Here is a 55,913-nt window from a genome sequence, read left to right on the forward strand (position 1 = left end):
TGCACCGGCTTGATGTGGCGCGGGTCACGGGTGAACAGCGGTTCGATGTAGAACGGCTTGTCGGCCACCACCACGAAGTCGACCCAACTGGCCGGGATGTCGACGCGGGGCAAGTCGGTGACGTCATCCACCAACTGATTGACCTGCACGATGACAATGCCATCGCTGAACGCTGCCGGCTCGATCAGCGCCGGGGTGTCTTCGGTACTCGCGCCGGTGTAGATATTACCGGCGCGGTCGGCCATGAAACCGGCCGAGAGCACCACATTGGGGATCAGGTCCACCACCAGCCGGGCGTAGAGTTCGATGTAGGTGTGGATCGCGCCGATTTCCAGCAGGCCGTCTTCCAGCAACTGGCTGATGCGCAGGGATTGGGTGCCGGCGAAAGAGAAGTCGAGCTTGCGCGCGATGCCCTTTTCAAACAGGTCCAAGTGCTCGGACCGGCCGACACTGGGCATGATCATGTGCAAATCGTGGAGCTTGGCCGGGTCAGCCTTGGCCAGGGAGCGCGAGAGGAAATCCGCCTGCTTCTGGTTATTGCCCTCCAGCACCACGCGGTCGCCGGGGAGGATCAGGGCTTCGAGGGCCTCGACGATTTTGTCGCTGGGCAGCACGGCCCCATCCGCATACTGCTTGACCAGCCCGAGCCGCCGCTGCTTCTCGTCGCGCCGCCGCGTCCAGCGCGAGTCGGGGGTAATTATTGTTGTCATGGTCGCTCCACGGGTTTGCTGTCGTGGGCTGTACCTTAGGAGTGATTCAGAGGGGCATCAATCAAGCTGGGCGGCGAATCGTTACGGCTGGAGTAATGAATCAGTGACAGACACGGGGTCAAGCCTAATGGGGAGCAACATGCCCCCCAACGCAGCCCACGGCGCTACTCGAAGCGAGGTAAATGCGGAACCACAGTCGGCTTTTGCGCACGAAGCCTCCAGTTGGGAGAGTTAACCGACGTTCAAAGCGGCGCCGCAACACCTGCGCGGCTGCCATCGGTATTAATCATGTGGTCGGCCATTTCGGAAAACATACGTTGCAGCTTCGCATTCAGGACTGCGTCATCCACCTGCTCGTTGATTGCCTGACGCATGCACAGCATCCATTCGTCGCGCTCGACAATACTGACTGCAAAGGGCGCATGTCGCATGCGCAAACGCGGGTGGCCACGTTCCTGTTGAAACAGTGGCGGGCCGCCAAGCCAGCCACTCAGGAACTTGAATAGACTGTCGGCGCTGCCGGCAAGACTCGGCGGGTGCATCTGGCGCACTCTTCGCGCCTCGCACAGCACCTCCATCAATTCGTAAAAGCGGTCGACCAGTTTATGGATACCCGCCTCTCCCCCTAACTGGAGATAAGTACTGGTGTTGTTCTTATGCACGGTACTCAATAGTTCAGTCATATCGTCAGCACTCAATGTTGGAACTTTATCCCGCCCGCAAGCACATGCGTCACACAGCACTGCCATTGGCAGATAACGCCGCCGTCGTTTATCGCAACGGGCCATGACCAGGCAGTTAGCACGCGCCATGCCAAGAGCGGAAATGTGTTTTTTATTGATTGATAACAAATACTTAACTATTCGAGCACGAAGATGGCAGATGCGTTGGCAGTCACATCTTCTGCCAATCGGCTATGACGGCAGTGGTTGGCAGTCAGGGTGCGGGCGAGCGCCTACGACTTGTGGCAGGCCGAGCATTGGGAGCAGCGGATTGATTGAGCTCTGAAGACGAGCGCTAACCTGTGTGGGAGGGGGCTCGCCCCCGATGGCAGTGGCTCAGTTACAGATACTGAGACTGACACACCGCCATCGGGGGCAAGCCCCCTCCCACATTTGTTCGGTGATGTCTTTTAAATAGCGGTCCCCAAAAGGGAGTGATCAGTCGCTGTTTGGGAACGTTTCAAGATGCTGGAGAAGGGCTGACTTGATCCCGCGCTCTGTCGACCAGCAACTGCCCCAAAGCCGCCATTTGCTGGATTCCGAGCATGATTGCGCGCTGCGAGCGACACGTTCATGCAGGGCGCAAAATATTGCAGGAAGAATCCGAACGCTGACTCATCACAACTCCATCACCACCTTGACCGCTCCAAGACCTTCGAGGGCGTAGCTGTTGTACTCATACACGCCCCCCTGAATATCCAACCGAAGCACGCCCTCATGCTCACTTACTTGCACATCGGGTTCTTTGGTTTTCAGAAATGGATGAGCCGACACCAACCCTGTGAGTATTTCCTGATCACTCCCCAGGTCCTTATGAACGTAGTACCTGTAGGAAAAGCCCACCGTCGCACCACCCTGCCCATCCCGCGCGCCGTAGATTGAGGTGCCGTTGCCCAAGGAATGTTTCAACACCACCTCATCCAGATCCGGTGTCCCGGGCGACATGACCCAACTGCCCGCGATATAAATCAGGCAGACCACTAACAGGCAGTTACGCAGGATCGGTATGAAGCCTTCAGTGGCCTTGAGAAATCGCATACTCAATACCTCTCCTTATCCAATATTGATCTCGCGGGTCATCACCAAAAGGATCACCTCCCCACCATGATCCAAAATCCGGATGGGTGGTTTTTGCGATGGTCTGAGCAACACCAGCGGCGCGCAGCAACACGTGCTCAGGACTGCCCAACACCGTACCAGTTGCACCGTAATTGAAGTTACCAAAAGCCTCGTATTGGCGCCCTCGCTTCTTGTAGTTCCATGGCCCGGCAGCTCTGACCTGAGAATAAAACCAGGAGTAGGCGAACGCCGAGCCTGACTGGAGATGAACACGCTTGCATTTGGCTATTGCCATATTTTCTAGAAGTGAAACACCAGGCGGCATTAACGGTACGGCCATGTGCCGGTCCTTGTTGGCAGTGAGGGGTGCTGAAATTGGCATCCCACTCAGGCCAGAAAACCTGCCCAATCAAAGCAAAGAAATTGCCTACATAAACAACATCCCATTCCGACAGAGGCTCGCCCCCGATGGCAGTGGCTCAGTTACAGATACTGAGACACCGCCATCGGGGGCAAGCCCCCTCCCACATTTGTTCGGCGGTGTCTTTTAAATAGCGGTCCCCAAAAGGGAGTCCCATTCAGGCCGGAAAACCTGTCCAATCCAGGCAAAGAACTTGCCTACATAAACAACATTCAATTCTGACATCAGTGCGCTCAACGCTAACCTGTGTGGGAGCAAGCCCCCTCCCACATCGGGATCATCGCAAGGCTTATGTTCAGGCCAGGCCGGATTCAACCAGCAGGGCTTCTAACCCCATCAAATCCGGCACTTTCGCCACATGCTCCCCCACCTGCACCGCCGCCAGTTCCAGCGGGCACAGCGGCACATCCACGTAGCTCAACTGGCTATCGAGTTTGTAGGAGCGGGGAATCCCCTGGATCACCATCGCAATGAACTTCAATGACGGCCGCCCGCCCAGGGCGTTCAGCACGACGATGCGCGAGCGCTCGCCGGTCACGCTGGCTTCACCGCAGGCCGCTTCGAAGCTGATCAGCGGCAATTGCCGGTCGCGCCAGGTCACTTGCCGCAGGTACCAGGGCGGTGCGTCGCTGGCCGGTTCGCCGCGCTGGAAGTCGATCAGTTCAGCGATGGCGACATTGGGCAGCACCAGGTGGCGGTCGGCCAGGGGCAGGAGCAGGCCGGTGAGTTGGCTGGTGCGGTGGTCAAGCATGGGACTTGCTCCAATAGGCGATGCTTTCCAGCAGCACCGACTCCTGATACGGCTTGCCGAGGTAGTCGTTGACGCCGATGGCCATGGCGCGGTCGCGGTGCTTCTGGCCGGTGCGGGAGGTGATCATGATGATCGGCAAGCGCATCAGCCGTGGGTCGTTGCGCACCTGGATGGCCACTTCGAAACCGTCCATGCGCGGCATTTCGATGTCCAGCAGCATCAGGTCCGGGGTGTGTTCTTCCAGCACGGCCATGGCGTCGATGCCGTCCTTGGCGGTGAGGACGTTCATGCCGTTGCGCTCGAGCAGGCGGCTGGTGACTTTGCGCACGGTGACCGAGTCGTCCACCACCAGCACCAGCAGCGGGCGCTTTTTCAGCGGCGCGTTGAGCAGCAGCGGGACATCCACCACCTGCGCCGGCAAGGCCGGTTGCCGGGCGCGGATGTGGGCGAGCAGGTCGATGATCAAGACCACGCGGCCATCGCCGAGAATGGTCGCCCCGGAGAGCCCCTTCACCCCGGCAAACTGCGGCCCCAGGCCCTTGACCACGATTTCCCGGCTCCCCGCCATGCTGTCCACCTGCACCGCCACGTGCCGTTCGTTGTACTGCACCAACAGCACGGGAAGCGGTTGGTACTGGCCCAGCAGTTTCGGGCGGGCGACCGTGTGCAGCAGGTCGCCGAGGTAAAACAGCTCATAGCGCTGGCCGGCGTATTCATAACGCGGCGGGTCCAGTTGATAGTGCCCTTCCAGCTCATGGGGCAGCACACGCACCAGGCCTTCGATGGTGTTGAGCGGCATCGCGTATTGATCGTCCGCGCACTGCACCATCAGCGCACGGTTGACCGACACGGTGAACGGCAGGCGAATACGAAAATGCACGCCCGCCCCCGGTATCGAATCGATAAACATCGAGCCGCCAAGCTGTCGCACTTCTTCATGCACCACGTCCATGCCCACGCCACGCCCGGAAATCTGGGTGATCTTTTCCGCGGTGGAGAACCCCGGCTGCAGGATGAACTGCAACACGTCATGGTCGCTGATCTCTTGATCAGCGGCGAGCAGGCCGCGCTTGATCGCCTTGCGCCGTACCGCATCGAGAGACACGCCGGCACCGTCGTCGCGCAGGTCGAAGACGATATCGCCGCCTTCGTGGGTCAGGTCCAGGGTGACGCGGCCCTTCTCGGGCTTGCCGGCCAGCAGCCGCGCCTCGCGGGACTCCAGGCCGTGATCGACGGCGTTGCGCAGCATATGTTCCAGCGGCGCGACCATGCGTTCCAGCACGTTGCGGTCCATCTCGCCCTCGGCATTGCCGACCACGAATTCCACGTCCTTGCCCAACTCCTGCGCGACCTGGCGCACGATGCGCTTGAGGCGCGGCAGCATGCGTTCAAAGGGCACCATGCGCGTTCGCATCAGGCCTTCTTGCAATTCGGTGTTGATGCGCGCCTGTTGCTGCAACAGGTCGTGGGCATCCTGGTTGCGGCGTTCGAGGGTTTCCTTGAGGTCGAGCAAGTCGGAGGCAGACTCGAACAACGCCCGGGACAGTTGCTGCAACTGTGAATGACGGTCCATTTCCAGCGGGTCGAACTCGTCATAGTCCAAGCGCTCGGCTTCGGCCTGCTGACGGCTGAAGAGGCGGCCCTGGGTTTCGCTGTCGAGCCGACGCAGTTGGTCGCGCATGCGCTCGAGGGTGGTTTCCACCTCGTTGAGGGCAACCTGCGCGTCGTTGACCTGCTGTTCGATTCGGCCACGGAAGATCGAAGTTTCACCGGCCAGGTTGACCAGGTCGTCCAGCAGGTCGGCGGAGATTTTCACCATGTCGGCCGTCGGTTCGACAGCCGCTTCGGCCTTGCCCGTCACCAACGCCACCGCCGCCACCGGCTCATCGCTGGGGTGGACCAGGCTCTTGATGCGCTCGATGAGTTTGTCCACCGAGCCCACCGGCAAGCCCGCCGCCACCGCATCGATCATCTGCGCCAGGCGGTCGTGACAACCTTGCAGCAAGGCGAACAACTCGGAGGACGCCACGAGCAAACCGGAGGACAAGCCTTCGTAGAGAAACTCCAGCTCATGGGCCAAGTCGCCGATCGGGCCGATCTCGACCATGCGCGCACCGCCCTTGAGGGTGTGCAGGTCGCGCAGCAGGGTTTCGACTTCCTGGCGGTTATGGGGCTCAGCCTGCCAGCGCAGCAACGCCGCGCCCGAGCTGTCGAGAATGTCGGCAGCTTCTTCGAGGAAGATATCCAGCAATTCAGGGTCGATGCCCAAGGTATGCGCGGTCGCGACCGGCGCCGTGGGCGAACCGCTGTGGCGCAACGCCCGGACTTTGGCGATCAACTCACTGGAATCGCTCAGCGCCTGATGCTCTTGTAGCTGATCCAACTGCAACGCCAAGTGCTCATGACTGGACATCAGTACCTGGGACAGCTCGCCGGAATAGCTGTAGCGGCGGTCCGCCAGGCCTTCGTAAAGGCCTTCCAGCTCGTAGGCAAGGTCGCCGACCGGCCCGATTTCGGCCATGCGCGCGCCGCCCTTGAGGGTGTGCATATCGCGCTGCAACGAGGTCAACGGCGCTACGCCCTCGGGTTCCAGCAACCAGCGCTTGAGGGATTGCCCGGCGCTGTCGAGGATATCCACGGCTTCTTCGAGGAAGATCTCGACGATCTCATCATCTACCACCGCGTGCCGATCCAGGCGGGCCGTCGCGGCGCCCAGTTCGGAGATGCTCAGCGCACGGCTGCCGTCGCTTTTGATCAGGCCGGTGGCGGACGGATCGAGGGCGCCATCCAGCAGCTCGCGCAAGGCTTGCATGCGCGTCGGGGCCGGGCTGATTTCCTGGCCGGCGGCCAGTTCGTCGAGCATGTTGATCAGCGCTTCGTGGGCCTGTTCGGCCTCCTGGAAAAACCGCTCGCTGACCGCCAGGCTGCTTTCTTCCACGGCGCCGTAAAGGTCGAGCAGGGCTTCGCACAGTTCGTCGATGGCGTGCAGGTCGGCGAGGTGCGCGCCCTGCCCCAGGGTAGTCAATTCATCCAGCAGCGCAGTCAGTTCCTGGCGTTCGCCGGGGTGTTGTTGCCAGCGGCGCAGCAGGCTTTCGGCGTCGAGCAGGATGTCCATGCCCTGGGCCAGGAAGTTGTTGATCAACTGCGGATCACGCTTGATCCGCAGCCCGGTGCTCGGCGCTTCGAGCTGGGCTTGAAGCTGCTGATCGAGCAGGCTTTGGGTGCGACCGATCAGGTCGGCGGCCCCTTGGATCGGCATCAGCGGGTCGCCGTTCAACTGGCGCAAGCCCCGTTGGAACAGGCCCTCGGCCTCCAGCAGCAGTTCCACTTCATCCAGGTCCAACGGCAGGCGGTGGGCCTTGTACTCGCGGGTCAGGTGATCGAGCGGGCGCGCCAGTTCGGCGATCGGCAGCACGCCGGCCATGTAAGCGCTGCCTTTGAGGGTGTGCAAGGCGCGTTGCAGCTCATCGCTGACTTGCAGCGGCACATGCTCGGCGGCCTGGCGCAGGAAATGGTTGAGGCTGTCGAGGTGGCTCTGGACTTCGTTGCGGAAGATCTCCAGCAGCATCGGGTCATGGGGTTCGGCAGCCGCCACGGCAGTGCCGCTGGCCAACGCGTGGGCGCGCGCGGCCAGGGCGTCGACCGCGTCCCGCTGGCGCTGGGCACCGGCGGCGAAGTCGGCAATCAGTTCCGGCAGCAGGGCCACTGCTTCATCCAGCACCTGTTGCACCTCGGGGCCGGCGGCCACGCTGCGCTCCAGCACGCGGTTGAGCAGGTTCTCGACGGCCCAGGCCAGTTCCGCCAGCACCAGGGCCCGCACCATGCGGCCGCTGCCTTTGAGGGTGTGGAAGGCTCGGCGCATTTCGCCGAGGGCGGTTTTATCGACGCCGCTCGGTAGATGGTGGTGCAGCACCTCGAGGACTTCGGCGGTCTCTTCGAGGAACACTTCACGCAGTTCGTCGTCGATCGGCTCTTCACCGGCCGGCGGCGGCAGCAGGCTGCCGGGGCGTTGCAGGGCGGGCGGGTTCAAGCGCGAAGCGGGATTGGCCAGCGCGTCGAACTGGGACTGGCTCGGCGTGCTTTCGCTCGACAGCGCACCATCCGGCGCCACCAGCGCCTGGCGCCAGGGCTTTTCGGCAGGCAGGTAACCCAGCGCGGCCAGGCCCCGGGTGGCCAGCTCCAGCACCCGTTCGCCAGCGGCGTCGGGGTCTTGGAGCATGCGTTCCAGGTAATACTCCAGGCCGCTGATCACGTCGGCGAAATGCTCCAACTGCTCTGCGGACGGCACTGCGTCGTTGATCATCAGTTGTTCATCGACGTAATCGGTGCAACCGCGCATCAGGCTCGCTGCGCGTGGCAGTGGAATCATCGCCAGGGCGCCGCGCACCTGGCTCAACAGCTCCGGCAGGGACTCCAGGCGCTGGCGCTCCCACTGGGCGTCGATGCAGTCGATCACCAGCTCTTTGGCTTGCTTGAGGCACTGGCAGGACTCGCGGATCACCAACTGATGAATCTGCGTCAGGTCGGTGGTGGGCAGGCGGCTTTCTTCGCGGTTTTCCGGCTCGACCGTGCCCGCCATCCCGGCCAGCGTGGCTTCGACGTAGAGCAACGCGCCGGCGACATCCATCAGCACCGCATCGTTGGGTTCGCGCTGGCCCTGGGCCAGGCTCAACACCACCGCAAGCTGGTCGATGATGACTTTGCGCGGCTGGCCAAAGCCCAGCACCGCGAGGGTATCGGCGATTTGCCGCAGCGGCGCCAACAGCGCATCGAGGTCGCTGGTATGTTGACGGTCGCTGCGCACGAACAGGTCGAGGCGTTCCTTGACCCGCACCAGCTCCTCGCACAACGCGCCGAGCACCGAGCCCATCGCATTGCGGTCCGGCCCGGCCAGGCGCGCCCGTTCGGCATCGACCACGGCGCTGTCGGGCAAGGCTTCATCGAGGCCGTAGCGTTCTTTCAGGCTTTGCATGCGCGGCGTTGGCCGGGTGACTTTGGCGACGTAGAACAGCAGGCTCTTGAGCAGTTCATCTGGCGCCGGCTGGTTGATGCCGCCAATGCCCTGGACGAGCAGGCGCTTGAGTTGCTTGTCGCTGGCCTTGAGCAGGCTGCGCAGCGCCGGGCTGTTGGCGATCACGCCGGTCAACATGCCCTCGACCAGCGCCGAGGTGACTTGCCACAGCGGCAACAGCGGCGCGCCCTGGCACAGCGCTTCGAGGCGGGCGAAGACCCGCGCCATGTCTTCCAGGTTGCTCGGGCCGTGATCTTCGCGCAGCAACCCGGCCAGGGCTTGTTGCAGCAGCAAGTGCCACTGGCGCACCTGCTCGTTCAGGTCCGGCGGCGCGCGTTGCGCCAGCGTTTCTTCGGACAACGGCGCAATCGACAGCAGTTGCGGGCTGAACAGGCTGGTTTCGGACAACAGGCTTTCGCCGCGCGCACTGCGCAGGTCGTTGAGCAGCGGCAACACCACCAGCGGCAAGTCGCGGCGCGCGCTGTGGATGCGGTCCAGGTACAGCGGCAATTGGCCGAGGGCTTGTTGTAGCAGGCGGATGCTTTCATCGCGCTGGCTGACGCGCCCGGCCTGCAGGGCCAGAGCCAGGGCTTCGATTTCTTCGGCGAGCAGCGCCGCGCCGTAGAACTCGACCATTTGCAAGGCGCCATGCACTTGATGGATGCACGCCAGGCAGTCGCCGAGGGTGTCGTTGTCGGTGGTTTCGACAAACGCGTCCAGCGCCGAACGGGCCTGTTTCAGGGTTTCGGCAATGTCGCCCTTGACCCATTCGAGGGCCACGTAGTCGTGCCGATCAACCATAACTGCTCCGCTTAGAATTCATGAGTTGCTGGTGTTCTTGAAACAAAGAGCGAGATCACATGTGGAGGGGGCTTGCTCCCGATGACGGTGTATCAGTCACCTGATTCATTGACTGACCCACTGCCATCGGGAGCAAGCTCCCTCCCACATTTGGATTGCATTTCAATCATCAGCCTGCTTAGCAGCCGGGAGGGTGAAGCCCGATACTGAGCGGCGCAGCTGGCTGGCCATTTTCGCCAGGTTGCCGATGCTCTCGGCGGTGGCGGTCGAGCCCGATGAGGTCTGGCTGGTGATCTGCTGGATGACGTTCATGGTCAGCGAGATCTGCCCCGCCGACGACGTCTGTTGCTGCGCCGCGTTGGAAATACTCTGGATCAGCGCCGCCAGGGTTTTCGACACGCCTTCGATCTCTTCCAGCGCCACCCCGGCGTCCTGGGCCAGCCGTGCGCCGCGCACCACTTCAGTGGTGGTCTGTTCCATCGAGATGACGGCTTCGTTGGTGTCGGCCTGGATCGCCCGCACCAGGGTTTCGATCTGCCGCGTGGCCGCCGAGGAGCGCTCGGCCAGGCGTTGCACTTCATCGGCAACCACCGCGAAGCCGCGCCCGGCATCCCCGGCCATGCTTGCCTGGATCGCGGCGTTGAGCGCAAGGATGTTGGTCTGGTCGGCGATGTCATCGATCAGGCTGACAATGTCGCCGATCTCCTGGGACGACTCGCCCAGGCGCTTGATGCGCTTGGCGGTGTCCTGGATCTGCTCGCGAATGTTGTCCATGCCGTGGATGGTGTTGTGTACCACTTCATTGCCCTTGTTGGCGATTTCCACCGAGCGCTCGGCCACCGCCGAGGATTCAGCCGCGTTCGCCGACACCTGATCGATCGACTGGGCCATCTGCTTGATCGCGGTGGAGGCCTCGGCGATCTGCTGGGCCTGATGCTCCGAGGCCTGCGCCAGGTGCATCGCGGTGGCCTGGGTGTCCTGCACCGCGCCGGCGACCTGGCCGGCGGTGAGGTTGATGGTAGCGACAAGGTCGCGCAGTTGGTCCACGGAATAGTTGATGGAGTCGGCGATGGTGCCGGTGAAGTCTTCAGTCACCGAGGCCGTCACGGTGAGGTCGCCGTCGGCCAGGTCTTCGATTTCATCCAGCAGGCGCATGATCGCGTTCTGGTTGCGCTCGTTCTTCTCGGCGGTTTCCCGCAGTTGCTGGTTGGTGGCGCGGACCATCACCAGGCCGATCAGGATGATCGAGGCCAGCGCCAGCAAGCCCAGCACATAGCCGCCGATCGTGTCGAAGCTGCGCCCGCCGGCGAGGTTTTCAAAGCCGGTGGCCAGGTGCGAGGCTTCATCGAGCAGGGTTTGCGAGAGGTTGAAAATATTGCTCGCCGAGGCCCGGACCTGGAACAGTTGCGGCGAGGTTTCGAGGATCTCGTCCACGGAGCCGGAGACAAACTCGAACAGTTCGGCGATTTCCGCCAGGCGCGCCCGTGCGTCGTGGTCCTCGACCTGGGTGATGCGCAGCCCGGGGTTGCCCTGGAGCATGCCGGTGAGCACCTGGCCGAAGCGGTTGGCATCGCGGCCAAAGGCATCGGCGGCCTGCGCGGCGGTTTCGTCACCGGCCAGCACGGTGTTGACCGCCCCCAGGATCCGCTCGGCCAGCAGCGACTGGCGCTGGGCCAAGGCCACCTGGCTGGCCGGGGCGCCGCGTTGCAGCAGGATATCCACGACCTTTTCCGATTCCATCTGCAGTTGCGGCACGGTTTCGGCCAGGGTTGCGGCAACTTGATGCAACGACAGCACGGTCTGTTCGCTGGCGAGGATCGCGTCGGTGTTTTTCAGCAGCGCTTCCCAATCGGTCTGCACCGCCCGCATCTCTGCACGTACCGCACTGGGCGCGGCGGGCAGGCCGGTGTCCGGGTCGCCCTTTTTCAGGTAACCCCAGCGCCGGGCAAAGTCATTGCGCGCTTCCGCCAGCAACTTGAACGCCGCGGCCTTGCCGGCGGCGGCTTCGGTGGCGTTCTTGGCGATACGCTGGGACAGCACCCGCAACTCACCGGCGTGGCCGATGTACTGCTTGTCGTAGGTGGACTGGGTGTTGAGGTACGCGAAGTTGGCGAACAGCAACATGATGAACACGATCAGCGCAATAAACAGCACGATGATCTGCGAGCGGCTGCGTGAGCCTGCCTGGGGTTTGGGCGTGGTAGCGGTGGTCATGCGGCAACATCCATGAAGCCAGGGGCCTGGGCCAGAGCGAAGGGGCTGAAGACCTGCCACTGCTGATCAGCGTCGAACCGGCCACTGATAAAGGGCACGCCGGGGGTGGCGCTGGGCAACAAGGCGTCTTGTGCGAAATGCTGCATACCCACCACCTCGTCCACCAGCAGCCCGATAAATATGTCCTGGTATTCCACGACCAATACCCGCCGCTGCTTGTCTGCCTTGGACAGCGCATGGCCGAGGAACCCGCCGAGATCCATCACCGGCAGCAGGCGCCCACGCAGGTTAGCGACTCCTCTGATCCAGGTCTTGACCCCGGGCATTAAAGTGCAGCGCGGCTCATGCAGCACTTCGGCGACTTCGCGCATGGGCGCGACAAACCACTGTTCGCCCACGCGAAAGCCGATCCCGCTCCAGCCTTGCAGGCGGGTTTCCTGGGACGGCAGGTCAGCGGCCAGCAGGCGACAGCGGCGGTCGATGTCCAGCAGCAGCTCGAAGGCGGTTAGCGACTCGGTCATGATGGCGTGCCGTCAGCGGGCCAAGACCTTGTTCAGGGTGGCGATCAGCGTGGCTTCGTCCACCGGCTTGGTCAGGTAATCCTTGGCGCCCTGGCGCGCGCCCCAGATTTTGTCGGTTTCCTGGTCCTTGGTGGTGATGATGATGATCGGGATGCCATTGGTTTCCCGCTCCTTGGACAGCTGGCGGGTGGCCTGGAAGCCATTGAGGCCCGGCATCACGATGTCCATCAAGACCGCGTCGGGCTTTTCCTGGCGGGCCAGGGCCACGCCGTCGGCACCGTTTTCCGCTTTCAAGACCTGATGACCGTGCTTTTCCAGCATGCCGGTCAGTTTGTACATTTCGGTCGGCGAATCGTCGACGATCAGAACACGTGCCATGGTTTTCCCCACTACATTGGAAGACGCACGCCCTTGTGAGGTTGCGTCAGTGTGCTTGTTCTACTGCGGCGAAACCCGGCACGTAGGCCTTGATCGCGCCCAGCAGTTCTTCCTTGCTGAAAGGCTTGGTCAAAAACTGATCGACACCGACGATACGCCCCTTGGCCTTGTCGAACAGGCCGTCCTTGGAAGACAGCATGATCACCGGGATCGACTTGAACGCCGGGTTGTTCTTCACCAGGGCGCACGTCTGATAGCCATCCAGGCGCGGCATCATGATGTCGACAAAGATAATGTGCGGGTGATGATCCACAATCCGGGCCAGGGCATCGAAACCATCGATGGCCGTGATGACATCGCAGCCCACGTTCTTCAACAGGGTTTCGGCGGTGCGGCGGATCGTTTTCGAATCGTCGATCACCATCACTCTCAAGGCGTTGGAATGCTGTTCCATATCTGCTCTACCATCGCCACAGCGAATCGGTTTTCGGTGTGTACGGCCTGATACTGCCCAGGATGAGCGTCACAAGCCTTGGAATTCAGGGGCTGCTGCGCCGTGGCAGTCTTTTTAGCACAGTCTCGTGGAGCAATCTATCGAGCGACCCGCCAGGTGGTTTTTCCTTGACCCACAACAGTCGCAGCGCCACTCTGACGCCACTTTTATGCGCCCTAATTTGCTAGAGGAAATCCCCCATGAGCGTTCGCGTCGGCATTGTCATGGACCCTATCGCCAGCATTTCCTATAAAAAGGACAGCTCGCTGGCCATGCTCCTGGCCGCCCAGGCCCGCGGCTGGAGCCTGTTCTATATGGAACAGCGCGACCTTTACCAGGGCGGCGGCGAGGCGCGTGCGCGGATGCGTCCGCTCGAGGTGTTCGCCAACCCTGAAAAGTGGTTCGAGCTGCAAGACGAAATCGACAGCCCCCTGAGCGACCTGGACGTGATCCTGATGCGCAAGGACCCGCCGTTCGACATGGAATTCGTCTACTCCACCTACCTGCTGGAGCAAGCCGAGCGCGCCGGCGTGCTGATCGTCAACAAGCCGCAGAGCCTGCGCGACTGCAATGAGAAGCTGTTCGCCACGCTGTTCCCGCACTGCACGCCGCCGACCGTGGTCAGCCGCCGCGCCGATGTGCTGCGCGAATTCGCCGCCAAGCACGGCGATGTGATCCTCAAACCGCTGGACGGCATGGGCGGCACCTCGATCTTCCGCCACCGCGCCGGCGACCCGAACCTGTCGGTGATCCTCGAAACCCTGACCGCCCTGGGCACCCAGCAGATCATGGGGCAGGCTTATCTGGCGGCGATCAAGGACGGCGACAAGCGCATCCTGATGATCGACGGCGAACCGGTGGACTATTGCCTGGCACGCATCCCGGCAGCCGGCGAGACCCGCGGCAACCTGGCGGCCGGCGGTCGTGGCGAAGCCCGGCCTTTGTCGGACAAGGACCGCTGGATTGCTTCCCAGGTCGGCCCGACCCTGCGGGAAAAAGGTTTGCTGTTCGTAGGCCTCGACGTAATTGGTGAACACCTCACCGAAATCAACGTCACCAGCCCGACCTGTATTCGCGAGATCGACAATGCATTTGGCACGAACATCGGCGAAATGCTGATGGCCGCGATTGAGCGCAAGCTACAAGCCAAGTGACATAGAACAGCCGGACACCCGCCAACATTGCGTTATCATGCGCCACCTGTGAAACACGCGATGTTGGTTTTCTTGTCATGACACTCCCGTCCGATCTGCCCTTCGAACCCTCCCCCAGCGGCGTGCGCCCGGCTGATCGGCTCGGATTTACCCTGTTTCTCGCGGCATTGATCCACCTGGCGCTGATCCTCGGCGTGGGTTTCACCATGGTCGAACCCAAGCAAATCACCAAGACCCTGGAAATCACCCTCGCCACGTTCAAGAGCGAAAAGAAGCCCGAGAAGGCCGATTTTCTCGCCCAGGACAATCAGCAGGGCAGCGGCACGCTGGACAAGAAAGCCGTGCCCAAGACCACCGAAGTGGCGCCGTTCCAGGACAACAAGGTAAATAAAGTCTCCCCGCCACCGACGCCCAAGCCCGAAGTCCCCCAGGCCGCGCCCAAGCCTGTGGTGACCACCGTCGCGCCGAAACCGCAAAAAGCCGCGACCCAGCGCGAGAAAACCAAGACCGAACCGCGACCCGAGCCCGTCAAGCCGGCGCCGACCTTCGACAGCTCGCAGCTCTCCGACCAGATCTCCAGCCTCGAAGCCGAACTGGCCAATGAGCAACAGCTGTACGCCAAGCGCCCGCGCATCTACCGCCTGAACGCGGCGTCCACCATGCGCGACAAAGGCGCCTGGTATAAGGACGAGTGGCGCAAGAAGGTCGAGCGCATCGGCAACCTCAACTACCCGGACGAGGCCCGCCGCCAGCAGATCTACGGCAATTTGCGCTTGCTGGTGTCGATCAACCGCGACGGCACGTTATATGAAGTGCAGGTACTCGAATCGTCCGGCCAGCCGCTGCTGGACCAGGCCGCCCAGCGCATCGTGCGCCTGGCCGCGCCCTTTGCGCCGTTCAGCGGCGACCTGAACGACGTGGACCGCCTGGAAATCATCCGCACCTGGCGGTTTGCCAAGGGCGATCGCCTGTCCAGCAACTGATAACCCCAATCAACACCAATCACTGTAGGAGCGAGCTTGCTCGCGAAAAACTTGAGAGCGACGCGGTTCTACCTGGAGCACTTCGTTATCGTTGGCGTTTTTCGCGAGCAAGCTCGCTCCTACAGAAAAGGCGGCGGCGCTGTATTCGGATCACTCCCAGCTTGTCAGTTCGCCCCTCCAACGCCACACTAGCGGACATGAAAAATGTCAGCCCGACCTACCTCAAGCACCAATTCCTGATCGCCATGCCCCATATGGCCGACCCGAACTTTGCGCAGACCTTGACCTACATTGTCGAGCACACGGCCAATGGTGCCATGGGGTTGGTGGTGAACCGCCCGCAAGAGCTGAACCTGGCCGATATCCTCGAGCAACTGCGCCCGGAGATCGACCCGCCAGCCCGCTGCCAGGGCGTGCCGATCTATATCGGCGGGCCGGTGCAGACCGATCGCGGCTTCGTGCTGCACCCGACCGGGCCGAAGTTCCAGGCCACGGTGGACCTCGACGGCGTGTCGCTGTCCACATCCCAGGACGTGTTGTTCGCCATTGCCGACGGCGTCGGCCCCGAACAGAGCGTGATCACCCTCGGCTACGCTGGCTGGGAAGCCGGGCAACTGGAGGCCGAGCTGGCCAGTAACGCCTGGCTGACCTGCCCCTACGATGCCGACATTCTGTTCAACACTGCCGCCGAGCTGCGCCTGGACGCGGCCGCGGCCAAGCTGCGGGTCAACCTCAGCCTGCTGACCAGCCAGGCGGGGCACGCCTGATGGCCTTGCGTCTGATCCTCGGTTTTGACTACGGCACCAAACAGATCGGCGTCGCTGTCGGCCAGGTCATCACTGGCCAGGCCCGCGAGCTGTGTACCTTGAAAGCCCAGAACGGCATACCGGACTGGAACCAGGTCGAAGCCCTGATCAAGGAGTGGAAGCCCGACGCGGTGGTGGTCGGCCTGCCCTTGAACATGGACGGCACCCCCAGCGACATGTGCCTGCGCGCCGAAAAGTTCGCGCGCCGCCTCAACGGCCGCTACAACCTGCCTTTTTATACCCACGATGAGCGCCTGACGACCTTCGAAGCCAAGGGTGAGCGCCGCGACCGTGGCGGGCAGAAAGGCAGCTACCGCGACAACCCGGTGGACGCCATCGCCGCGGCCTTGCTGTTGCAGGGTTGGCTGGATGAAAACACCGCGTTATTTGAATCCTGACTGACGCGGCTTGCCGCGTCTTTTTACGTTTGAGCCCGGTCCTTGCTGGCAACCCCTGCCGTGCAAGGCCTTGAAGGAGCGACCATGAGCCTGCCAAACCCCGCCGAACTGATCAGCCAGATGGCGATTCGCCTCAAGGCCCACCTGAAACACCGTGGCATCAGCGAGCCGCGCTTCATCGGCATTCGCACGGGTGGCGTGTGGGTGGCCCAGGCGCTGCTGCAAGAGCTGGGCAACGATTCGCCGCTGGGTACGCTGGATGTGTCCTTCTACCGCGACGACTTCAGCCAGAACGGCCTGCACCCGCAAGTGCGCCCGTCGGCCCTGCCGTTCGAGATCGAAGGCCAGCACCTGGTGCTGATCGACGACGTGCTGATGAGCGGCCGCACCGTCCGTGCCGCGCTGAACGAGCTGTTCGACTACGGCCGCCCCGCCAGCGTGACCCTGGTCTGCCTGCTGGACCTGGACGCCGGCGAGCTGCCGATCAGCCCGGATGTGGTCGGCGCGACCCTGTCGCTTTCAGCCCAGCAGCGGGTAAAATTGTCCGGTCCCACGCCGCTCGTACTCGAACTGCAAGACCTTGCCCTTTAACCCGCCTTGTAAAGAGTCCCCGCGATGACGCCTCTAGATGCCAAGCGCCCGCTGCAGCTCAATGCTCAGGGCCAGCTGCAACACTTCTTGTCCCTCGACGGTTTGCCCCGCGAACTGCTCACCGAAATCCTCGACACCGCCGACTCGTTCCTCGAAGTCGGTGGCCGCGCGGTGAAGAAGGTCCCGCTGCTGCGCGGCAAGACCATCTGCAATGTGTTCTTCGAGAACTCCACGCGCACCCGCACCACCTTCGAACTGGCGGCCCAGCGCCTGTCGGCCGACGTGATAACACTGAACGTGTCGACCTCGTCGGCGAGCAAGGGCGAGACCCTGCTCGACACCCTGCGCAACCTTGAAGCGATGGCCGCCGACATGTTCGTGGTGCGCCACGGCGACTCCGGCGCCGCGCACTTCATCGCCGAGCACGTCTGCCCGCAGGTGGCGATCATCAACGGCGGCGACGGCCGTCACGCCCACCCGACCCAGGGCATGCTCGACATGCTCACCATCCGTCGGCACAAAGGCAGCTTTGAAAACCTTTCGGTGGCCATCGTCGGCGACATCCTGCACTCGCGGGTAGCGCGCTCGAACATGCTGGCCCTGAAAACCCTGGGCTGCCCGGATATCCGCGTGATCGCGCCGAAAACCCTGCTGCCGATCGGCATCGAGCAATACGGCGTGAAGGTCTACACCGACATGACCGAAGGCCTCAAGGATGTGGACGTGGTGATCATGCTGCGCCTGCAACGCGAACGCATGTCCGGTGGCCTGTTGCCGAGCGAAGGCGAGTTCTACCGCCTGTTCGGCCTGACCACCACGCGCCTGGCCGGAGCCAAGCCGGATGCCATCGTGATGCACCCGGGGCCGATCAACCGAGGGGTGGAGATCGAATCGGCGGTGGCCGACGGCAACCAGTCGGTGATTCTCAACCAGGTGACCTACGGCATTGCCATACGCATGGCGGTGCTGTCCATGGCCATGAGCGGGCAAACCGCGCAACGTCAATTCGAGCAGGAGAAGGCCCAGTGAAGCTCAGCATTCTCGGCGCCCGCGTCATTGATCCGGCCAGTGGCCTGGATCAAGTCACCGATCTTCATCTGGAAGCCGGCAAGATCATCGCCATCGGCGCTGCGCCCGCTGGCTTCAGCGCCAGTGAGACCCTCGACGCCAAGGGCCTGGTGGCCGCGCCTGGCCTGGTCGACCTGAATGTCGCCCTGCGCGAGCCGGGTTACAGCCGCAAAGGCAACATCACCAGCGAAACCCGCGCCGCCGCCGCCGGTGGCGTCACCAGCCTGTGCTGCCCGCCGCACACCAAACCGGTGCTGGACACCTCGGCCGTGGCCGAGCTGATCCTCGACCGCGCCCGCGAAGCCGGCAATTGCAAAGTGTTCCCCATCGGCGCCCTGAGCAAAGGCCTGGAAGGCGAGCAACTGGCCGAACTGATCGCGCTGCGCGATGCCGGTTGCGTGGCCTTCGGCAACGGCCTGGAGAGTTTCCGCAGCACCCGCACGCTGTGCCGTGCCCTGGAATACGCGGCCACCTTCGACCTGACGGTGATCTTCCACTCCCAGGACCGCGACCTGGCCGAAGGCGGCCTGGCCCATGAAGGCGCCGTGGCCAGCTTCCTCGGCCTGCCGGGCATCCCGGAGACCGCGGAAACCGTGGCCCTGGCCCGCGATCTGCTGCTGGTGGAACAAAGCGGCGTGCGCGCGCACTTCAGCCAACTGACCAGCGCCCGCGGCGTCGCCCTGATCGCCCAGGCCCAGGCCCGTGGGTTGCCGGTGACGGCGGACGTGGCGCTGTATCAGTTGATCCTGACGGACGAGGCGCTGATCGACTTCTCCAGCCTGTATCACGTACAACCGCCGCTGCGCACCCGTGCCGACCGCGAGGGTTTGCGCGCGGCGGTGAAGTCCGGTGTGGTGTCGGCGATTTCCAGCCATCACCAGCCCCACGAGCGCGATGCCAAGCTGGCACCGTTCGGCGCGACCGAGCCGGGTATCAGCAGCGTCGAGCTGTTGCTGCCGTTGGCGATGACGCTGGTGGAGGATGGCTTGCTCGACCTGCCGACGCTGCTGGCGCGCCTGAGTGCAGGCCCTGCCGAAGCCTTGCGCCTGCCGGCGGGTAAGTTGGCGGTGGGGGCGGCGGCGGACCTGGTGCTGTTCGATCCGGCCAGCTCGACGATTGCCGGCGAGCACTGGCTGTCCAAGGGCGAAAACTGCCCGTTCATCGGCCATAGCCTGCCGGCGAGCGTGCGCTACACCCTGGTGGACGGACGCATCAGCTACCAGGCCTAAAGCGGGCTCGGTAAAAAATGTGGGAGGGGGCTTGCCCCCGATGGCGGTGGACCAGTCAGCTTATCTGTAGCTGACCCACTGCTATCGGGGGCAAGCCCCCTCCCACATTGGGTTCTCTATAGAGCTTGAGAGATCAGCGCCCGCCTCTTAGCTCGGCGTTACGGATCGATATCTGCGTATTCAACGTCCAGAAGTCATACAGCACCCCCACCAGGAACAGGCCGCCGGTCAGCAGGTACAGCAGGCCGGTGATCCATTTGCCCTGGTACATCCGGTGTACGCCGAACACCCCGAGAAACGCCAACAGAATCCAGGCCACGTTGTATTCGATCGGGCCGGCGGTAAAACGCAGGTCGGCTTCACGGTCCATCGCCGGAATCAGGAACAAGTCGATCAGCCAGCCAATACCCAGCAAGCCCAACGTGAAAAACCAGATCGTCCCGGTGACGGGTTTGCCGTAATAGAAGCGATGCGCCCCGGTAAAACCAAAAATCCAGAGCAGGTAACCGATCACCTTGCTGTGGGTGTCTTGCTGCGAAACATCCTGTCGATAGGTGTTCATGGCGTACCTCTTTTGCTGCGATAGATAAATTTTTTCACTTTCTTTGTGACTTTTTTACATGCACCCGACGTATGGCCGATGGTATCTTCGCTCCCCTGAAAGCCTGATGCCACCTGACTTGTGTAGGACAATTGCGGCGATTCGTCGCGTATTTCCTGAGTTTGACCCCAAGGTTCAGTCGACAAACGGCCTGAGAACGACACAAAAAGCTGTTATAAAGTTGCGCGCAAACCCATAAGAGCCACGCCTAATGCGACCATTTTTCAAGACATGGCTAACCATTTGCCTATTAATGCCACTGGCCGCCCACGCCACCAATCGTGAGCAACGACTTCCTAACGTCAACGGCTTCACCCCGAAAGTCCACAGCACACCCAGCACGGCCAAATCCGTAAAGCCTACCGTCAGCCGCCCGACTCAACTGAGCAAGGCCCACGGTAAGGCAACACCCGGCCTGATGGCGGGTAACACCAAGCAAAGCAGCACCGTCCTCAGCCGCGCCGTGAATGTGCTCGGTACACCTTATCGTTGGGGCGGCAGCAGCCCAAGTAAAGGGTTCGACTGCAGCGGCCTGGTAAAATATGCATTCAACGACGTTGCCGCGGTGGATTTGCCACGCACCTCCAACGCCATGGCCGCCGGCCACGGGCAGAAGGTTGACCGCAAGGACTTGAAGCCGGGCGACCTGCTGTTCTTCAAACTGAAGAGCCGCCGGGTTAACCACGTTGCCATCTACCTGGGCAACGACCGCTTTATCCACGCACCGCGCCGTGGCAAGTCGGTCAGCATCGATACCCTGAAGAAGCCGTTCTGGGACAAGAACTACGTGATCGCCAAGCGGGTTCTGCCGAAAGAACAGAACAACCTGCGGATCGTCCAACGCTGATCTGAAGCTGGAATACAGTACCCATGTGGGAGGGGCTTGCCCCCTCCCTCATTTGATTTCATTGCCCACAAGATCTCATATGTCTGTCGGCACCCTCGCCTTCTCCCGCGCCGCCTCCCGGCTGATCACGCCCTGCGTGACCAAGGCCTTCAAGCGCATATCCAACGTCTGCATCCCCGATGCGCCACCGGTCTGAATCGCCGATACGATCTGCGCCACCTTGTCTTCGCGGATCAAATTGCGAATGGCGGGCGTACACAGCATGATTTCATGGGCCGCCACGCGCCCGCCGCCGATCTTCTTGACCAACACCTGGGACACCACCGCCTGCAGCGACTCCGAGAGCATCGAGCGGACCATGGGCTTTTCTCCCGCCGGAAACACGTCCACCAGGCGATCCACGGTCTTGGCCGCCGACGCGGTGTGCAGGGTGCCGAAGACCAGATGCCCGGTCTCAGCCGCCGTCAGCGCCAGGCGGATGGTTTCCAGGTCACGCAGTTCACCCACCAGGATCACATCCGGGTCTTGCCGCAGTGCCGAACGCAAGGCCGCCGAAAAACTGTGGGTGTCGCGGTGCACCTGGCGCTGGTTGATCAGGGCCCGGCAGGGCTGGTGGATGAACTCGATGGGGTCTTCCAAGGTGAGGATGTGCTGGCGCCGGTGCTGGTTGAGGTGATCGATCAGCGCCGCCAGGGTGGTCGACTTGCCCGAGCCGGTGGGCCCGGTCACCAGCACCAGGCCGCGCGGCAGTTGGGCGATACGTTGGAACACCGCGCCCAACCCGAGGTTTTCCAGGCTCTGGACCTGGGCGGGGATGTTGCGAAACACCGCGCCCATGCCACGCGCCTGCTGGAACACATTCACCCGGAATCGCCCGACACCGGGCAGTTCGAAGGCGAAATCCGTTTCAAGAGATGTTTCGAAATCCTTTTGTTGGTACTGGTTGAGCAAAGGGCTGAGCAAATCCGCCACGTGCGTGGGTGACAGCACTGGCCCATCCAGGGACCAGACCTCGCCATCCATCCGCAGCATCGGTGCGAGGCCGGCCGACAGGTGCAGGTCGGAGGCGCCCCGGCGCACGCTGTGCGTGAGTAATTCAGTGATATCCATAGGGCTTTCCATTTCCAGTAGAATGCCGCGGACTCCATATCCACGGGCGCATCTTGAATGTCGACGATAGCAGACAACATTGGCCAGGTTCGCCAGCGCATCCGCGCCGCAGCCGACGCCGTGCAACGTGACGCAAACAGCATCCACCTGCTGGCCGTGAGCAAGACCAAGCCCGCGCAAGCCGTGCGCGAAGCCTATGCCGCCGGGATGTGCGATTTCGGCGAAAACTACCTGCAGGAAGCCTTGGGCAAACAGGCCGAATTAACCGACCTGCCCTTGAGTTGGCACTTCATCGGCCCCATTCAATCGAACAAGACTCGCGCGATCGCCGAGAACTTCGCTTGGGTGCATTCCGTGGACCGCCTGAAAATCGCACAACGCCTGTCCGAACAACGCCCGGCCGACCTGGCACCGCTGAACATCTGCATCCAGGTCAACGTCAGTGGCGAAGCCAGCAAGTCCGGCTGCACGCCCGCCGACCTGCCGGCGCTGGCCAACGCGATCAGCGCCCTGCCGCGCTTGAAGTTGCGCGGTTTGATGGCGATCCCTGAACCGACCGAAGACCGCGCCGCACAGGATGCAGCGTTCGCCGCCGTCCGCGACCTGCAGGCCAGTTTGAACCTGCCGCTCAACACACTTTCCATGGGCATGAGCCACGACCTCGAGTCGGCCATCGCCCAAGGCGCCACCTGGGTGCGGATCGGTACCGCCCTGTTTGGCGCCCGCGACTACGGTCAGCCGTGAAATGGCCGACTTCCCACTGAATAAGGACCTGTCATGAGCAACACGCGTATTGCCTTTATCGGCGCCGGCAACATGGCGGCCAGCCTGATCGGCGGCCTGCGGGCCAAGGGCCTGCAAGCCCAACAGATCCGCGCCAGCGATCCGGGCGCCGAAACCCGCGCCCGCATCAGCGCCGAACACGGTATCGACACCTTCGCCGACAACGCCGAGGCCATCCAGGGCGTCGACGTGATCGTGCTGGCGGTCAAGCCGCAAGCCATGAAAGCCGTGTGCGAAAGCCTGCGCCCGAGCCTGCAGCCGCACCAGTTGGTGGTGTCCATCGCCGCCGGCATCACCTGCGCCAGCATGAACCGCTGGCTCGGCGCCCAGCCCATCGTGCGCTGCATGCCCAACACCCCGGCGCTGCTGCGCAAAGGCGTGAGCGGTTTGTATGCCACCGCCCAGGTGAGCGCCGAACAGCGCGACCAGGCCCAGGAACTGCTGTCCGCCGTGGGCATCGCCCTGTGGCTGGAACAGGAAGAGCAACTGGACGCGGTGACCGCCGTCTCCGGCAGCGGCCCGGCCTACTTCTTCCTGCTGATCGAAGCCATGACCGCCGCCGGCGTGAAACTGGGCCTGAGCCGGGACATCGCCGAGCAACTGGCCGCGCAAACCGCCCTGGGAGCCGCGCAGATGACCGTGACCAGCGACGTGGATGCCGCCGAACTGCGCCGCCGCGTGACATCCCCCGGCGGCACCACGCAAGCCGCCATTGAATCGTTCCAGGCCGGGGGCTTCGAAGCCCTGGTGGAAAAAGCACTGGGTGCCGCGGCACATCGTTCGGCCGAGATGGCCGAGCAACTGGGCAAATAGTCGTCCCCAACCTGCAACTGGACTAGATAGGAATCGAACATGCTCGGAATCAATGACGCTGCCATTTTCATCATCCAGACCCTGGGCAGCCTGTACCTGCTGATCGTGCTGATGCGCTTTATCCTGCAACTGGTGCGGGCGAACTTCTACAACCCGCTGTGCCAGTTCGTGGTGAAGGCCACCCAGCCACTGCTCAAGCCCCTGCGCCGGGTGATCCCGAGCCTGTTCGGGCTGGACATGTCCTCGCTGGTGCTGGCGTTGCTGCTGCAGGTCCTGCTGTTCGCGGTGATCCTGATGCTCAACGGCTACCAGGCCTTGACCCTGCTGCTGCTGCCATGGGCGCTGATCGGGGTTTTCTCGCTGTTTTTGAAGATCCTCTTCTGGTCGATGATCATCAGCGTGATCCTCTCGTGGGTCGCACCCGGCAGCCGCAGCCCTGGGGCCGAGCTGGTCGCGCAGATCACCGAACCGGTGCTGGCGCCGTTCCGCCGGTTGATCCCCAACCTGGGCGGTCTGGACATCTCGCCGATCTTCGCGTTTATCGCGATCCAGCTCCTGCAAAGCTGGGTGATCCCGCGCCTGGCGTTCTATGCATTCATGCCCAAAGAGCTGTTCGGGCTGATCTGATTCAGCCCCGCTTGCGTGTCAGGGCCGGATAACCTCCGGCCTTTGCTTGCCGCTAGGGGCAGCGGTCTTTAGACTTACGCCTCATTTAAACGAGAGCAGGGTCGATGCCAGCTGCCTTTCCCCCCGATTCTGTTGGACTGGTCGTGCCCCAAATGGCGCACTTCAGCGAACCGCTGGCCCTGGCCTGCGGACGTTCGCTGCCAGCCTACGACCTGATCTATGAAACCTACGGCCAGTTGAACGCCACGGCGAGCAACGCCGTGCTGATCTGCCACGCCTTGTCCGGCCATCATCACGCCGCGGGCTTCCACAGCGTCGACGAGCGCAAGCCCGGCTGGTGGGACAGCTGCATCGGCCCCGGCAAGCCCATCGATACCAACAAGTTCTTTGTGGTCAGCCTGAACAATCTCGGCGGCTGCAACGGCTCGACCGGCCCCAGCAGCCTCAACCCGGACACCGGCAAGCCCTTCGGCGCCGACTTCCCGGTACTGACCGTGGAAGACTGGGTCCACAGCCAGGCGCGCCTGGCCGACCGGCTGGGCATCCAGCAATGGGCCGCCGTGATCGGCGGCAGCCTCGGCGGCATGCAGGCCCTGCAATGGACCATCACTTACCCCGATCGCGTGCGCCATTGCCTGGCCATCGCCTCGGCCCCCAAGTTGTCGGCGCAGAACATCGCCTTCAACGAAGTGGCGCGCCAGGCGATCCTGACCGACCCGGACTTCCACGGCGGCTCGTTCCAGGAAGCCGGCGTGATCCCCAAGCGCGGCTTGATGCTGGCGCGGATGGTTGGGCATATCACCTACCTGTCCGACGATTCCATGGGCGAGAAATTCGGCCGCGGCCTCAAGAGCGAGAAACTCAACTACGATTTCCACAGCGTCGAGTTCCAGGTGGAAAGCTACCTGCGCTATCAGGGCGAAGAGTTCTCCGGGCGGTTTGACGCCAACACCTACCTGCTGATGACCAAGGCCCTGGACTACTTCGACCCGGCCGCCAACTTCGACGACGACCTGGCGAAAACCTTCGAGGGCGCGTCGGCCAAGTTCTGCGTGATGTCGTTCACCACCGACTGGCGCTTCTCGCCGGCCCGCTCGCGGGAACTGGTGGATGCCTTGATGGCGGCGAAGAAAGACGTCTGCTACCTGGAAATCGATGCTCCGCAAGGCCACGACGCCTTCCTGATCCCGATTCCTCGTTATCTGCAGGCGTTCAGTAACTACATGAACCGCATAACTCTGTGAGAACGCCATGAGAGCCGACCTGGAAATCATCCAAGACTGGATACCCGCCGGCAGCCGCGTGCTCGACCTTGGCTGCGGCAATGGCGAACTGCTGAGCTGGCTGCGCGACAACAAGCAAGTCACCGGCTATGGCCTGGAAAACGACCCGGACAACATCGCCGAGTGCGTGGCCAAGGGCATCAACGTGATCGAGCAGGACCTGGACAAGGGCCTGGGCAACTTTGCCAGCAACAGCTTCGACGTCGTGGTGATGACCCAGGCCCTGCAGGCGGTGCATTACCCGGACCGCATCCTCGACGAAATGCTGCGCGTCGGCCGCCAGTGCATCATCACCTTCCCCAACTTCGGTCACTGGCGCTGCCGCTGGTACCTGGCCACCAAGGGCCGCATGCCGGTGTCGGATTTCCTGCCGTACACGTGGTACAACACGCCGAACATCCACTTTTGCACCTTCGAAGACTTCGAAGCCCTGTGTGGCGAGCGGGAAGCCAAGGTGATCAACCGCCTTGCCGTCGATCAACAGCACCGCCACGGCTGGGCGAGTAAACTATGGCCCAACCTGTTGGGTGAAATCGGGATTTACCGGGTCAGCAGCCCGGGCCTGACAGACCACAAGATCGCCGTCTAACTATTTTCGAGGAAGACGAATATGAGACGCCTGGCTGTATTTCTACTCACCGCGTGCCTGGGCGTCAGCGCCATGGCCGCCGATGCCATCGACAGTAAGCGCCAGAAGGAATTTGGCGATATCACCGTACACTACAACACCTTCACCTCCAGCTTCCTGCAACCCGATACGGCCCAGGCTGTCGGCGTGGTACGCAGCAAGAACAAGGGCTTGATCAACGTGACCGTGATCAAGGGCGTGACGCCCGTGGCCGCGCAAGTGACCGGCACGATCAAAGACCTGAGCGGCAGGAGCGAAATCCTGACGTTCAAGCAGATTACCGAAAAAGGTGCGATCTATTACCTCGCGCCCTACAACGTACCGCAACAGGAAGTGCGGGTTTTCACCATCAACGTTGAAACCGGCGGCAAGGCCCATGGTTTCCAATTCAACCAGGAACTGTTTCCGGCGGACTGATGAACCTGACTCAACTCGTGCTGGCCAGCCATAACGCCGGCAAACTCAAAGAACTCCAGGCCATGCTCGGCGAGTCCGTGCAACTGCGCTCGATCGGCGAGTTCAGCCAGGTCGAGCCCGAAGAAACGGGCCTGTCGTTCGTCGAGAACGCCATCCTCAAGGCGCGCAATGCCGCGCGCCTGTCCGGCCTGCCGGCGCTGGCGGACGACTCGGGCCTGGCGGTGGACTTCCTCGGCGGCGCCCCCGGTATCTATTCGGCGCGCTATGCCGACGGCAAAGGCGACGCGGCGAACAACGCCAAGCTGCTCGACGTGCTCAAGGACGTGCCGGATGCCGAGCGTGGCGCGCAGTTCGTCTGCGTGCTGGCCCTGGTGCGGCATGCCGACGATCCGTTGCCGATCCTCTGCGAAGGCCTGTGGCACGGGCGCATCCTGCATGCAGCCAGCGGCGCGCATGGGTTTGGCTACGACCCGCTGTTCTGGGTGCCGGAGCGCGATGTCTCCAGCGCCGAACTGAGCCCGGCCGACAAAAACCAGATCAGCCACCGCGCCCGCGCCATGGCTTTGCTGCGCCAGCGCCTGGGCTTGAAATGACCCAGAACACCTCCGCGCAGCCGCTGATCCACGGCGGCGCGCAAACACCACGGGCGGCCCTGCCCCATCTGCCGCCCCTGGCGCTGTACATCCACATCCCGTGGTGCGTGCGCAAATGCCCTTATTGCGACTTCAACTCCCACACCGCCAGCCCCGTGTTGCCGGAAGAAGAGTACGTCGATGCGCTGCTGGCCGACCTCGATCAGGACCTGCACGCGGTTTATGGCAGGGAACTGAGTTCGATCTTCTTCGGTGGCGGCACGCCGAGCCTGTTCAGTGCCGCCGCGCTGGGCCGTCTGCTCAAGGGCGTGGAAGCGCGCATCCCGTTTGCCGACGACATCGAGATCACCCTGGAAGCCAACCCGGGAACGTTCGAGCAAGAGAAGTTCGTGGCGTACCGCAAGCTGGGGATCAACCGCCTGTCCATCGGCATCCAGAGCTTCCAGCAGGAAAAACTCGCGGCCCTGGGCCGTATCCACAACGGCGATGAAGCCGTGCGCGCCGCCGGCATGGCGCGCCAGGCCGGGTTCGACAACTTCAACCTGGACCTGATGCATGGCTTGCCCGATCAGTCCCTGGACGACGCCCTGAGCGACCTGCGCCAGGCCATCGCGCTCAAACCGACCCATTTGTCGTGGTACCAACTGACCCTGGAGCCCAATACCGTATTCTGGAACCAGCCGCCGACGCTACCGGAGGACGACACCCTGTGGGATATCCAGGAAGCCGGCCAGGCGCTGCTGGCCGAACACGGTTACGCGCAATATGAAGTCTCGGCCTATGCGCAACCGGGGCGAGCGGCGCGACATAACCTCAACTACTGGAGCTTCGGCGACTTCATCGGCATCGGTGCCGGCGCCCATGGCAAGCTCAGCCACCCGGACGGGCGCATCGTCCGCACCTGGAAGACCCGCGCACCGAAGGACTACCTCAACCCGGCCAAAAGCTTCCTGGCCGGCACGAACGCGCTGACCAACGAAGAGCTGCCGTTCGAGTTCCTGATGAACGCCCTGCGCCTCACCGAAGGCGTCGACGCCAAGCTCTACGCCGAACGCACCGGGCTGGCGCTGGCGAGCCTCGCGCAAGGCCGCACCGAGGCAGAACAAAGTGGCTTAATGCAGGTCGAACCGTCACGCCTGGCGGCGACTGACCGCGGGCAACTCTTTCTCAATGACCTGTTGCAGAAGTTTTTGAGCTGATCGCTCTTAAGGAAATCGAATGGATTTGGTACTCGACCTGCTCGCCACCGTATCCCGCTGGAGCCGCAGCAACCTGTCGGAAATCTCCCTGGCCCTCGTCGGCTGCCTGTTGGTGCTGTTCGGCGCCGACATCAAAGGCTGGGTCGAGGCCCGCCTGGGCAGCATCGCCGGAGCCTTGCGCGTACCGTTGATGGCCCTGCTGTGCATGATCGGCAGCGGCGCGGCGCTGATCTACGCCACGCCGTGGATTGTGCGGGGGCTGAGCCAGTTCAATAACTACAGCCTGGCGCCGGTATTGGTGGTGGTGCTGGTGTTGATCGGCGTCGTCGCCGACCGCCGCTGAATTTAAAGCCAGATACAAAACAATGTGGGAGGGGGCTTGCCCCCGATAGCAGAGTGTCAGTCAACCACTCTATGACTGACCCACCGCTATCGGGGGCAAGCCCCCTCCCACATTTTTTGACCGCATTCCAAGTTACTGGCTGATCAGTCGACTTTCTCGAACTTCAAATCCCACACCCCATGCCCCAACCGCTCGCCGCGGCGTTCGAACTTGGTGATCGGGCGCTCGGCCGGGCGTGGCACGCATTTGCCGTCTTCGGCCAGGTTGCGGTAGCCAGGGGCGACGTTCATCACTTCCAGCATGTATTCCGCATAGGGTTCCCAGTCGGTGGCCATGTGCAGGATACCGCCGACTTTCAGCTTGCTACGCACCAGCTCCGCGAAGGACGCCTGGACGATGCGGCGCTTGTGGTGACGGCTTTTGTGCCATGGATCGGGGAAAAACAGCATCAGGCGATCGAGGCTGTTGTCGGCGATGCAGCGGTTGAGCACTTCAATCGCGTCGCAGTCGTAGACCCGCAGGTTGGTCAAACCCTGGGTCAGCACGCCATTGAGCAGCGCGCCGACACCCGGGCGATGGACTTCCACACCGATGAAATCCTGTTCCGGCGCGGCTGCGGCCATTTCCAGCAGGGAGTGGCCCATGCCGAAGCCGATTTCCAGGGAGCGCGGGGCCGAACGACCGAACACTTGGTCATAGTCCACCGGCGCGTCGGCCAGGGGCAGGACGAACAGCGGCGTGCCTTGCTCCAGGCCCTTTTGCTGGCCTTCGGTCATGCGACCGGCGCGCATCACAAAGCTCTTGATGCGGCGGTGCTTGGACTCGTCGCCCTGTTCCACGGTGTTCGGCGTTTCGTTTGATTCAGTCATCAATGGCTCTTACTTGATCAGACCATCCAGCGGCGAGGAGGCGCTGGCGTAGAGTTTTTTCGGCATGCGCCCGGCGAGGTAGGCCAGGCGGCCCGCGACGATGGCGTGTTTCATGGCTTCGGCCATCATGATCGGCTGTTGGGCATTGGCGATGGCCGAATTCATCAGCACCGCTTCGCAGCCCAGCTCCATGGCGATGGTCGCGTCGGAGGCAGTGCCCACGCCCGCATCCACCAGCACCGGGATCTTGGCTTCTTCGAGGATGATCTGCAGGTTGTACGGGTTGCAGATCCCAAGGCCAGTGCCGATCAGGCCGGCCAGCGGCATCACGGCGATGCAGCCGATTTCGGCCAGTTGGCGGGCGATGATCGGGTCATCGCTGGTGTAGACCATCACGTCGAAGCCTTCCTTGACCAGGGTTTCGGCGGCCTTGAGGGTTTCGATCACGTTGGGGAACAGGGTTTTCTGGTCGGCCAGCACTTCCAGCTTCACCAGGTTGTGGCCGTCGAGCAGCTCACGGGCCAGGCGGCAGGTACGCACGGCTTCGATGGCGTCGTAGCAGCCGGCGGTGTTCGGCAGGATGGTGTAGCGGTCCGGCGGCAGGATATCCAGCAGGTTCGGTTCGCCCGGGTTCTGGCCGATGTTGGTGCGGCGCACGGCCACGGTCACGATCTCGGCGCCCGAGGCTTCGATGGCCAGGCGGGTTTCTTCCATATCGCGATACTTGCCGGTGCCTACCAGCAGACGGGACTGGTAGGTACGACCGGCCAGGACGAAGGGCTTGTCGCTACGAACGATGCTCATGGGAAATCCTCGAGGTGGGGTGAGGTTCTGCAGAATCCGGGGTGGCGCGCCTGGGCGCCGGACGACTAGCCGCCGCCGATGGCGTGGACCACTTCGACCTGGTCACCTTCGGTGAGCGCAGTCTCGACGTGTTGGCTACGCGGGACGATATCCTGGTTGAGCTCCACTGCGACGCGACGCCCGGTCAGGTCCAGACGGGTCAGCAGGGCCGCAACGGTTTCACCGTCGGGCAGTTCAAAGGGTTCGCCGTTCAACTGAATGTGCATGCCATGGGCCGCCATCGTTTTTAGGGGCAAGCATTCTAGCCCGATTGGCGTAGCTGGCCCAAGGCCCTTTGATCAGTAGCGCGCTTCAGGCCGCCTGCTGCAAGCGCCACGCCGCCAGCCCCAGGAGGAACCAACCGAGCAGAAACGCCAGGCCACCGAACGGCGTGATGATGCCGAGCTTGCTGATGCCAGTCATCGTCAGCACGTACAGGCTGCCGGAGAACAGCAGGATGCCGACGACGAACGACACGCCCGCCCACGTGACCAGGCGGCCAGGCAGGTGCGCCGCGAGCAACGCCACGCCGAACAGCGCCAGGGTGTGGACCAGTTGGTAGGTCACGCCGGTATGGAAAATCGCCAGGTACTCGGCGCTCAGGCGGTTTTTCAAGCCGTGGGCAGCGAACGCACCGAGGGCGACACCGGTGAAGCCGAAAAAAGCAGCCAGCATCAGAAAGCCACGCAGCATGAGGAACTCCAGTCAGACTCATTGGGCAGGGTCTGTATAATGGCCCGCTCAACGGGTTCGGCCAAGCCATCTCTATGCTGCGTGTCCTCTTCAGTCGTTTTCTCAAAGCCGTGAAATGGTTTGCCATCGGCAGCGTGTTGCTGGTGCTGCTGTTTCGTGTCGTACCGCCGCCGTTCACGGCGCTGATGGTGGAGCGCAAGATCGAATCCTGGTTTGACGGCGAACCGATTGACCTGCAGCGCACCTGGGTGCCGTGGGATGAGATCTCCAACGACCTCAAAGTGGCGGTGATGGCGGGTGAAGACCAGCGTTTCCCACAACATTGGGGCTTCGATTTCGGCGCGATCCAGGCGGCGCTCCTGCACAACGAGCGCGGCGGCTCGATCCGCGGCGCCAGTACGCTGAGCCAGCAAGTATCGAAGAACCTGTTCCTGTGGTCCGGCCGCAGTTATCTGCGCAAGGGCCTGGAGGCCTGGTTTACCGGGCTGATCGAGGTGCTGTGGCCCAAGCAGCGGATCCTTGAGGTGTACCTCAACAGCGTGGAATGGGACGAAGGGGTGTTCGGTGCGCAAGCGGCGGCGCAGCATCACTTCGGGGTGAGTGCCAAGGCGCTTTCTCGGCAGCAGGCCAGCTACCTGGCGGCGGTGCTACCCAATCCACGGGTATGGAGCGCCAGCCATCCAACGGCCTATGTGGCACGGCGGGCGGCATGGATTCGCCAGCAGATGAGCCAATTGGGTGGGGATGGCTATCTGGTTGAGTTGAACAATTCGCGCAAGGCGCCTTGGTCCGACTGACACAACACAGAAATAAATGTGGGAGGGGGCTTGCCCCCTCCCACAGTTTTAAGCGGCGATCGACAGCTTCAGCTTGTTCATCGCGCTTTTCTCAAGCTGACGAATCCGCTCGGCCGACACGTTGTACTTCTGCGCCAGGTCGTGCAGCGTGGCTTTTTCTTCGGCCAGCCAGCGCTGGTAGAGGATGTCACGGCTGCGGTCGTCCAGCACTTCCAGCGCTTCGTGCAGGTTGTGGTTGGAGTTGTCGCTCCAGTCGGCGTCTTCCAGTTGACGCGCCGGGTCGTACCGGTGGTCTTCCAGGTAGTTGGCCGGCGATTGGAAGGCGCTGTCGTCGTCCGCTTCAGCGGCCGGGTCGAAGGCCATGTCATGGCCGGTCAGGCGGCTTTCCATCTCGCGCACTTCACGCGGCTCCACACCGAGGCTTTCGGCCACGCGGTGGACTTCTTCGTTGTTCAGCCACGCCAGGCGTTTTTTCTGGCTGCGCAGGTTGAAGAACAGCTTGCGCTGGGCCTTGGTGGTCGCGACTTTCACGATGCGCCAGTTGCGCAGGATGAACTCGTGGATTTCCGCCTTGATCCAGTGAACGGCGAACGACACCAGGCGCACACCCATTTCCGGGTTGAAGCGCTTCACTGCCTTCATCAGGCCGACGTTGCCTTCCTGGATCAGGTCAGCCTGGGCCAGACCGTAGCCGCTATAGCTACGGGCGATATGTACGACAAAACGCAGGTGGGCGAGCACCATCTGCCGAGCCGCCCCCAAATCCTGCTCATAGTAGAGACTCTCGGCCAGTTCACGCTCCTGCTCCGGCGTCAGCAATGGAATGCTGTTGACCGTGTGCACATAGGCCTCCAGGTTCGCACCCGGGACCAAGGCATAAACAGGTTGCAAAGAAGTGGTCATACGAAAAAACCTCCGACTCACATAACTCGTGCAGTTCAGCACTGCGAAAATTGACCGGGAACCGTAGGACAAGTTCCCTAAACCACTGATACGGTCAATACAAACGAAACCACATTAATCTGACATTAACTACTTCGGTGCCAGCTCACGTAAATGCCGTGCGACCGCAATCCACGCACCGATATACCCCAACAAGACCGCGCCAAGCAAGAGCGACAGACCATCGGCGACCGGCACCCCGGCCAGGGCGAAATCACTGCCGTACAAGCCGGCAAGCCCGATGACCGCGTCGTTCAGCCAGTCCAGGCCGAACGCCAATAAGCCCCAGGACAAAATCCCCGCACCGAAGCCATAAAGCGCGCCCATGTACAGAAAAGGACGACGCACATAGCTGTCCGTGCCGCCGACCAGTTTAATCACTTCTATCTCGGTGCGACGGTTTTCAATATGAAGACGAATGGTATTACCTATCACCAAAAGTAATGCAGACACCAACAACACCGTCAGGCCGAACACAAAGCGGTCGCCCAGCTTGAGGATCGCCGCCAGGCGCTCTACCCAGACTAGATCAAGTTGCGCCTGTTGCACCTTGGGCATCTCTGCGAGTTTTTGTCGCAGGGCTTCCAGGGCCGGTTTGTCGACTTCATTCGGCGTCACCAGCACCACGCCCGGCAGCGGGTTCTGCGGCAGCTCCTTGAGCGCCTCGCCCAGGCCGGACTGTTGCTGGAATTCCTCGAGGGCCTGATCGCGGCTGATGTACTCGGCATCCGCCACGCCCGGCAGGTTCTTGATCTCTTCGCGCAGGGCCTCGCCGTCTTTGGCGCTGGCATCCAGGTTCAGGTACAGCGAAATCTGCGCGGCGCGCTGCCAGGAACCGCCCAGGCGCTCCACATTATTAAGCAGCAGCGACAAGCCCATGGGCAGGCTCAAGGCCACGGCCATCACCAGGCAGGTGAAAAAGCTGCCGATCGGTTGCTTGCCCAGGCGACGCAGGCTGTCGAGCAGGCTGGCACGATGGCTTTCGATCCAGGCACGCAGCAGCGTGGCGAAATCCGGGCCGTCGTCTTCGTCGTGTTTTTTCTTTTTCGGTTGTGGGTCGGCCGGTTTCGGCGCCACGCGCTCGGAAACCTTGGGGCTGCGTGTCGCACTCATACGCCAGCCTCCCCGTCGCCGATCAGGCGACCGCGTTGCAGGGTCAGCATGCGATGGCGCATGCGCGCGATCAGTGCCAGGTCGTGACTGGCGATCAGCACGCTGGTGCCCAGGCGGTTGATGTCTTCGAACACGCCCATGATCTCGGCCGCCAGGCGCGGGTCGAGGTTACCGGTGGGTTCGTCCGCCAGCAGCAAGGCCGGGCGGTGGACGATGGCGCGGGCGATGCCGACGCGCTGTTGCTGGCCGGTGGACAGGTCGCCGGGGTAGAGGTCGGTCTTGTCCGACAACGCCACGCGCTCCAGCGCCGAGTCCACGCGCTTGATGATTTCGGCCTTGGACAGCCCAAGGATCTGCAACGGCAACGCAATGTTATTGAACACCGTGCGATCGAACAGCAACTGGTGGTTCTGGAACACCACGCCGATCTGGCGGCGCAGGAACGGAATCTGCGCATTGCTGATGGTGGCCAGATCCTGGCCGGCCAGCAGCAGCTTGCCGGTGGTCGGGCGTTCCATGGCCAGCAGCAGGCGCAACAGGGTACTTTTGCCGGCACCCGAATGGCCGGTGACAAACAAGAATTCGCCGCGACGCACTCGAAAACTCAGCTCATGCAAGCCGACATGCCCATTGGCATAGCGTTTACCGACCTGTTCGAATCGAATCATGAACGCTCCCGCTCGGCAAACAGTGCCTGGACAAAGGGTTCGGCTTCAAAGGTGCGCAGGTCGTCGATACCTTCACCGACGCCGATATACCGAATCGGCAACCCGAACTGCTTGGCCAGGGCGAAGATCACGCCGCCCTTGGCCGTGCCGTCGAGCTTAGTCAATGCCAGGCCGGTCAGTTGCACCGTCTGGTGGAATTGTTTGGCCTGGCTGATGGCGTTCTGGCCAGTACCGGCGTCGAGCACCAGCAGGACTTCGTGCGGAGCCTCGCCGTCGAGCTTGCCGATCACGCGGCGCACTTTCTTCAGCTCTTCCATCAGGTTGTCTTTGGTGTGCAGACGACCGGCGGTATCGGCGATCAGCACATCAATGTTGCGGGCCTTGGCGGCTTGCACGGCGTCGAAGACCACCGAAGCGGAATCGGCGCCGGTGTGCTGGGCGATGACCGGGATCTTGTTGCGCTCGCCCCAGACCTGCAACTGCTCGACGGCGGCGGCGCGGAAGGTGTCGCCGGCGGCGAGCATGACTTTCTTGCCTTCCAACTGCAGCTTCTTGGCCAGTTTGCCGATGGTAGTGGTCTTGCCGGCGCCGTTGACGCCGACTACCAGGATCACGAACGGCTTCTTCGGAGTAATCACCAACGGCGCTTCGACCGGCTTGAGCATCGCGGCCAGCTCGGCCTGCAGGGATTTGTACAGCGCATCGGCGTCGGTCAACTGCTTGCGCGCGACCTTCTGGGTCAGGCTCTGGATGATCACGGCGGTGGCTTCGACACCCACGTCGGCGGTCAGCAGACGGGTTTCGATGTCTTCCAGCAGTTCGTCATCGATGGTCTTCCGACCCAGGAACAGGCTGGCCATGCCTTCGCCGATGGTCGCGCTGGTTTTGCTCAGGCCTTGCTTGAGGCGGGCGAAGAACCCGGTTTTGCTCGGTTCCGCGGCAACCACGGGCGACGGCGCGATCACGGCGGGCGCCGCGGCCACAACAGGCGCGGGAGTCGGCTCGACCGCCACCGGCTCAACCTGCGGAATCGGCGGCGTCACATGCTCGGCCTGCACATCTTCGACCAGTGCCACGGGCTCTTCGGCCACTGGCAGTGCCAGCCACGGTTTGTGCTCAGGCTCGGCTTGCGCCACCGGCGCGGTCGGTTCGGCGCCTACCAAGGGCTCAGGGATTGGCTCAGATTGAACCTGCGGCTGTTCGACGACGGTTTCCTGCGGCTTTTTGCGCAGCCATCCGAACAGGCCTTTTTTCTCGCCAGCCGCAGCTGGGCTCTTCTTGTCGTCGTTGGAACCAAACATGGAGGACGGCTATCTCAAGGTAGCGACGCGCCAAGGGCGCCTCGGTAAATAAAAATTCGATGCAGAACAGACTGCTTTAACGCTCGCTCGTTCATGCGCAACATTTTGTAAGGCGTAAATAAAGGCCTCAACAAATCGATTCAATATGGAATTGAAGCGATAACATCGGCGAAAAGATGAAGATTGTCGGGGAAAACCGTAGCAAACTTCAAAATTCCTACAACTGAATCCAGAACGGTATGACGACCGCAGTGGCCGTCCCCAAATCGGATCAGTATCCTAGCACCTCCTCGCCCGCCGACGCTAAGACCAAGCGGGCAGCCCAACAGGTTTAAAAACGAATGAATGCTCTAGCCCGCCGCGCCGCAGGCCTGCTGCTCAGCACAGTTTGTCTGCCCCTCTCAGCCTTGGCTGCCGACCCACAACCCACCCACGAATTCACCCTGGATAACGGCCTCAAAGTGGTCGTGCGCGAAGACCATCGCGCGCCGGTGGTGGTTTCCCAGGTCTGGTACAAAGTCGGTTCGAGCTACGAAACCCCGGGCCAGACCGGTTTGTCCCACGCCCTGGAACACATGATGTTCAAGGGCAGTTCCAAGGTCGGCCCCGGCGAAGCCTCGCTGATCCTGCGCGACCTGGGCGCCGAAGAGAACGCCTTCACCAGCGACGACTACACCGCCTACTACCAAGTGCTGGCGCGTGACCGCCTGGGTGTCGCCTTCGAACTCGAAGCCGACCGCATGGCCAGCCTGCGCCTGCCAGCCGACGAGTTCAGCCGCGAAATCGAAGTCATCAAGGAAGAACGCCGCCTGCGCACCGACGACAACCCGATGTCCAAGGCCTTCGAGCGCTTCAAGGCCATGGCCTTCCCGGCCAGCGGCTACCACACGCCGACCATCGGCTGGATGGCCGACCTCGACCGCATGAAGGTCGAAGAACTGCGCCACTGGTACCAGTCCTGGTACGTGCCGAACAACGCCACCCTGGTGGTGGTCGGCGACGTGACCCCGGACGAGGTGAAGAACCTGGCCCAGCGCTACTTCGGCCCGATCCCCAAACGTGACGTGCCACCGGCGAAGATCCCGCTGGAACTGGCCGAGCCCGGTGAGCGCCTGCTGACGATGCATGTGCAGACCCAACTGCCGAGCGTGATCCTGGGCTTCAACGTGCCCGGCCTGGCCACCGCGCCAGACAAACGCTCGGTACAAGCCCTGCGCCTGATCTCGGCCCTGCTCGACGGCGGCTACAGCGCGCGCATTTCGGAACGGCTCGAACGCGGTGAAGAGCTGGTCTCCTCCGCCTCCACCAACTACGACGCCTACACCCGCGGTGACAGCCTGTTCACCCTGAGCGCCACACCGAACCAGCAGAAGAAAAAGACCATCGCACAAGCCGAAGCCGGCCTGTGGCGCCTGCTGGAAGAACTCAAAGCCAAGCCGCCGACCGCCGAGGAACTGGAGCGCATCCGCGCCCAGGTCATTGCCGGCCTGGTCTACCAGCGCGACTCGATCACCAGCCAGGCGACCGCCATCGGTTCCCTGGAAACCGTCGGCCTGTCCTGGAAATTGATGGACACCGAACTGGCCGACCTGCAAAGCGTGACCCCGGACGATATCCAGAAGGCCGCACGCACCTATTTCACCCGCGAACGTCTCAGCGTCGCCCATGTCCTGCCTGAGGAGACCGCTCATGAGTGATCGCAAAAGCAGCCGCCTGATCCTGCCCGGCCTGATCGCCGTCACCCTGATCGCGGCGAGCGCGGTGTATTTCCTGCGCCCAAGCGAATCCGTCGCCAGCCCGGCGCTGGAAAAAGCCCAGTCGACCCACACACTGCAATCCCTGGCGGAACTGGACGGCAAGGCGCCGACCAACCGCAAGCTCGACGTGCAGACCTGGAACACCGCCGAAGGCGCCAAGGTGCTGTTCGTCGAAGCCCACGAACTGCCGATGTTCGACATGCGTATCCTGTTCGCCGCCGGCAGCAGCCAGGACGGCAACGTCCCCGGCGTGGCGCTGATGACCAACGCCATGCTCAACGAAGGCGTGCCGGGCAAGAATGTGAGCCAGATCGCCAGCGGCTTTGAAGGCCTCGGCGCGGACTTCGGCAATGGCGCTTACCGCGACATGGCGCTGGTGTCCCTGCGCGGCCTGAGCGACAGCGACAAGCGCGACGCCGCCCTGGCGCTGTTTGACCAGGTGATCGGCAAACCGACCTTCCCCGCCGACTCCCTGGCGCGCATCAAGAACCAGATCCTCGCCGGCTTTGAGTATCAGAAGCAGAACCCCGGCAAACTGGCGAGCCTGGAGCTGTTCAAGCGCCTGTACGGCGACCACCCGTATGCTCACCCGAGCGAAGGCACGGCCGAGAGCGTTCCGAAAATCACCCAGGCGCAGTTGCAGGCATTCCACGCCAAGGCGTATGCCGCGGGTAACGCTGTGATTGCCGTAGTGGGCGACCTGACCCGCGCCGAGGCCGAAGCCATGACTGCCAAGGTCTCGGCCTCGCTGCCCAAAGGCCCGGCCCTGGCGAAGATCGCCCAGCCGACCGAGTCCAAGGCCGGTTTGAGCCATATCGAGTTCCCGTCCAAGCAGACGCACCTGCTGTTCGCGCAACTGGGCATCGATCGCGCCGACCCGGACTACGCCGCCCTGTCCCTGGGCAACCAGATCCTCGGCGGCGGGGGCTTCGGCACCCGCTTGATGAGTGAAGTGCGCGAGAAGCGCGGCCTGACCTACGGCGTCTACTCCGGTTTCTCGCCGATGCAAGTGCGCGGCCCGTTCATGATCAACCTGCAGACCCGCGCGGAAATGAGCGGCGGCACCCTGCGCCTGGTGGAAGACGTGCTGGCCGACTACCTCAAGACCGGCCCGACGCAAAAGGAGCTGGATGACGCCAAGCGCGAGCTGAGCGGCAGCTTCCCGCTGTCCACCGCGAGCAACGCCGATATCGTCGGGCAGCTGGGCGCCATGGGTTTCTACAACCTGCCGCTGAGCTATCTGGAAGATTTCATGAAACAATCCCAGGCCCTGACCGTAGAACAGGTCAAAGCGGCTTTGAACAAACACCTGAGCGCCGACAAGATGGTCATCGTGACCGCCGGCCCGACGACTGCGCAAAAGCCACTACCGCCCCCCACTGATAAACCTGCCGAGCAGCCGCTCGGGGTTCCGGAGCATTAATGGCCAGTTCATCTCGCCCGAAAAAACCTGTCCACAACGTGCATAACGGTGTGGGCCAACTGCGCATCATTGGCGGTGAATGGGGCAGCCGCAAGCTCAGCTTCCCCGACGTCGTGGGCCTGCGCCCAACGCCGGATCGCGTGCGTGAAACCCTGTTCAACTGGCTGGCACCCTACATCGCCGGGGCCAAGGTACTCGACCCGTTTGCCGGCAGCGGCGCGCTGTTCCTCGAGGCGCTGTCCCGTGGCGCGGCCCAGGCACAGGCGCTGGATGCCAGCAATGTGGCGGTGTCCAGCCTCAAGGAACACCTGGGCACCCTGCGTTGCACCAACGGCCAGGTGCAGACCGCCGACGCGCTGCGCTACCTGGAAACCCAGGCCGCCAGCGAATACGACGTGGTGTTCCTCGACCCGCCGTTCAACCAGAACCTGCTGCCGACCGTGTGCGCGTTGCTGGAAGAGCGCCAATGGCTGGCGCCGGACTCGTGGATCTACACTGAAAGCGAAAGTGCGCCATCCAGCCTGGGCCTGCCCGGCAGCTGGCGCCTGCACCGGGAACAAAAATCCGGGCGGGTGTATTACGCATTGTGGCAACGTTCGGTACAGCCCTCGGCCTGAACGGGCTTTTGTGGCGAGCAAGCTCGCTCGCCACAGTGAGTCCGCGTGCCACAGAGAGTGTCATGACCCCCTCTTCAGACCTGTTCAAACCCGCCTTCGGCCTCGGCAACCCTCATCTGCAAACGTTGTGGGGGCCGCTGTGGCGCCCGACCACGCACCTCGAACGCCCACGCGAACGCCTGTGGCTGGACGACGGCGACTTTCTCGACCTCGACTGGCATGGCCCCCATGACGCGCAAGCGCCGTTGGTGCTGGTACTGCATGGGTTGACCGGTTCGTCCAACTCGCCTTACGTGGCCGGCCTGCAAAAAGCCCTCGCTGCCCAGGGCTGGGCCAGTGCGGCCTTGAACTGGCGCGGATGCTCGGGCGAGCCGAACCTGTTGGCGCGCAGCTACCACTCGGGCGCCAGCGAAGACCTGGCGGCAGCGATTGCCCATCTGCGCGCCAAGCGGCCGTTGGCGCCGTTGTATGCGGTGGGTTATTCCCTGGGGGGCAACGTGCTGCTCAAGCATTTGGGCGAAACCGGCGCGAATTCGGGGCTGCAAGGCGCGGCGGCGGTGTCGGTGCCGTTTCGTCTGGATCAGTGCGCCGATCGCATCGGCCTGGGCTTTTCGCGGGTGTACCAGAAGCACTTCATGCGCGAGATGGTGGCGTATATCCGCGTCAAGCAAAGCCGCTTTTTACAGGATGGTCGCGCTGAAGGGCTTAAGGCCCTGGAGGCACTCGGGTCTCTGGAGAAGATGCACACGTTCTGGGACTTCGACGGCCGGGTCACCGCGCCGCTGCATGGTTTCCTCAGTGCCGAAGACTATTACCGCCGCGCGTCGAGCCGTTACTACCTGGGCGATATCCGCACGCCGACCCTGATCATCCAGGCGGCCGATGACCCGTTCGTCTTCGCCCATAGCCTGCCCGAAGCCAGCGAGTTGTCGGATTGCACCGAGTTCGAATTGCTGGCCAAGGGTGGGCATGTGGGGTTTGTCGACGGTTCGCTGAAGCGCCCCGGTTACTACCTGGAGCGGCGGATTCCACAATGGCTGCTGACACAACCCCGTTAAACAAGGTGGGTTTACACGCAGGACAACTCAGTCGCCCGTCGCGATTTCCCGCGTTGGATCGGTAATCCACTCGCTCCACGAGCCCGCATACAACTTGCCCAACGGGTAACCCGCCAGGCTCAGGGCGAACAGGTTATGGCACGCCGTCACGCCCGAACCGCAATACGCCACCAACTCATCCGGCGAACGGCCTTGCAACTGGGCGGCGAAGCGCTGCTTGAGCTGCTCGGCCGGCAGGAAACGCCCATCGCTGCCCAGGTTTTCGGTGAACGCCGCACATTGCGCGCCGGGAATGTGCCCGGCAATCGGGTCGATAGGCTCGACATCGCCGCGAAAGCGCGGCTGGGCGCGGGCGTCGATCAGGGTCAGGCCCGGTTGGCCCAGGCGTTTTTGCAGCTGCTTGGCATCCAGCAACAGGCGATTGTCCGGCGTGCCGACAAAGGTGCCGCGCTCGATCACCGGCGCATCCAGGCTTAACGGGAAGCCGGCCGCGTGCCAGGCCTTCAAGCCACCGTCCAGGATAAACACGCCATCACGCTTGCCCAGCCACGCCAGCGACCACCAGGTGCGGGCGGCATAAACACCCGGGCCGTCGTCGTAGAGCACCACATCGGTATCGGCATTGATGCCCCAGGCACGCAGTTGCTCGGCGAGCGTCTGCGCCTGCGGCAACGGGTGACGCCCGGTCACGCCCTTGGTCACCGGCCCACTGAGATGGCGCTCCAGGTCGGCATATTGCGCGCCTTCGATATGCCCTTCGGCGTAGCTGCACATTCCGTAGTCCGGGTCTTCCAGGGCAAAGCGGCAGTCAAGTATCACCAGAGCGCCGCGCTGTTGGCGCTCGGCCAGTTGCTGGGGGCTGATCAGTTGGGCAAGTGGCATGACAGACTCCTGTGAACAAATTCGGGAAAGATCCTACTTCACTTCTTCCAGTGCCTGGTTCAACGGCACGTAAAACTCTTTGAACAGTGCATCCACCGCCGCTTTGGCCTGCGGCGTGACAAACCCCGCTTCCAGCACCAGCACCTGATACACCCCGCGCTTGATCGCTTCGGCGCTCAGATGTGTGGACTTTTCATTGGTGGTACACAAAAACCGCACCCAGGAGGTAAGGATGATCCAGGCGTTGAGGGTCAGCGCCTCGGTTTGCACCGGGTCCATATTGAGAATGCCGGCATCGACAAACCCTCGGTAAATGGCGCCACCCTGAATCAGACAACGCTGGGAAAAGCGCCGGTAGCCGGTGGCCAGTTCCGGGTCGCTCTCCAGCAGGTGTTCGAGGTCACGGTGCAGGAAACGGTAGCGCCACATGCCGGCCAGGACCGCCTGCAGGTAGAAGCGCTTGTCCTCCACCACCATGGTGCGACCCTGGGGCGGGCGCAGGAAACTGTCGACCAAGGCTTCGTATTCGCGAAACAGCACGGCGATGATCGCCTGCTTGTTGGGGAAATGGTAGTACAGGTTGCCCGGCGAAATTTCCATATGGGCGGCGATATGGTTGGTGCTGACACTGCGCTCGCCCTGCTGGTTAAAAAGCTCCAGGCTGGTTTGCACAATGCGCTCGCTGGTCTTTACTCGTGGTGCCATAGGGGATCAGCTTCTGTACACGTGATCGACCATCTTACGGCCTAACCTTGCCGGGATAAATCCAGTTATGGCTGCAATGCCATTTGACAATTTAGAGCAATAACTCTAAAAATCCAGGCAGACCAATAACAATCCGGAACTGCACCATGTCTGCCAACGTTGCCTACCCGCAAGATTCCCAGACACTGGATCAACTCCAGGGCCTGTTCGACGCCCAACGCCGCGCCTACGCCGCCAACCCGATGCCGCCGGCCGCGCAACGCCAGCAATGGCTCAAGGCCTTGCGCGAAGTGCTCAGCGACGAACGCCAGGCGCTGATCGACGCGATCAGCCAGGACTTCAGCCATCGCAGCGCCGACGAAACCCTGTTCGCCGAACTGATGCCCAGCCTGCATGGCATTCACTATGCGAGCAAACACCTCAGTGGCTGGATGAAACCTTCCCGCCGCGCTGTAGGCATTGCCTTCCAGCCCGCCTCGGCCAAAGTCATCTACCAACCGCTGGGCGTGGTCGGGGTGATCGTGCCCTGGAACTACCCGCTGTACCTGGCCATCGGGCCATTGGTGGGTGCGTTGGCCGCGGGCAACCGGGTGATGCTCAAACTCAGCGAATCGACCCCGGCCACCGGCGAACTGCTCAAGACCCTGCTGGCGAAGGTCTTCCCCGAAGACCTGGTGTGCGTGGTGCTGGGCGAGGCCGACGTCGGCATGGCATTTTCCAGGCTGCGCTTCGATCATCTGCTGTTCACCGGCGCCACCAGCATCGGTAAACATGTGATGCGCGCGGCGGCCGAGCATCTGACCCCGGTCACGCTGGAACTGGGCGGCAAATCGCCGGCGATCGTTTCCGCCGATGTGCCCCTCAAGGACGCCGCCGAACGCATCGCCTTCGGCAAGGCCCTGAACGCCGGGCAAACCTGCGTGGCGCCGGACTACGTGCTGGTGCCGGAAGATCGCGTCGAGGGTTTCGTCGAGGCCTACAGCAAGGCGCTTCGCGGTTTTTACCCGACGCTGGCCAACAACCCGGACTACACCGCCATCATCAACGAACGGCAACTGGCCCGGCTCAACGCCTACGTGAAGGACGCCACCGACAAGGGCGCCACCCTGATCCCTCTGTACGACCAGGGCCAGGCACGCCGCATGGCCCACAGCCTGCTGTTGAATGTCAGCGATGAAATGACGGTGATGCAGGACGAAATCTTCGGCCCGGTGCTGCCGATCGTGCCCTATCGCGGCATCGACCAAGCCTTTGCCTACATCAATCAGCGGCCTCGCCCACTGGCCCTGTACTACTTCGGCTACAACAAGCGCGAACAGAACCGCGTACTCCACGAAACCCACTCCGGCGGCGTATGCCTGAACGACACGCTGCTGCATGTGGCTCAGGACGACATGCCTTTCGGCGGCATCGGCCCGTCGGGCATGGGCCACTACCACGGCCATGAAGGGTTCCTCACGTTCAGCAAGGCCAAGGGCGTGCTGGTCAAGCAGCGCCTGAACGCCGCGAAGTTGATCTACCCGCCCTACGGCAAATCGATCCAGAAGCTGATCCAGAAGCTGTTTATCCGCTGATACCGCCACCCTCGGGATAACCATAACAATGAACCCAAGCCTGACTGATTCACCCGCGCTGTCGCGGCGCGGCGTCCTGAAAATCGGCCTGTGCGCCAGCGCCTTCCTGGCCACCGCCGGGCTGGGCGCGAGCCTCAGCGGCTGCTCCAGCAGCACTCCGGCCAGCGGCTTTGCCCTGTTGCGCAGCAGCGACTTGCCGTTTCTGCGCGCGGTGATCCCGGTGCTGCTGGAAGGCGTGGCCAGCGCCCAGGAAGTCGCCAGCGGGATTGAAGACACCCTGAAAAAACTCGACTACAGCCTGCAGCACCTGTCGCCGGAGATGTTCAAGCTGACCCAGCAACTGTTCGACGTGCTGGGCATGGGCATCACCCGCGGCCCACTGACCGGGATCTGGGGCAGTTGGGAAAACGCCAGTGGCGAACAGATCCGCAACTTCCTGCACCGCTGGGAAAACAGCTACCTGAACCTGCTGCGCATGGGCCAGGGTTCGTTGCTCAAGCTGGTGATCATGGCCTGGTACTTCCGGCCGGCGTCCTGGGCCCATTGCGGCTACCCCGGGCCGCCGAAGATCTGATTCGCATCCCCCCAATAAAAACAAGAGACGACCCCGATGCCTGTACCCGATCTGTTCCGCGCCGGCCTGGCCCGCGGCTGGAAAACCCACAATGGCGCCGCCCTCGACCGCGACCTGACGCTGGAAGCCGACGTAGCGATCATCGGCAGCGGTGCCGGCGGCGGCACCACTGCCGAAATCCTCAGCGCCGCCGGCTACAAAGTGCTGCTGATCGAAGAAGGCCCGCTCAAGACCAGCAGCGATTTCAAGCTGCTCGAAGACGAGGCCTACGCCAGCCTGTATCAAGAAGGCATCGGCCGCATGAGCAAGGACGGCGCCATCACCATCCTGCAAGGCCGGGCCGTGGGCGGCACCACGCTGATCAACTGGACCTCCAGCTTCCGCACCCCGGACGCCACCCTCAGCCACTGGGCCAGCGAATATGCGGTCAAGGGCCACAGCAGCGCGGACATGGCGCCATGGTTCGAAAAAATGGAACAGCGCCTGGGCATCGCTCCCTGGGCCATGCCGCCCAACGCCAACAACGACGTGATCCGCAAAGGCTGCGAACAGTTGGGCTACAGCTGGCATGTGATCCCGCGCAACGTGCGCGGCTGCTTCAACCTGGGTTATTGCGGCATGGGTTGCCCGGTCAACGCCAAGCAGTCGATGCTGGTGACCACCATCCCCTCCACCCTGGAGAAAGGCGGCGAGCTGCTGTACCTGGCCCGCGCCGAACGCCTGGTCTACAGCGGCGACCGCATCAATAGCCTGGAATGCGTGGCCATGGACGAACGCTGCGTGGCGCCGACTGGACGCAAGATCACGGTCAAGGCCAGGCATTACGTGCTGGCCGGCGGCGGCATCAACAGCCCGGCGCTGCTGATGCGCTCGGCCGCCCCCGACCCGCATTCGCGGCTGGGCAAGCGCACCTTTTTGCATTTGGTGAACTTCTCCGCGGCGCTGTTCGACGAGGTGATCAACCCGTTCTATGGCGCGCCGCAGTCGATCTATTCCGATCACTTCCAATGGCTGGACGGCACCACCGGCAGAATGTCGTACAAGCTCGAAGCGCCGCCGCTGCACCCGGCGCTGGCCAGTACGCTGCTCGGCGGCTACGGCACCCAGAACGCCCTGGACATGAGCCAATTGCCACATACCCACGCAATGCTTGCCCTGCTGCGCGACGGCTTCCACCCCGACAGCCCCGGCGGCAGCGTTGAACTGCGCGGCGACGGCACACCGGTGCTCGATTACCAGGTTTCGCCTTACGCCTGGGACGGCCTGCGCCGCGCGTTCCACAGCATGGCCGAGATCCAGTTCGCGGCGGGCGCCAAGTCGGTCAAACCGCTGCATCACGATGCGCGCTACGTGAAGACCCTGGCCGAAGCACGCAGCCTGATCGACGGCCTCAACCTGGAATTGCACCGCACCTGCCTGGGCAGCGCCCACGTGATGGGCGGCTGCGCCATGGGCGAAGAGCCGAAAAATGCGGTGGCCGACAGCCTCGGTCGCCATCACCAGTTGCGCAACCTGTCGATCCACGATGGTTCGCTGTTCCCCACCAGCATTGGCGCCAACCCGCAGTTGTCGGTGTACGGATTGACCGCGCAACTGGCGAGCGCATTGGCCGAACGTCTGAAAACGGCATGAAAAAACAGGGTATTTCGCGGGTCTATCTGCATAAGTCGACTTGGCCGACCGGGACGGCTGCGATACCATCCGGTTCCCCAACGGACTCCGCCAGGACGACGCGATGAACCGAGTGTTGTACCCAGGTACCTTCGACCCGATTACCAAAGGCCATGGCGATCTGGTCGAACGCGCCTCGCGCTTGTTCGACCATGTGATCATCGCGGTCGCTGCCAGCCCCAAGAAAAACCCGCTGTTTCCCCTGGAACAGCGCGTGGAGCTGGCGCGCGAGGTCACCAAGCACCTGCCCAACGTCGAAGTGGTGGGTTTCTCGACGCTGCTGGCACATTTCGCCAAAGAGCAGAACGCCAATGTGTTCCTGCGCGGCCTGCGCGCGGTATCGGACTTCGAATACGAATTCCAGTTGGCCAACATGAACCGCCAACTGGCGCCGGACGTGGAAAGCCTGTTCCTCACGCCGTCGGAGCGTTATTCGTTCATTTCCTCGACGCTGGTCCGTGAAATCGCGGCCCTGGGCGGGGATATCACCAAGTTCGTGCATCCGGCCGTGGCTGATGCGCTGACCCTGCGCTTCAAGAAGTAAGACCGCTCACTCGGCGCCCGCTCGCACTGCGGGCGCCAATGCGGCACAATTGCGCGCATTAGTTTTCCAGATGCCTTGGCTGACTGCCCTGGCAGGAGTTTTCATGTCCTTGATCATCACCGACGATTGCATCAACTGCGACGTCTGCGAACCCGAGTGCCCGAACGCCGCGATTTCCCAAGGCGAAGAGATCTACGTGATCGACCCCAACCTCTGCACCCAGTGCGTCGGCCACTACGACGAACCGCAGTGCCAGCAGGTGTGCCCGGTGGATTGCATTCCACTGGATGAAGCCCATCCGGAGACTGAAGAACAGTTGATGGAGAAATACCGGAAGATTACCGGTAAGGCTTGAGCCTGGTGGCGTCTGTGAGGGCCTCATCGGGGGCAAGTCGAATCGTCGCACCGCCCCTCCCACACGTTGATGTGTGAATACATTTAAATGTGGGAGGGGGCTTGCCCCCGATGGCGATATCCGCCATCACACAGCAATCAGCTCTGACACTTAGGGCAAAACACACTCGCCCGCTGCCCCAGCACCACATTGCGCAACTCGCTCCCGCAGACCTTGCACGCCTCGCCGCCCCGGCCGTAGACGAACAGTTCCTGCTGGAAATACCCCGGCTGCCCATCGCCGCCGATAAAGTCGCGCAAGGTGGTGCCGCCGCGCTCGATGGCGGCCGCCAGAATGCGCTTGATCTCGATCGCCAGCTTCAAATAGCGCCCGCGTGAAATGCCACCGGCCTCGCGGCGCGGATCGATCCCCGCCGCGAACAGCGCTTCGGTCGCGTAGATATTGCCCACGCCCACCACCACCGCGTTGTCCATGATGAACGGTTTGACCGCCATCGAACGCCCACGCGACAGTTTGAACAGGCGTTCGCCATCGAACAGGTCGGTCAACGGCTCCGGCCCCAGGCGGATCAGCAGTTCGTGGTTATGCGGGTCCTGGCTCCAGAGCATCGCGCCAAAACGCCGAGGGTCGGTGTAGCGCAGGGCCAGGCCCGACTCCAGCTCGATGTCCACATGCTCATGCTTGGCCGCCGGCAGGCCGACTTCCACCAGGCGCAGGTTGCCCGACATGCCCAGGTGACTGATCAGGGTGCCCACTTCGGCGTTGATCAACAGGTACTTGGCCCGCCGCTCCACCAGCACGATGCGCTGCCCGGACAGGCGTACATCGAGGTCTTCCGGGATCGGCCAGCGCAGGCGTCGCTCACGCACCACGACGCGGCTGACCCGCTGGCCTTCCAGGTGCGGCGCAATCCCGCGCCGAGTGGTTTCGACTTCTGGTAACTCGGGCATGTGTGCCTCGTGAGGTAAGGGTCAGTGCGCGCCCAGTTCGCGGATCGACAACTTCATGCTTTCGAAGTCGTAGTCCGACAGGCCCACGTAGTCCAGCACCAGATGGCCAATCGCGTCCCACTCATAGTCGACCGGCTGGTTGCCCAACACCCGGTACGACGCGCAGATGTGCTCGGCCATTTTCAGGATCGCCAGCAGGTTCTTGAGCTGCGGATTGCGCGGCGACTCATCGCTGAAGATCGCCAGGGCGTTGTGATGGTTGGCAATGGCGTCGGTCACATGCTCCGGCAGGCGCCAGGACTTGGCGGTGTAATAGCCGACCACCGCATGGTTGGTGTTGAACGCATTGTTTTCGGTGTCGACCACTCGGCAGTCGGCACCGGCATTGGCGTAGGACTCTTCGAGCACCACCATGTAATTGGGGAAGCGCTTGAGCATCAGCGGCACGCCGCAATCGTGGAACAGCCCCAGGGCATAGGCTTCGTCCACCGCCTGGGCGCCGGTGCGCTTGGCCAGGGTGAGGCAGGTCATGGCCACGTCCTGGGCGGTGTCCCAGAAACGGTTGAGGGTGACGATGGTGTCGTCGCTCATCTCGCCCTTGATCGACAGGGCGTTGATCAGGTTGATGATCGAACGGCTGCCCAGCAGGTTAACGGCGCGCTGGATCGAGGCGATCTTGTTGCTCAGGCCGTAATACGACGAGTTGACGATCTTCAGCAGCGCGCCGGACAGGCCCGGGTCCTGGGAAATCAACCGCGCGATCACTTCCAGGTCCGGGTCGGGCATGTACTGTTCCATCTGCAAATCCACCATGATTTGCGGCTGAGGCGGCACACTGATGCCTTGCAGGGCCTGCTGGATCTGTTCGGCGGAAAGCTCTTGGGACATAAGTACACACTCTGGGCGAGAGGGGGATTCTAACCCCGATGGGAAGCTGACCGACACCTCAAAAAACCAAATGGCACTCCTATCAAATGGACGCCACAGCACGCGCCCCCCCTGCAACCCATCAGGCCAAGCCACGAAATGTAATGCAACACGGTATACTCCCGCTCTTTTTTCCGGAGCGACGTCATGTCCCTGCCAAGCCTGCGTCTCAAAGCCAACGCCGATCGTCGTTTGCGCAACGGCCACCTGTGGGTCTACAGCAACGAAATCGACGTGGCCGCCACCCCACTTCACGGCTTCCAGGCGGGCGACCAGGCCATCCTCGAAGCGGCCGGCGGCAAGACCCTGGGCATCGTGGCCATGAGCCCGAACAACCTGATCTGCGCGCGCCTGCTGTCGCGTGACATCAAGTTGCCTTTGGACAAGTCGCTGCTGGTACACCGCCTGAACGTCGCCCTGTCCCTGCGCGACCGTCTGTTCGACAAGCCGTTCTACCGCCTGGTCTACGGCGATTCCGACCTGCTGCCGGGCCTGGTGGTCGACCGTTTCGGCGACATCCTGGTGGTGCAGATCGCCTCGGCGACCATGGAAGCGCATAAAGAAGACGTGATCGCCGCCCTGACCCAAGTGCTCAAGCCGAGCGGCATTCTGTTCAAGAACGACTCCGCCGCGCGCGACGCCGAAGGCCTCAACCGTTACGTCGAAACCGTGTTCGGCCTGGTGCCGGAGTGGGTCGCGCTGGAAGAAAACGGCGTGAAATTCGAAGCCCCGGTGATCCAGGGCCAGAAAACCGGCTGGTTCTATGACCACCGCATGAACCGCGCACGCCTGGCCCCGTATGCCAAAGGCAAGCGCGTCCTCGATCTGTACAGCTACATCGGCGGCTGGGGCGTGCAAGCCGCGGCCTTCGGCGCCACTGAAGTGTTCTGCGTCGACGCCTCGGCCTTCGCCCTCGACGGCGTCGAGCGCAACGCCGCGCTGAACGGCGTCGCCGAGAAAATGACCTGCATTGAAGGCGACGTCTTCGAAGCCCTCAAAGAGCTGAAAGCCAGCGAAGAACGCTTCGACGTGATCGTCGCCGACCCACCGGCCTTCATCAAACGCAAAAAAGACATGAAAAACGGCGAAGGCGCCTACCGCCGCCTCAACGAGCAAGCCATGCGCCTGCTCAGCAAGGACGGCATCCTGGTCAGCGCCTCGTGCTCGATGCACCTGCCGGAAGACGACCTGCAAAACATCCTGCTGACCAGCGCCCGCCACCTGGACCGCAACATCCAGATGCTCGAACGCGGCGGCCAGGGCCCGGATCACCCGGTGCACCCGGCGATTGCCGAGACGCGCTACATCAAGAGCATCACCTGCCGGTTGCTGCCAAATAGCTAAAGACCAAAACCGTCCCCCTGTAGGAGCGAGCTCGCTCGCGAAAAACGCATAGACGACGCGGGCTACCTGATAGCGCTGCGTCATCGTTGACGTGCTTCGCGAGCAAGCTCGCTCCTACAGGGGCGGCGTACACCAATATGGGACGCTTCGCACAATAGATTTGATTGAATTCCATTTTTCGCAGACTAGTATCGGTTTCTGGTTTTACTCCGGAAATGACCACTCATGTCTGAGCCCTTCTGCTCTCCCGCCCTCAGTGGCGAGGTAAAACGCCAACAACTTTCCCGCTTCATCCTGATCACCTGCATTGCCCTGATCAGCTTCTTCCCGATCAATATTCTCCTGCCGTCGTTCCCCGCCCTGGCCGCCCAATTCGACACTCCGACGGCCGACGTCGCGCTCTCGATCAGCCTGTTCACACTGGTCTTCTCCATCTCCCAACTGATCGCCGGCCCGTTGTCGGACAAATGGGGGCCTAAGGAAGTGCTGCTCGGCTGCATCACGCTGTCGATTCTTGGATCGCCGCGCAGGTGTTCGCCTGCTACTTCGCCTTGATCAGCGTGACGCCGCTGATTTTCATGGACGCGCTGAAGCTTTCCGAATATCAGTACGCGCTGGTGATGATGGTGTACGGCGCGGCTTATCTCCTCGGCGGGGTGGCGGCCTCGTACCTGCAAAAACGTATCGCGCTGTCCCGGCAAATCAATATCGGTCTTGGGTTGTTGCTGGTCGCGGGTGTGCTGCTGGCGCTGATTATCATCTTTGAAGCCATTACCACAGTGACCCTGCTCATCCCGATGCTGATCAGCGCACTGGCGGTCACCCTGGTTCGTCCCGCCGCAATTTCGGCGGCGATGCTGTTGTTTTCAAGCAGCGCGGGCACAGCAGCGTCAGCAGGAAATAGCATCATGTTCTTCACCGCCGCCGTCAGCAGCGCAGCGCTTGCGCAAACCGGCAGTCATTTGCTGATCACGATTGCCGTGAGCTTTATCATTTTCAGCCTGTGGAGTTGGCTGACCAATGCGCGAGTCGGACACTGACACTTCCCCCCTGTAGGAGCGAGCTTGCTCGCGAAGAACGTCAACGATAACGCAGCGCTATCAGGTAGCCCGCGTCGTCTATGCGTTCTTCGCGAGCAAGCTCGCTCCTACAAGGGGGAAGAGGTCACAACCAGATGGCGTCCCATAGCGGGTACTGGCCGATATGCTCGACCAGCCCTGCACGCAAGGGATTGGCCACGATATAGCGGGCCATTGCTTTCAAATCTTCCTCCCGACGCAGTGCGCGGTCGAAGTAACCTTTTTGCCATAGGGTCCCGAACGAACACCTGGCCTGGTTGATGGCACGGGCACTTCGCGACTTGGTGATTCGCATCAGCCTTGGCAAGTCGCCGTTATGCAACTCGACCAGCCAATGGAAATGGTCAGGCATGACCACCCAGGCCAGCGAAGTCGCCTCACCCTCGTCCTGAGCCTGCCTGAACTCACTGACAAGCAGGCGGCCGATGCGCCAGTCCTGAAAGACCGATTGTCGTTGATGGGTAACCGCAGTGATCAGGTAAATACGGCCCGACTCCGAACAGCGCCCGATGCGCAGCCGATGTGCACGTTGCTGGGTGGACATTCCTTCGTCCTCTTCTGTGAGTGAAAGAGAAACGGTAGGCGCAGCGACGTCAACCGGCCTCTAAACAGTGGTTCTGAATATGTCCCTCCCCTGTAGGAGCGAGCTTGCTCGCGAAGAACGTCAACAATAACGCCGTACTATCAGGAGGCCCGTGTCGCCTGTTCGTTTTTCGCGAGCAAGCTCGCTCCTACATCAGATTGGTTGATCCGGGCGTGCGTCGCCACGGCGCTTTTCGCCATTCCCTCCAGCCGCCAGCGGTGTAGAATCGGCCTATTCATCGCCAGTCATCCCCCGGCGGGTTTATGAGCTCGAGGCCAAAACGCACGGCGATCCCGTAACGTTTGCGGCAACGTCCGGACACCACGGCCATTTTTCGGGTGTTCCAGACGTCCATAGAAGCTCACTCCCCTTAGCACCTGATTAGTTTTGATTAGCCGCCCGGAGGGCTCAAATGCCAGATTACCGCTCGAAAACATCCACCCATGGCCGCAACATGGCCGGCGCCCGCGCACTGTGGCGTGCCACGGGGATGAAAGATGACGACTTCAAGAAGCCGATCATCGCGATTGCCAACTCGTTCACCCAGTTCGTCCCCGGCCACGTCCACCTCAAGGACCTGGGCCAACTGGTCGCCCGCGAGATCGAACGCGCCGGCGGTGTCGCCAAGGAATTCAACACCATCGCCGTGGACGACGGCATCGCCATGGGCCATGACGGCATGCTGTATTCCCTGCCGAGCCGCGAGATCATCGCCGACTCCGTGGAGTACATGGTCAACGCCCACTGCGCCGACGCCATCGTGTGCATCTCGAACTGCGACAAGATCACCCCCGGCATGCTGATGGCCGCCCTGCGCCTGAACGTCCCGGTGATCTTCGTCTCCGGCGGCCCGATGGAAGCCGGCAAGACCAAACTCGCCTCCCACGGCCTCGACCTGGTCGATGCCATGGTCATCGCCGCCGATTCCAGCGCTTCTGACGAGAAGGTCGCGGAATACGAGCGCAGCGCCTGCCCGACCTGCGGTTCGTGCTCCGGCATGTTCACCGCCAACTCGATGAACTGCCTGGTGGAAGCCCTGGGCCTGGCCTTGCCGGGCAACGGTTCCACGCTGGCCACCCACAGCGACCGCGAGCAACTGTTCCTGCAGGCCGGCCGCACCATCGTCGAGCTGTGCAAGCGCTACTACGGCGAGAACGATGAGTCGGTGTTGCCGCGCAACATCGCCAACTTCAAGGCGTTCGAAAACGCCATGACCCTGGACATCGCCATGGGCGGTTCCACCAACACCATCCTGCACTTGCTGGCCGCGGCCCAGGAAGCCGAGATCGATTTCGACCTGCGCGACATCGACCGCCTGTCCCGTCATGTGCCGCAACTGTGCAAAGTCGCGCCGAACATCCAGAAGTACCACATGGAAGACGTGCACCGCGCCGGCGGGATCTTCTCGATCTTAGGTTCCCTGGCGCGCGGCGGCCTGCTGCACACCGACCTGCCGACTGTACACAGCAAGTCCCTCGCCGAAGGCATCGCCAAGTGGGACATCACCCAGACTGACGACGAAGCCGTACACACCTTCTTCAAGGCCGGCCCGGCGGGCATCCCGACCCAGACCGCGTTCAGCCAGTCGACCCGTTGGGACACCCTCGACGCCGACCGTGAAAACGGCTGCATCCGCAGTGTCGAGCACGCCTATTCGAAAGAAGGCGGCCTGGCCGTGCTGTACGGCAACATCGCCCTCGACGGCTGCGTGGTGAAAACCGCCGGTGTGGATGAGTCGATCCACGTGTTCGAAGGTCGCGCCAAGATCTACGAAAGCCAGGACAGCTCGGTACGCGGCATCCTCGCCGACGAAGTCAAAGAAGGCGACATCGTGATCATCCGCTACGAAGGCCCGAAAGGCGGCCCGGGTATGCAGGAGATGCTCTACCCAACGTCGTACCTGAAATCCAAAGGCCTGGGCAAAGCCTGCGCGCTGTTGACCGACGGCCGTTTCTCCGGCGGCACCTCGGGCCTGTCCATCGGCCATGCTTCGCCTGAAGCCGCTGCCGGCGGCGCGATTGGCCTGGTACAGGACGGCGACAAGGTACTGATCGACATTCCGAACCGCTCGATCAACCTGTTGATCAGCGACGAAGAACTGGCCGCGCGCCGGGTCGAGCAGGACAAGAAGGGCTGGAAGCCGGTGGAGAAGCGTCCGCGCAAAGTCACTACCGCGTTGAAGGCTTATGCGTTGCTGGCGACCAGTGCCGACAAGGGTGCGGTGCGTAACAAGGCGATGCTGGACGGGCTGTAAGGCCTAATCCTGCGCATAAAAAAGCCCCGCCCAGTGCGGGGCTTTTTGTTAAAGGTTTACTGCCCAGCCAAGCGGGTTTGCAAATAACGATAAAGCCCGGCCGCACTCTTTCGATAGCCTTGCTCGTTCAGGTGAACCAGATCGTTCTGAGCAAGGTGGTCGGCCTGCCAAGCCTCAATCGAACAGGGGCCTCCCATATACGCTTGCCAGTCCCAGAACAGAGCCCCCGCGCGTAAGGCGGCCTGCCGTTGGATCTGGATGACCCGAGACAGATTTTTCGGCTGACGCTCTTCGCACGCCATGCCGGACCGCTGCTTTATCGAGTCTGCCGGCCCGACCAACAAAAGCACGGTGGCGGGTAATGTGCGGCGCAAGAACGCGAGCTTTTCAAGCAACTCATCGTGATAACGCCTCGGATCCAGATCGTCATCGAACGCTTCGTTACCGCCATACGCCAGCACCAGCAGGTCGGGATGCAGCGCGTTCAACGTATGCTCCCATCCGGCCTGCCACGAATCGACCGAATTCAGGGTTGCACCGTTGATACCCAGTGCCGAGTAAGTCACTCCAGTCTGTTGCTGTGACTCGATATTCCAGCCGCCGAGCGCAACCCCCCGTTCACTGATGATCGCCAGGTCCAATGGCAGGGCCAGATTTTCGAGCGCCCGACTGAACCGCCATTGCCCGGAAGTCGACAACAATGGCACCGCCATGTGACGAATGCCGTCATCCGCCACCAAACCGCTGTCAACATCAGCTCGGTACAGCGCAGAAACCCGGTAGCGCATTTCATGGGGTTCTCGCACACCAATCCTGACGTGGGCGTTGGGCGCCACGGGCAACGCCAGATAACCACCGAGCGGGAATTCATCGCTGTGCTGATAACGGCTTGAAATCAGGCGCCATTGGTCACTATCAGCCGCCAGTACCACTTGATCGTAACGGGTGCCTGGGACCGGTGTAGCCGCGACGAAACCTATTCCGCCCTCACCATATTGCAGTTGGAACAAACGGCGCATTTCACCGGAAAACCAATCAGCCGCCGTATGGGAGTCGCCCAACTGCACGATATTGACGGAACTACCGTGCGAAACCTTGAGCTTGTCGGCCAACGTCACTAAACCAGAAACAGGCACTGCTTGCGGTTCTGCCGCCAAGGCCCGAATCGAGAACAGCGCACTGCATCCGCCTGACACCGCCAGCAACACCATCGAGCGACATAGCCATAGCCACATGTTGCAGTCCCCTGACCATCCCGATAGTTGACTATAGCCGTCGCTCAGCGGCACAGGCCCGATAAAAATCCGCGCCGTGCGGGGCATTTTTTTGCCTGGAGAAAACCTCCAACACACGGGAGATCAACAGGTGGGAGGGGGCTTGCTCCCGATAGCGGTGGGTCAGTCAACACTGCTATCGGGAGCAAGCCCCCTCCCACAATTACCGGCGTACACCCGTGGTTACTGGATCTCGTCAGGCTTGACGATCACCCAGTTCTTGTCCGCCGTCACCGGCAAGCCTTCCTTGGCCTGGGCGGCCGCGTGCTTGGCCATCATGCCGTTGAGCTGGGTCATGTACTTGTCTTTGCGGTTGACCCACAGGTGAATGCCGCCCTTGGCCACGTCCACATCGTGGAACAGCATGTAGCCGTCGCTGGTCGGGGTATCGCCGCCGACGATTACCGGCTTTTTCCATTCGTCGATGTAGGTCAGGATCGCGGCGTGCTTACCGGCCATCCAGGTCGCCGGGGTCCACAGGTAGGGGGTCAATTCCAGACCGAGGTTGGCTTTTTCGTCGTATTTGCCGGCAGTGATCTGCTTGCGTGCGGTGGTCAGTTCG

General features: G+C 62.4%; 56 protein-coding genes and 2 pseudogenes (2 of these 58 only partly in view). 30 read left to right on the top strand and 28 right to left on the bottom strand.

Going from position 1 to position 55,913, the window contains the following annotated elements:
* From mdcA to pilG, 11 genes and pseudogenes are all read right to left on the bottom strand, one after another.
* Positions 1-710: the 5' end (the start) of a malonate decarboxylase subunit alpha gene (gene mdcA / locus TU80_RS04850; protein WP_046381767.1), read on the bottom strand. 961 nt of this gene lie to the left of the window's left edge; the window shows 710 of its 1,671 coding nt (coding positions 1-710); the start codon lies at positions 708-710; its stop codon lies off the left edge, out of view.
* A 242-nt stretch (positions 711-952) separates the two neighbouring features.
* Positions 953-1,393 (bottom strand): group II truncated hemoglobin, encoded by a 441-nt coding sequence (locus tag TU80_RS04855; RefSeq protein ID WP_017844991.1) that lies wholly within the window; start codon positions 1,391-1,393, stop codon positions 953-955.
* Between the two features lie 499 nt (positions 1,394-1,892).
* A pseudogene (locus tag TU80_RS33895) lies at positions 1,893-1,994 on the bottom strand (DUF6124 family protein); the annotation flags it as partial.
* A 56-nt stretch (positions 1,995-2,050) separates the two neighbouring features.
* A complete protein-coding gene (locus TU80_RS04860; protein ID WP_046381766.1) occupies positions 2,051-2,470 on the bottom strand; it encodes a hypothetical protein in 420 nt (139 codons plus the stop codon).
* Positions 2,448-2,831 (bottom strand): polymorphic toxin type 44 domain-containing protein, encoded by a 384-nt coding sequence (locus TU80_RS31320; RefSeq protein WP_082643803.1) that lies wholly within the window; start codon positions 2,829-2,831, stop codon positions 2,448-2,450. The genes TU80_RS04860 and TU80_RS31320 overlap by 23 nt, the downstream gene beginning before the upstream one ends.
* 376 nt (positions 2,832-3,207) lie before the next feature.
* Positions 3,208-3,663: a chemotaxis protein CheW gene (locus TU80_RS04865; protein WP_017844993.1), complete on the bottom strand. Its 456-nt coding sequence runs from the start codon at positions 3,661-3,663 to the stop codon at positions 3,208-3,210.
* A complete protein-coding gene (locus tag TU80_RS04870; RefSeq protein ID WP_057003951.1) occupies positions 3,656-9,475 on the bottom strand; it encodes an Hpt domain-containing protein in 5,820 nt (1,939 codons plus the stop codon). Before TU80_RS04870 ends, TU80_RS04865 begins: the two co-directional genes overlap by 8 nt.
* Positions 9,476-9,637: 162 nt before the next feature.
* On the bottom strand, positions 9,638-11,689 hold the full coding sequence (locus tag TU80_RS04875; protein ID WP_046381764.1) for a methyl-accepting chemotaxis protein: 2,052 nt from the start codon (positions 11,687-11,689) through the stop codon (positions 9,638-9,640).
* The gene (locus TU80_RS04880; protein WP_046381763.1) at positions 11,686-12,210 is read right to left on the bottom strand and encodes a chemotaxis protein CheW; all 525 of its coding nucleotides are present in this window, start codon (positions 12,208-12,210) and stop codon (positions 11,686-11,688) included. The genes TU80_RS04875 and TU80_RS04880 overlap by 4 nt, the downstream gene beginning before the upstream one ends.
* Before the next feature lie 12 nt (positions 12,211-12,222).
* Positions 12,223-12,588: a twitching motility response regulator PilH gene (gene pilH, locus TU80_RS04885; RefSeq protein WP_017844997.1), complete on the bottom strand. Its 366-nt coding sequence runs from the start codon at positions 12,586-12,588 to the stop codon at positions 12,223-12,225.
* 46 nt (positions 12,589-12,634) lie between these two features.
* Positions 12,635-13,042 carry a twitching motility response regulator PilG gene (pilG, locus tag TU80_RS04890; protein WP_010564379.1) on the bottom strand — a complete coding sequence of 136 codons (408 nt, stop codon included), beginning with the start codon at positions 13,040-13,042 and terminating at the stop codon, positions 12,635-12,637.
* Positions 13,043-13,281: 239 nt separating this feature from the next.
* Here pilG and gshB point away from each other — a divergent pair, with 239 nt between their 5' ends.
* The 7 genes from gshB (at position 13,282) to TU80_RS04925 (ending at position 19,310) form a co-directional block, all read left to right on the top strand.
* Positions 13,282-14,235 carry a glutathione synthase gene (gshB, locus tag TU80_RS04895; protein ID WP_057003952.1) on the top strand — a complete coding sequence of 318 codons (954 nt, stop codon included), beginning with the start codon at positions 13,282-13,284 and terminating at the stop codon, positions 14,233-14,235.
* Positions 14,236-14,312: 77 nt separating this feature from the next.
* Positions 14,313-15,218 carry an energy transducer TonB gene (locus tag TU80_RS04900; protein WP_017844999.1) on the top strand — a complete coding sequence of 302 codons (906 nt, stop codon included), beginning with the start codon at positions 14,313-14,315 and terminating at the stop codon, positions 15,216-15,218.
* Positions 15,219-15,415: 197 nt separating this feature from the next.
* Positions 15,416-15,985 (top strand): YqgE/AlgH family protein, encoded by a 570-nt coding sequence (locus tag TU80_RS04905; RefSeq protein WP_017845000.1) that lies wholly within the window; start codon positions 15,416-15,418, stop codon positions 15,983-15,985.
* Positions 15,985-16,422, top strand: coding sequence for a Holliday junction resolvase RuvX (gene ruvX / locus TU80_RS04910; protein WP_005792259.1), 438 nt, complete (start codon positions 15,985-15,987; stop codon positions 16,420-16,422). Before TU80_RS04905 ends, ruvX begins: the two co-directional genes overlap by 1 nt.
* Before the next feature lie 84 nt (positions 16,423-16,506).
* Positions 16,507-17,013 carry a bifunctional pyr operon transcriptional regulator/uracil phosphoribosyltransferase PyrR gene (gene pyrR / locus TU80_RS04915; RefSeq protein WP_017845001.1) on the top strand — a complete coding sequence of 169 codons (507 nt, stop codon included), beginning with the start codon at positions 16,507-16,509 and terminating at the stop codon, positions 17,011-17,013.
* Positions 17,014-17,037: 24 nt separating this feature from the next.
* A complete protein-coding gene (locus TU80_RS04920; RefSeq protein WP_017845002.1) occupies positions 17,038-18,042 on the top strand; it encodes an aspartate carbamoyltransferase catalytic subunit in 1,005 nt (334 codons plus the stop codon).
* Positions 18,039-19,310, top strand: a complete 1,272-nt coding sequence (locus TU80_RS04925; RefSeq protein ID WP_057003953.1) for a dihydroorotase — start codon at positions 18,039-18,041, stop codon at positions 19,308-19,310. Before TU80_RS04920 ends, TU80_RS04925 begins: the two co-directional genes overlap by 4 nt.
* A 133-nt stretch (positions 19,311-19,443) precedes the next feature.
* Here TU80_RS04925 and TU80_RS04930 read toward each other — a convergent pair whose 3' ends face one another.
* A complete protein-coding gene (locus tag TU80_RS04930; protein ID WP_017845004.1) occupies positions 19,444-19,872 on the bottom strand; it encodes a TM2 domain-containing protein in 429 nt (142 codons plus the stop codon).
* Between the two features lie 250 nt (positions 19,873-20,122).
* Here TU80_RS04930 and TU80_RS04935 point away from each other — a divergent pair, with 250 nt between their 5' ends.
* A complete protein-coding gene (locus TU80_RS04935) occupies positions 20,123-20,758 on the top strand; it encodes a C40 family peptidase (protein WP_046381760.1) in 636 nt (211 codons plus the stop codon).
* Between the two features lie 75 nt (positions 20,759-20,833).
* Here the strand turns inward: TU80_RS04935 and TU80_RS04940 are convergent, their stop codons facing one another.
* Entirely contained in the window at positions 20,834-21,868 is a 1,035-nt protein-coding gene (locus TU80_RS04940) for a type IV pilus twitching motility protein PilT (protein WP_046381759.1), read from the bottom strand.
* A 57-nt stretch (positions 21,869-21,925) separates the two neighbouring features.
* Here TU80_RS04940 and TU80_RS04945 point away from each other — a divergent pair, with 57 nt between their 5' ends.
* The 9 genes from TU80_RS04945 to TU80_RS04985 all read left to right on the top strand — a co-directional run bounded on the left by TU80_RS04945 (position 21,926) and on the right by TU80_RS04985 (position 28,554).
* A complete protein-coding gene (locus TU80_RS04945) occupies positions 21,926-22,612 on the top strand; it encodes a YggS family pyridoxal phosphate-dependent enzyme (RefSeq protein ID WP_057003954.1) in 687 nt (228 codons plus the stop codon).
* Positions 22,613-22,645: 33 nt separating this feature from the next.
* Positions 22,646-23,464, top strand: a complete 819-nt coding sequence (gene proC / locus TU80_RS04950; protein ID WP_057003955.1) for a pyrroline-5-carboxylate reductase — start codon at positions 22,646-22,648, stop codon at positions 23,462-23,464.
* A gap of 39 nt (positions 23,465-23,503) precedes the next feature.
* The gene (locus tag TU80_RS04955) at positions 23,504-24,091 is read left to right on the top strand and encodes a YggT family protein (protein ID WP_046381758.1); all 588 of its coding nucleotides are present in this window, start codon (positions 23,504-23,506) and stop codon (positions 24,089-24,091) included.
* Positions 24,092-24,195: 104 nt separating this feature from the next.
* Positions 24,196-25,335: a homoserine O-succinyltransferase MetX gene (metX, locus tag TU80_RS04960; protein ID WP_057003956.1), complete on the top strand. Its 1,140-nt coding sequence runs from the start codon at positions 24,196-24,198 to the stop codon at positions 25,333-25,335.
* A 7-nt stretch (positions 25,336-25,342) separates the two neighbouring features.
* The gene (metW, locus tag TU80_RS04965) at positions 25,343-25,963 is read left to right on the top strand and encodes a methionine biosynthesis protein MetW (protein WP_017845011.1); all 621 of its coding nucleotides are present in this window, start codon (positions 25,343-25,345) and stop codon (positions 25,961-25,963) included.
* A gap of 21 nt (positions 25,964-25,984) precedes the next feature.
* The gene (locus tag TU80_RS04970) at positions 25,985-26,419 is read left to right on the top strand and encodes a DUF4426 domain-containing protein (protein WP_046381756.1); all 435 of its coding nucleotides are present in this window, start codon (positions 25,985-25,987) and stop codon (positions 26,417-26,419) included.
* The gene (rdgB, locus tag TU80_RS04975; protein ID WP_026139793.1) at positions 26,416-27,012 is read left to right on the top strand and encodes an RdgB/HAM1 family non-canonical purine NTP pyrophosphatase; all 597 of its coding nucleotides are present in this window, start codon (positions 26,416-26,418) and stop codon (positions 27,010-27,012) included. The genes TU80_RS04970 and rdgB overlap by 4 nt, the downstream gene beginning before the upstream one ends.
* Entirely contained in the window at positions 27,009-28,211 is a 1,203-nt protein-coding gene (gene hemW, locus TU80_RS04980) for a radical SAM family heme chaperone HemW (protein WP_046381755.1), read from the top strand. Before rdgB ends, hemW begins: the two co-directional genes overlap by 4 nt.
* Positions 28,212-28,230: 19 nt before the next feature.
* A complete protein-coding gene (locus TU80_RS04985; RefSeq protein ID WP_003176691.1) occupies positions 28,231-28,554 on the top strand; it encodes a DUF3392 domain-containing protein in 324 nt (107 codons plus the stop codon).
* A 143-nt stretch (positions 28,555-28,697) separates the two neighbouring features.
* On the opposite strand, the gene trmB is transcribed toward TU80_RS04985, so the two are convergent.
* From trmB to TU80_RS05005, 4 genes are all read right to left on the bottom strand, one after another.
* A complete protein-coding gene (gene trmB, locus TU80_RS04990; RefSeq protein ID WP_017845015.1) occupies positions 28,698-29,423 on the bottom strand; it encodes a tRNA (guanosine(46)-N7)-methyltransferase TrmB in 726 nt (241 codons plus the stop codon).
* Positions 29,424-29,432: 9 nt separating this feature from the next.
* A complete protein-coding gene (locus tag TU80_RS04995; protein WP_017845016.1) occupies positions 29,433-30,227 on the bottom strand; it encodes a thiazole synthase in 795 nt (264 codons plus the stop codon).
* Between the two features lie 65 nt (positions 30,228-30,292).
* Positions 30,293-30,493 carry a sulfur carrier protein ThiS gene (gene thiS / locus TU80_RS05000; RefSeq protein WP_046381754.1) on the bottom strand — a complete coding sequence of 67 codons (201 nt, stop codon included), beginning with the start codon at positions 30,491-30,493 and terminating at the stop codon, positions 30,293-30,295.
* Between the two features lie 85 nt (positions 30,494-30,578).
* Positions 30,579-30,959 carry a DUF423 domain-containing protein gene (locus TU80_RS05005; protein WP_017845018.1) on the bottom strand — a complete coding sequence of 127 codons (381 nt, stop codon included), beginning with the start codon at positions 30,957-30,959 and terminating at the stop codon, positions 30,579-30,581.
* A 74-nt stretch (positions 30,960-31,033) separates the two neighbouring features.
* Between TU80_RS05005 and mtgA the strand changes: the two genes are divergently transcribed.
* Positions 31,034-31,756, top strand: coding sequence for a monofunctional biosynthetic peptidoglycan transglycosylase (mtgA, locus tag TU80_RS05010; protein WP_046487827.1), 723 nt, complete (start codon positions 31,034-31,036; stop codon positions 31,754-31,756).
* Between the two features lie 48 nt (positions 31,757-31,804).
* On the opposite strand, the gene rpoH is transcribed toward mtgA, so the two are convergent.
* The 4 genes from rpoH to ftsY all read right to left on the bottom strand — a co-directional run bounded on the left by rpoH (position 31,805) and on the right by ftsY (position 35,780).
* Entirely contained in the window at positions 31,805-32,659 is an 855-nt protein-coding gene (gene rpoH, locus TU80_RS05015; protein WP_017845020.1) for an RNA polymerase sigma factor RpoH, read from the bottom strand.
* A 129-nt stretch (positions 32,660-32,788) separates the two neighbouring features.
* On the bottom strand, positions 32,789-33,811 hold the full coding sequence (ftsX, locus tag TU80_RS05020) for a permease-like cell division protein FtsX (RefSeq protein ID WP_017845021.1): 1,023 nt from the start codon (positions 33,809-33,811) through the stop codon (positions 32,789-32,791).
* A complete protein-coding gene (gene ftsE / locus TU80_RS05025) occupies positions 33,808-34,479 on the bottom strand; it encodes a cell division ATP-binding protein FtsE (protein ID WP_017476533.1) in 672 nt (223 codons plus the stop codon). Before ftsE ends, ftsX begins: the two co-directional genes overlap by 4 nt.
* Entirely contained in the window at positions 34,476-35,780 is a 1,305-nt protein-coding gene (ftsY, locus tag TU80_RS05030) for a signal recognition particle-docking protein FtsY (protein ID WP_057003957.1), read from the bottom strand. Before ftsY ends, ftsE begins: the two co-directional genes overlap by 4 nt.
* A gap of 341 nt (positions 35,781-36,121) precedes the next feature.
* On the opposite strand from ftsY, the gene TU80_RS05035 reads away from it, so the two are divergent.
* From TU80_RS05035 to TU80_RS05050, 4 genes are all read left to right on the top strand, one after another.
* A complete protein-coding gene (locus tag TU80_RS05035; protein ID WP_017845024.1) occupies positions 36,122-37,477 on the top strand; it encodes a M16 family metallopeptidase in 1,356 nt (451 codons plus the stop codon).
* Entirely contained in the window at positions 37,470-38,960 is a 1,491-nt protein-coding gene (locus TU80_RS05040) for a M16 family metallopeptidase (RefSeq protein ID WP_057003958.1), read from the top strand. Before TU80_RS05035 ends, TU80_RS05040 begins: the two co-directional genes overlap by 8 nt.
* Positions 38,960-39,577 (top strand): 16S rRNA (guanine(966)-N(2))-methyltransferase RsmD, encoded by a 618-nt coding sequence (rsmD, locus tag TU80_RS05045; RefSeq protein ID WP_017845026.1) that lies wholly within the window; start codon positions 38,960-38,962, stop codon positions 39,575-39,577. Before TU80_RS05040 ends, rsmD begins: the two co-directional genes overlap by 1 nt.
* A gap of 62 nt (positions 39,578-39,639) precedes the next feature.
* Positions 39,640-40,635, top strand: coding sequence for a hydrolase (locus TU80_RS05050; protein ID WP_046381750.1), 996 nt, complete (start codon positions 39,640-39,642; stop codon positions 40,633-40,635).
* A gap of 27 nt (positions 40,636-40,662) precedes the next feature.
* Here the strand turns inward: TU80_RS05050 and TU80_RS05055 are convergent, their stop codons facing one another.
* Entirely contained in the window at positions 40,663-41,517 is an 855-nt protein-coding gene (locus TU80_RS05055; protein WP_017845028.1) for a sulfurtransferase, read from the bottom strand.
* Positions 41,518-41,550: 33 nt separating this feature from the next.
* Positions 41,551-42,222, bottom strand: a complete 672-nt coding sequence (locus TU80_RS05060; protein ID WP_017845029.1) for a TetR/AcrR family transcriptional regulator — start codon at positions 42,220-42,222, stop codon at positions 41,551-41,553.
* 146 nt (positions 42,223-42,368) lie between these two features.
* Between TU80_RS05060 and TU80_RS05065 the strand changes: the two genes are divergently transcribed.
* The 5 genes from TU80_RS05065 to TU80_RS05085 all read left to right on the top strand — a co-directional run bounded on the left by TU80_RS05065 (position 42,369) and on the right by TU80_RS05085 (position 46,940).
* Positions 42,369-43,796 (top strand): coniferyl aldehyde dehydrogenase, encoded by a 1,428-nt coding sequence (locus tag TU80_RS05065; protein WP_057003959.1) that lies wholly within the window; start codon positions 42,369-42,371, stop codon positions 43,794-43,796.
* Positions 43,797-43,824: 28 nt separating this feature from the next.
* Positions 43,825-44,370 carry a hypothetical protein gene (locus TU80_RS05070; protein ID WP_017845031.1) on the top strand — a complete coding sequence of 182 codons (546 nt, stop codon included), beginning with the start codon at positions 43,825-43,827 and terminating at the stop codon, positions 44,368-44,370.
* A 36-nt stretch (positions 44,371-44,406) separates the two neighbouring features.
* Positions 44,407-46,002: a GMC family oxidoreductase gene (locus TU80_RS05075; protein WP_057003960.1), complete on the top strand. Its 1,596-nt coding sequence runs from the start codon at positions 44,407-44,409 to the stop codon at positions 46,000-46,002.
* A 103-nt stretch (positions 46,003-46,105) separates the two neighbouring features.
* On the top strand, positions 46,106-46,585 hold the full coding sequence (gene coaD, locus TU80_RS05080; protein ID WP_003176711.1) for a pantetheine-phosphate adenylyltransferase: 480 nt from the start codon (positions 46,106-46,108) through the stop codon (positions 46,583-46,585).
* Positions 46,586-46,688: 103 nt separating this feature from the next.
* On the top strand, positions 46,689-46,940 hold the full coding sequence (locus tag TU80_RS05085; protein WP_003195146.1) for a YfhL family 4Fe-4S dicluster ferredoxin: 252 nt from the start codon (positions 46,689-46,691) through the stop codon (positions 46,938-46,940).
* Positions 46,941-47,077: 137 nt separating this feature from the next.
* Here TU80_RS05085 and mutM read toward each other — a convergent pair whose 3' ends face one another.
* The gene (gene mutM, locus TU80_RS05090) at positions 47,078-47,890 is read right to left on the bottom strand and encodes a bifunctional DNA-formamidopyrimidine glycosylase/DNA-(apurinic or apyrimidinic site) lyase (RefSeq protein ID WP_017845033.1); all 813 of its coding nucleotides are present in this window, start codon (positions 47,888-47,890) and stop codon (positions 47,078-47,080) included.
* A gap of 21 nt (positions 47,891-47,911) precedes the next feature.
* Positions 47,912-48,724 carry an HDOD domain-containing protein gene (locus TU80_RS05095; RefSeq protein WP_169850532.1) on the bottom strand — a complete coding sequence of 271 codons (813 nt, stop codon included), beginning with the start codon at positions 48,722-48,724 and terminating at the stop codon, positions 47,912-47,914.
* 240 nt (positions 48,725-48,964) lie between these two features.
* On the opposite strand from TU80_RS05095, the gene TU80_RS05100 reads away from it, so the two are divergent.
* Together TU80_RS05100 and TU80_RS05105 are read left to right on the top strand one after the other, a co-directional pair.
* Positions 48,965-50,161 carry a class I SAM-dependent rRNA methyltransferase gene (locus TU80_RS05100; RefSeq protein WP_057003961.1) on the top strand — a complete coding sequence of 399 codons (1,197 nt, stop codon included), beginning with the start codon at positions 48,965-48,967 and terminating at the stop codon, positions 50,159-50,161.
* 225 nt (positions 50,162-50,386) lie between these two features.
* Positions 50,387-51,201, top strand: a pseudogene (locus TU80_RS05105) (MFS transporter).
* 124 nt (positions 51,202-51,325) lie between these two features.
* Here the strand turns inward: TU80_RS05105 and TU80_RS05110 are convergent.
* Positions 51,326-51,784 (bottom strand): REP-associated tyrosine transposase, encoded by a 459-nt coding sequence (locus TU80_RS05110; RefSeq protein WP_017845036.1) that lies wholly within the window; start codon positions 51,782-51,784, stop codon positions 51,326-51,328.
* Positions 51,785-52,235: 451 nt separating this feature from the next.
* Between TU80_RS05110 and ilvD the strand changes: the two genes are divergently transcribed.
* Entirely contained in the window at positions 52,236-54,077 is a 1,842-nt protein-coding gene (ilvD, locus tag TU80_RS05115; protein ID WP_057003962.1) for a dihydroxy-acid dehydratase, read from the top strand.
* A 56-nt stretch (positions 54,078-54,133) separates the two neighbouring features.
* Here ilvD and TU80_RS05120 read toward each other — a convergent pair whose 3' ends face one another.
* The gene (locus TU80_RS05120) at positions 54,134-55,312 is read right to left on the bottom strand and encodes a GDSL-type esterase/lipase family protein (protein WP_057004027.1); all 1,179 of its coding nucleotides are present in this window, start codon (positions 55,310-55,312) and stop codon (positions 54,134-54,136) included.
* Positions 55,313-55,534: 222 nt separating this feature from the next.
* On the bottom strand, positions 55,535-55,913 hold the 3' end of the coding sequence (locus TU80_RS05125; protein WP_046381742.1) for an HAD family hydrolase. Its footprint extends 683 nt past the window's final position; 379 of the gene's 1,062 nt are visible here — the last part of the coding sequence; its start codon lies beyond the right edge, outside the window; it ends in the stop codon at positions 55,535-55,537.

The organism is Pseudomonas veronii, assembly GCF_001439695.1.
Lineage (GTDB): Bacteria > Pseudomonadota > Gammaproteobacteria > Pseudomonadales > Pseudomonadaceae > Aquipseudomonas > Aquipseudomonas veronii.

Bases quoted from the DNA above. Each gene is read 5' to 3' on its own strand.
- TU80_RS04855 (WP_017844991.1), bottom strand. From the start codon at position 1,393: ATGACTGAACTATTGAGTACCGTGCATAAGAACAACACCAGTACTTAT.
- TU80_RS04860 (WP_046381766.1), bottom strand. From the start codon at position 2,470: ATGCGATTTCTCAAGGCCACTGAAGGCTTCATACCGATCCTGCGTAAC.
- TU80_RS31320 (WP_082643803.1), bottom strand. From the start codon at position 2,831: ATGGCCGTACCGTTAATGCCGCCTGGTGTTTCACTTCTAGAAAATATG.
- TU80_RS04865 (WP_017844993.1), bottom strand. From the start codon at position 3,663: ATGCTTGACCACCGCACCAGCCAACTCACCGGCCTGCTCCTGCCCCTG.
- TU80_RS04870 (WP_057003951.1), bottom strand. From the start codon at position 9,475: ATGGTTGATCGGCACGACTACGTGGCCCTCGAATGGGTCAAGGGCGAC.
- TU80_RS04875 (WP_046381764.1), bottom strand. From the start codon at position 11,689: ATGACCACCGCTACCACGCCCAAACCCCAGGCAGGCTCACGCAGCCGC.
- TU80_RS04880 (WP_046381763.1), bottom strand. From the start codon at position 12,210: ATGACCGAGTCGCTAACCGCCTTCGAGCTGCTGCTGGACATCGACCGC.
- pilH (WP_017844997.1), bottom strand. From the start codon at position 12,588: ATGGCACGTGTTCTGATCGTCGACGATTCGCCGACCGAAATGTACAAA.
- pilG (WP_010564379.1), bottom strand. From the start codon at position 13,042: ATGGAACAGCATTCCAACGCCTTGAGAGTGATGGTGATCGACGATTCG.
- gshB (WP_057003952.1), top strand. From the start codon at position 13,282: ATGAGCGTTCGCGTCGGCATTGTCATGGACCCTATCGCCAGCATTTCC.
- TU80_RS04900 (WP_017844999.1), top strand. From the start codon at position 14,313: ATGACACTCCCGTCCGATCTGCCCTTCGAACCCTCCCCCAGCGGCGTG.
- TU80_RS04905 (WP_017845000.1), top strand. From the start codon at position 15,416: ATGAAAAATGTCAGCCCGACCTACCTCAAGCACCAATTCCTGATCGCC.
- ruvX (WP_005792259.1), top strand. From the start codon at position 15,985: ATGGCCTTGCGTCTGATCCTCGGTTTTGACTACGGCACCAAACAGATC.
- pyrR (WP_017845001.1), top strand. From the start codon at position 16,507: ATGAGCCTGCCAAACCCCGCCGAACTGATCAGCCAGATGGCGATTCGC.
- TU80_RS04920 (WP_017845002.1), top strand. From the start codon at position 17,038: ATGACGCCTCTAGATGCCAAGCGCCCGCTGCAGCTCAATGCTCAGGGC.
- TU80_RS04930 (WP_017845004.1), bottom strand. From the start codon at position 19,872: ATGAACACCTATCGACAGGATGTTTCGCAGCAAGACACCCACAGCAAG.
- TU80_RS04935 (WP_046381760.1), top strand. From the start codon at position 20,123: ATGCGACCATTTTTCAAGACATGGCTAACCATTTGCCTATTAATGCCA.
- TU80_RS04940 (WP_046381759.1), bottom strand. From the start codon at position 21,868: ATGGATATCACTGAATTACTCACGCACAGCGTGCGCCGGGGCGCCTCC.
- TU80_RS04945 (WP_057003954.1), top strand. From the start codon at position 21,926: ATGTCGACGATAGCAGACAACATTGGCCAGGTTCGCCAGCGCATCCGC.
- proC (WP_057003955.1), top strand. From the start codon at position 22,646: ATGAGCAACACGCGTATTGCCTTTATCGGCGCCGGCAACATGGCGGCC.
- TU80_RS04955 (WP_046381758.1), top strand. From the start codon at position 23,504: ATGCTCGGAATCAATGACGCTGCCATTTTCATCATCCAGACCCTGGGC.
- metX (WP_057003956.1), top strand. From the start codon at position 24,196: ATGCCAGCTGCCTTTCCCCCCGATTCTGTTGGACTGGTCGTGCCCCAA.
- metW (WP_017845011.1), top strand. From the start codon at position 25,343: ATGAGAGCCGACCTGGAAATCATCCAAGACTGGATACCCGCCGGCAGC.
- TU80_RS04970 (WP_046381756.1), top strand. From the start codon at position 25,985: ATGAGACGCCTGGCTGTATTTCTACTCACCGCGTGCCTGGGCGTCAGC.
- hemW (WP_046381755.1), top strand. From the start codon at position 27,009: ATGACCCAGAACACCTCCGCGCAGCCGCTGATCCACGGCGGCGCGCAA.
- TU80_RS04985 (WP_003176691.1), top strand. From the start codon at position 28,231: ATGGATTTGGTACTCGACCTGCTCGCCACCGTATCCCGCTGGAGCCGC.
- trmB (WP_017845015.1), bottom strand. From the start codon at position 29,423: ATGACTGAATCAAACGAAACGCCGAACACCGTGGAACAGGGCGACGAG.
- TU80_RS04995 (WP_017845016.1), bottom strand. From the start codon at position 30,227: ATGAGCATCGTTCGTAGCGACAAGCCCTTCGTCCTGGCCGGTCGTACC.
- thiS (WP_046381754.1), bottom strand. From the start codon at position 30,493: ATGCACATTCAGTTGAACGGCGAACCCTTTGAACTGCCCGACGGTGAA.
- TU80_RS05005 (WP_017845018.1), bottom strand. From the start codon at position 30,959: ATGCTGCGTGGCTTTCTGATGCTGGCTGCTTTTTTCGGCTTCACCGGT.
- mtgA (WP_046487827.1), top strand. From the start codon at position 31,034: ATGCTGCGTGTCCTCTTCAGTCGTTTTCTCAAAGCCGTGAAATGGTTT.
- rpoH (WP_017845020.1), bottom strand. From the start codon at position 32,659: ATGACCACTTCTTTGCAACCTGTTTATGCCTTGGTCCCGGGTGCGAAC.
- ftsX (WP_017845021.1), bottom strand. From the start codon at position 33,811: ATGAGTGCGACACGCAGCCCCAAGGTTTCCGAGCGCGTGGCGCCGAAA.
- ftsE (WP_017476533.1), bottom strand. From the start codon at position 34,479: ATGATTCGATTCGAACAGGTCGGTAAACGCTATGCCAATGGGCATGTC.
- ftsY (WP_057003957.1), bottom strand. From the start codon at position 35,780: ATGTTTGGTTCCAACGACGACAAGAAGAGCCCAGCTGCGGCTGGCGAG.
- TU80_RS05035 (WP_017845024.1), top strand. From the start codon at position 36,122: ATGAATGCTCTAGCCCGCCGCGCCGCAGGCCTGCTGCTCAGCACAGTT.
- TU80_RS05040 (WP_057003958.1), top strand. From the start codon at position 37,470: ATGAGTGATCGCAAAAGCAGCCGCCTGATCCTGCCCGGCCTGATCGCC.
- rsmD (WP_017845026.1), top strand. From the start codon at position 38,960: ATGGCCAGTTCATCTCGCCCGAAAAAACCTGTCCACAACGTGCATAAC.
- TU80_RS05050 (WP_046381750.1), top strand. From the start codon at position 39,640: ATGACCCCCTCTTCAGACCTGTTCAAACCCGCCTTCGGCCTCGGCAAC.
- TU80_RS05055 (WP_017845028.1), bottom strand. From the start codon at position 41,517: ATGCCACTTGCCCAACTGATCAGCCCCCAGCAACTGGCCGAGCGCCAA.
- TU80_RS05060 (WP_017845029.1), bottom strand. From the start codon at position 42,222: ATGGCACCACGAGTAAAGACCAGCGAGCGCATTGTGCAAACCAGCCTG.
- TU80_RS05065 (WP_057003959.1), top strand. From the start codon at position 42,369: ATGTCTGCCAACGTTGCCTACCCGCAAGATTCCCAGACACTGGATCAA.
- TU80_RS05070 (WP_017845031.1), top strand. From the start codon at position 43,825: ATGAACCCAAGCCTGACTGATTCACCCGCGCTGTCGCGGCGCGGCGTC.
- TU80_RS05075 (WP_057003960.1), top strand. From the start codon at position 44,407: ATGCCTGTACCCGATCTGTTCCGCGCCGGCCTGGCCCGCGGCTGGAAA.
- coaD (WP_003176711.1), top strand. From the start codon at position 46,106: ATGAACCGAGTGTTGTACCCAGGTACCTTCGACCCGATTACCAAAGGC.
- TU80_RS05085 (WP_003195146.1), top strand. From the start codon at position 46,689: ATGTCCTTGATCATCACCGACGATTGCATCAACTGCGACGTCTGCGAA.
- mutM (WP_017845033.1), bottom strand. From the start codon at position 47,890: ATGCCCGAGTTACCAGAAGTCGAAACCACTCGGCGCGGGATTGCGCCG.
- TU80_RS05100 (WP_057003961.1), top strand. From the start codon at position 48,965: ATGTCCCTGCCAAGCCTGCGTCTCAAAGCCAACGCCGATCGTCGTTTG.
- TU80_RS05110 (WP_017845036.1), bottom strand. From the start codon at position 51,784: ATGTCCACCCAGCAACGTGCACATCGGCTGCGCATCGGGCGCTGTTCG.
- ilvD (WP_057003962.1), top strand. From the start codon at position 52,236: ATGCCAGATTACCGCTCGAAAACATCCACCCATGGCCGCAACATGGCC.
- TU80_RS05120 (WP_057004027.1), bottom strand. From the start codon at position 55,312: ATGTGGCTATGGCTATGTCGCTCGATGGTGTTGCTGGCGGTGTCAGGC.